The 57,157-nt window shown below is 49.8% G+C and carries 55 protein-coding genes; 22 read left to right on the plus strand and 33 right to left on the minus strand.

All coding sequences use genetic code 11. The features are described 5' to 3' along the window. Nucleotides 1-381: 381 nt before the first annotated feature. Entirely contained in the window at nt 382-654 is a 273-nt protein-coding gene (locus tag ACO0LF_RS15160) for an energy transducer TonB (RefSeq protein WP_423015328.1), read from the minus strand. Beyond that, entirely contained in the window at nt 651-1,052 is a 402-nt protein-coding gene (locus tag ACO0LF_RS15165; RefSeq protein ID WP_423015330.1) for a hypothetical protein, read from the minus strand. Before ACO0LF_RS15165 ends, ACO0LF_RS15160 begins: the two co-directional genes overlap by 4 nt. Nucleotides 1,053-1,661: 609 nt before the next feature. Here ACO0LF_RS15165 and ACO0LF_RS15170 point away from each other — a divergent pair. Further along, nucleotides 1,662-3,194: a tryptophan halogenase family protein gene (locus tag ACO0LF_RS15170; protein WP_423015332.1), complete on the plus strand. Its 1,533-nt coding sequence runs from the start codon at nt 1,662-1,664 to the stop codon at nt 3,192-3,194. 1 nt (nt 3,195) lies between these two features. After that, nucleotides 3,196-3,915 (plus strand): DUF6445 family protein, encoded by a 720-nt coding sequence (locus ACO0LF_RS15175; RefSeq protein ID WP_423015334.1) that lies wholly within the window; start codon nt 3,196-3,198, stop codon nt 3,913-3,915. Nucleotides 3,916-4,083: 168 nt separating this feature from the next. On the opposite strand, the gene ACO0LF_RS15180 is transcribed toward ACO0LF_RS15175, so the two are convergent. Further along, nucleotides 4,084-6,696, minus strand: a complete 2,613-nt coding sequence (locus ACO0LF_RS15180; RefSeq protein ID WP_423015336.1) for a TonB-dependent receptor — start codon at nt 6,694-6,696, stop codon at nt 4,084-4,086. Between the two features lie 1,080 nt (nt 6,697-7,776). Between ACO0LF_RS15180 and ACO0LF_RS15185 the strand changes: the two genes are divergently transcribed. Then, nucleotides 7,777-9,885, plus strand: coding sequence for a hypothetical protein (locus ACO0LF_RS15185; RefSeq protein WP_423015338.1), 2,109 nt, complete (start codon nt 7,777-7,779; stop codon nt 9,883-9,885). A gap of 7 nt (nt 9,886-9,892) precedes the next feature. Next, a complete protein-coding gene (locus ACO0LF_RS15190) occupies nt 9,893-11,344 on the plus strand; it encodes a M48 family metallopeptidase (protein ID WP_423015340.1) in 1,452 nt (483 codons plus the stop codon). Between the two features lies 1 nt (nt 11,345). Here the strand turns inward: ACO0LF_RS15190 and ACO0LF_RS15195 are convergent, their stop codons facing one another. The 4 genes from ACO0LF_RS15195 to ACO0LF_RS15210 all read right to left on the minus strand — a co-directional run bounded on the left by ACO0LF_RS15195 (nt 11,346) and on the right by ACO0LF_RS15210 (nt 15,486). Beyond that, nucleotides 11,346-12,005 carry an amino acid ABC transporter permease gene (locus ACO0LF_RS15195; RefSeq protein ID WP_423015342.1) on the minus strand — a complete coding sequence of 220 codons (660 nt, stop codon included), beginning with the start codon at nt 12,003-12,005 and terminating at the stop codon, nt 11,346-11,348. A 132-nt stretch (nt 12,006-12,137) separates the two neighbouring features. Beyond that, nucleotides 12,138-12,947: a cystine ABC transporter substrate-binding protein gene (locus ACO0LF_RS15200; protein WP_423015344.1), complete on the minus strand. Its 810-nt coding sequence runs from the start codon at nt 12,945-12,947 to the stop codon at nt 12,138-12,140. A 225-nt stretch (nt 12,948-13,172) separates the two neighbouring features. Next, a complete protein-coding gene (locus ACO0LF_RS15205; RefSeq protein ID WP_423015346.1) occupies nt 13,173-13,487 on the minus strand; it encodes a hypothetical protein in 315 nt (104 codons plus the stop codon). Between the two features lie 322 nt (nt 13,488-13,809). Beyond that, nucleotides 13,810-15,486, minus strand: coding sequence for a peptide chain release factor 3 (locus ACO0LF_RS15210; RefSeq protein WP_423015347.1), 1,677 nt, complete (start codon nt 15,484-15,486; stop codon nt 13,810-13,812). Between the two features lie 221 nt (nt 15,487-15,707). On the opposite strand from ACO0LF_RS15210, the gene ACO0LF_RS15215 reads away from it, so the two are divergent. From ACO0LF_RS15215 to ACO0LF_RS15245, 7 genes are all read left to right on the plus strand, one after another. Continuing rightward, on the plus strand, nt 15,708-16,454 hold the full coding sequence (locus ACO0LF_RS15215) for a hypothetical protein (RefSeq protein ID WP_423015349.1): 747 nt from the start codon (nt 15,708-15,710) through the stop codon (nt 16,452-16,454). 88 nt (nt 16,455-16,542) lie between these two features. After that, on the plus strand, nt 16,543-17,556 hold the full coding sequence (locus ACO0LF_RS15220) for a S1/P1 nuclease (RefSeq protein WP_423015351.1): 1,014 nt from the start codon (nt 16,543-16,545) through the stop codon (nt 17,554-17,556). A 45-nt stretch (nt 17,557-17,601) separates the two neighbouring features. Next, nucleotides 17,602-19,458 (plus strand): signal peptide peptidase SppA, encoded by a 1,857-nt coding sequence (gene sppA / locus ACO0LF_RS15225; RefSeq protein WP_423015353.1) that lies wholly within the window; start codon nt 17,602-17,604, stop codon nt 19,456-19,458. A 186-nt stretch (nt 19,459-19,644) separates the two neighbouring features. Continuing rightward, on the plus strand, nt 19,645-21,459 hold the full coding sequence (locus tag ACO0LF_RS15230) for a CIA30 family protein (protein ID WP_423015355.1): 1,815 nt from the start codon (nt 19,645-19,647) through the stop codon (nt 21,457-21,459). Between the two features lie 71 nt (nt 21,460-21,530). Beyond that, nucleotides 21,531-22,643, plus strand: a complete 1,113-nt coding sequence (locus ACO0LF_RS15235; RefSeq protein WP_423015357.1) for a sensor histidine kinase — start codon at nt 21,531-21,533, stop codon at nt 22,641-22,643. After that, nucleotides 22,640-23,245: a response regulator transcription factor gene (locus tag ACO0LF_RS15240; RefSeq protein ID WP_423015359.1), complete on the plus strand. Its 606-nt coding sequence runs from the start codon at nt 22,640-22,642 to the stop codon at nt 23,243-23,245. The genes ACO0LF_RS15235 and ACO0LF_RS15240 overlap by 4 nt, the downstream gene beginning before the upstream one ends. 130 nt (nt 23,246-23,375) lie before the next feature. After that, entirely contained in the window at nt 23,376-25,922 is a 2,547-nt protein-coding gene (locus ACO0LF_RS15245) for a diguanylate cyclase domain-containing protein (RefSeq protein ID WP_423015361.1), read from the plus strand. Nucleotides 25,923-25,944: 22 nt separating this feature from the next. Here the strand turns inward: ACO0LF_RS15245 and ACO0LF_RS15250 are convergent, their stop codons facing one another. Together ACO0LF_RS15250 and ACO0LF_RS15255 are read right to left on the minus strand one after the other, a co-directional pair. Next, nucleotides 25,945-26,124 carry a hypothetical protein gene (locus ACO0LF_RS15250; RefSeq protein ID WP_423015363.1) on the minus strand — a complete coding sequence of 60 codons (180 nt, stop codon included), beginning with the start codon at nt 26,122-26,124 and terminating at the stop codon, nt 25,945-25,947. Between the two features lie 70 nt (nt 26,125-26,194). Beyond that, nucleotides 26,195-26,764, minus strand: coding sequence for a hypothetical protein (locus ACO0LF_RS15255; protein ID WP_423015365.1), 570 nt, complete (start codon nt 26,762-26,764; stop codon nt 26,195-26,197). A gap of 318 nt (nt 26,765-27,082) precedes the next feature. Here ACO0LF_RS15255 and ACO0LF_RS15260 point away from each other — a divergent pair, with 318 nt between their 5' ends. From ACO0LF_RS15260 to ACO0LF_RS15270, 3 genes are all read left to right on the plus strand, one after another. Next, nucleotides 27,083-27,901 carry a helix-turn-helix domain-containing protein gene (locus tag ACO0LF_RS15260; RefSeq protein WP_423015367.1) on the plus strand — a complete coding sequence of 273 codons (819 nt, stop codon included), beginning with the start codon at nt 27,083-27,085 and terminating at the stop codon, nt 27,899-27,901. Between the two features lie 38 nt (nt 27,902-27,939). Beyond that, nucleotides 27,940-28,419, plus strand: coding sequence for a NuoB/complex I 20 kDa subunit family protein (locus tag ACO0LF_RS15265; RefSeq protein WP_423015369.1), 480 nt, complete (start codon nt 27,940-27,942; stop codon nt 28,417-28,419). Between the two features lie 94 nt (nt 28,420-28,513). Beyond that, a complete protein-coding gene (locus ACO0LF_RS15270) occupies nt 28,514-28,858 on the plus strand; it encodes a MobA protein (protein WP_423015371.1) in 345 nt (114 codons plus the stop codon). A gap of 2 nt (nt 28,859-28,860) precedes the next feature. Here ACO0LF_RS15270 and ACO0LF_RS15275 read toward each other — a convergent pair whose 3' ends face one another. Both ACO0LF_RS15275 and ACO0LF_RS15280 read right to left on the minus strand, forming a co-directional pair. Then, nucleotides 28,861-29,229: an NIPSNAP family protein gene (locus ACO0LF_RS15275; RefSeq protein WP_423015373.1), complete on the minus strand. Its 369-nt coding sequence runs from the start codon at nt 29,227-29,229 to the stop codon at nt 28,861-28,863. Nucleotides 29,230-29,308: 79 nt separating this feature from the next. Beyond that, a complete protein-coding gene (locus tag ACO0LF_RS15280; RefSeq protein WP_423015375.1) occupies nt 29,309-30,028 on the minus strand; it encodes a hypothetical protein in 720 nt (239 codons plus the stop codon). 243 nt (nt 30,029-30,271) lie between these two features. On the opposite strand from ACO0LF_RS15280, the gene budA reads away from it, so the two are divergent. Next, nucleotides 30,272-31,060 carry an acetolactate decarboxylase gene (gene budA, locus ACO0LF_RS15285; RefSeq protein ID WP_423015377.1) on the plus strand — a complete coding sequence of 263 codons (789 nt, stop codon included), beginning with the start codon at nt 30,272-30,274 and terminating at the stop codon, nt 31,058-31,060. Nucleotides 31,061-31,075: 15 nt separating this feature from the next. Here the strand turns inward: budA and ACO0LF_RS15290 are convergent, their stop codons facing one another. The 5 genes from ACO0LF_RS15290 to ACO0LF_RS15310 all read right to left on the minus strand — a co-directional run bounded on the left by ACO0LF_RS15290 (nt 31,076) and on the right by ACO0LF_RS15310 (nt 35,679). After that, entirely contained in the window at nt 31,076-31,915 is an 840-nt protein-coding gene (locus ACO0LF_RS15290; protein ID WP_423015379.1) for a serine hydrolase, read from the minus strand. Between the two features lie 205 nt (nt 31,916-32,120). Next, the gene (gene pal / locus ACO0LF_RS15295; protein WP_423015381.1) at nt 32,121-32,657 is read right to left on the minus strand and encodes a peptidoglycan-associated lipoprotein Pal; all 537 of its coding nucleotides are present in this window, start codon (nt 32,655-32,657) and stop codon (nt 32,121-32,123) included. Nucleotides 32,658-32,971: 314 nt separating this feature from the next. Next, the gene (pal, locus tag ACO0LF_RS15300) at nt 32,972-33,511 is read right to left on the minus strand and encodes a peptidoglycan-associated lipoprotein Pal (protein ID WP_423015383.1); all 540 of its coding nucleotides are present in this window, start codon (nt 33,509-33,511) and stop codon (nt 32,972-32,974) included. Nucleotides 33,512-33,685: 174 nt separating this feature from the next. Further along, nucleotides 33,686-35,005, minus strand: a complete 1,320-nt coding sequence (locus ACO0LF_RS15305; RefSeq protein WP_423015385.1) for an ATP-binding protein — start codon at nt 35,003-35,005, stop codon at nt 33,686-33,688. Next, the gene (locus ACO0LF_RS15310) at nt 35,002-35,679 is read right to left on the minus strand and encodes a response regulator (RefSeq protein WP_423015387.1); all 678 of its coding nucleotides are present in this window, start codon (nt 35,677-35,679) and stop codon (nt 35,002-35,004) included. Before ACO0LF_RS15310 ends, ACO0LF_RS15305 begins: the two co-directional genes overlap by 4 nt. A 153-nt stretch (nt 35,680-35,832) precedes the next feature. Here ACO0LF_RS15310 and ACO0LF_RS15315 point away from each other — a divergent pair, with 153 nt between their 5' ends. The 6 genes from ACO0LF_RS15315 to ACO0LF_RS15340 all read left to right on the plus strand — a co-directional run bounded on the left by ACO0LF_RS15315 (nt 35,833) and on the right by ACO0LF_RS15340 (nt 40,169). Next, entirely contained in the window at nt 35,833-36,294 is a 462-nt protein-coding gene (locus ACO0LF_RS15315) for a cell division protein (protein ID WP_423015389.1), read from the plus strand. Further along, the gene (locus ACO0LF_RS15320; RefSeq protein ID WP_423015391.1) at nt 36,291-36,938 is read left to right on the plus strand and encodes a DUF4166 domain-containing protein; all 648 of its coding nucleotides are present in this window, start codon (nt 36,291-36,293) and stop codon (nt 36,936-36,938) included. The genes ACO0LF_RS15315 and ACO0LF_RS15320 overlap by 4 nt, the downstream gene beginning before the upstream one ends. Next, entirely contained in the window at nt 36,935-38,395 is a 1,461-nt protein-coding gene (locus ACO0LF_RS15325; protein ID WP_423015393.1) for a TIGR01777 family oxidoreductase, read from the plus strand. Before ACO0LF_RS15320 ends, ACO0LF_RS15325 begins: the two co-directional genes overlap by 4 nt. Before the next feature lie 95 nt (nt 38,396-38,490). Continuing rightward, nucleotides 38,491-39,447, plus strand: coding sequence for an alpha/beta hydrolase family protein (locus tag ACO0LF_RS15330; RefSeq protein ID WP_423015395.1), 957 nt, complete (start codon nt 38,491-38,493; stop codon nt 39,445-39,447). A gap of 25 nt (nt 39,448-39,472) precedes the next feature. Further along, entirely contained in the window at nt 39,473-39,922 is a 450-nt protein-coding gene (locus ACO0LF_RS15335; protein WP_423015397.1) for a hypothetical protein, read from the plus strand. Between the two features lie 70 nt (nt 39,923-39,992). Beyond that, nucleotides 39,993-40,169 (plus strand): hypothetical protein, encoded by a 177-nt coding sequence (locus ACO0LF_RS15340; protein ID WP_423015399.1) that lies wholly within the window; start codon nt 39,993-39,995, stop codon nt 40,167-40,169. A 67-nt stretch (nt 40,170-40,236) separates the two neighbouring features. Here ACO0LF_RS15340 and ACO0LF_RS15345 read toward each other — a convergent pair whose 3' ends face one another. The 5 genes from ACO0LF_RS15345 to ACO0LF_RS15365 form a co-directional block, all read right to left on the minus strand. Beyond that, complete coding sequence (locus tag ACO0LF_RS15345) at nt 40,237-41,937, minus strand: long-chain-fatty-acid--CoA ligase (RefSeq protein ID WP_423015401.1); 1,701 nt, start codon at nt 41,935-41,937, stop codon at nt 40,237-40,239. A gap of 149 nt (nt 41,938-42,086) precedes the next feature. Further along, on the minus strand, nt 42,087-43,313 hold the full coding sequence (locus ACO0LF_RS15350; protein ID WP_422980063.1) for an acyl-CoA dehydrogenase: 1,227 nt from the start codon (nt 43,311-43,313) through the stop codon (nt 42,087-42,089). Nucleotides 43,314-43,371: 58 nt separating this feature from the next. Further along, the gene (locus ACO0LF_RS15355) at nt 43,372-43,821 is read right to left on the minus strand and encodes a PaaI family thioesterase (protein ID WP_423015403.1); all 450 of its coding nucleotides are present in this window, start codon (nt 43,819-43,821) and stop codon (nt 43,372-43,374) included. Nucleotides 43,822-43,845: 24 nt separating this feature from the next. Then, nucleotides 43,846-44,610: an SDR family oxidoreductase gene (locus tag ACO0LF_RS15360; protein WP_423015405.1), complete on the minus strand. Its 765-nt coding sequence runs from the start codon at nt 44,608-44,610 to the stop codon at nt 43,846-43,848. 26 nt (nt 44,611-44,636) lie between these two features. Further along, the gene (locus tag ACO0LF_RS15365; protein ID WP_423015407.1) at nt 44,637-45,368 is read right to left on the minus strand and encodes a histidine phosphatase family protein; all 732 of its coding nucleotides are present in this window, start codon (nt 45,366-45,368) and stop codon (nt 44,637-44,639) included. A 101-nt stretch (nt 45,369-45,469) separates the two neighbouring features. Between ACO0LF_RS15365 and ACO0LF_RS15370 the strand changes: the two genes are divergently transcribed. Next, the gene (locus tag ACO0LF_RS15370) at nt 45,470-46,381 is read left to right on the plus strand and encodes a LysR family transcriptional regulator (protein WP_423015409.1); all 912 of its coding nucleotides are present in this window, start codon (nt 45,470-45,472) and stop codon (nt 46,379-46,381) included. Between the two features lie 67 nt (nt 46,382-46,448). On the opposite strand, the gene ACO0LF_RS15375 is transcribed toward ACO0LF_RS15370, so the two are convergent. From ACO0LF_RS15375 to rpsP, 12 genes are all read right to left on the minus strand, one after another. Next, nucleotides 46,449-46,781 (minus strand): DUF3579 domain-containing protein, encoded by a 333-nt coding sequence (locus ACO0LF_RS15375; protein WP_423015411.1) that lies wholly within the window; start codon nt 46,779-46,781, stop codon nt 46,449-46,451. A 271-nt stretch (nt 46,782-47,052) separates the two neighbouring features. Continuing rightward, nucleotides 47,053-47,307 carry a hypothetical protein gene (locus ACO0LF_RS15380; RefSeq protein ID WP_423015413.1) on the minus strand — a complete coding sequence of 85 codons (255 nt, stop codon included), beginning with the start codon at nt 47,305-47,307 and terminating at the stop codon, nt 47,053-47,055. Between the two features lie 916 nt (nt 47,308-48,223). Further along, a complete protein-coding gene (locus tag ACO0LF_RS15385) occupies nt 48,224-49,480 on the minus strand; it encodes a sensor histidine kinase (RefSeq protein ID WP_423015415.1) in 1,257 nt (418 codons plus the stop codon). Then, nucleotides 49,470-50,879, minus strand: coding sequence for a sigma-54-dependent transcriptional regulator (locus tag ACO0LF_RS15390; RefSeq protein ID WP_423015417.1), 1,410 nt, complete (start codon nt 50,877-50,879; stop codon nt 49,470-49,472). Before ACO0LF_RS15390 ends, ACO0LF_RS15385 begins: the two co-directional genes overlap by 11 nt. A 187-nt stretch (nt 50,880-51,066) precedes the next feature. After that, nucleotides 51,067-52,137, minus strand: coding sequence for an acyltransferase family protein (locus tag ACO0LF_RS15395; RefSeq protein ID WP_423015419.1), 1,071 nt, complete (start codon nt 52,135-52,137; stop codon nt 51,067-51,069). 52 nt (nt 52,138-52,189) lie between these two features. Further along, entirely contained in the window at nt 52,190-52,759 is a 570-nt protein-coding gene (locus ACO0LF_RS15400; protein ID WP_423015421.1) for a GNAT family N-acetyltransferase, read from the minus strand. Nucleotides 52,760-52,864: 105 nt separating this feature from the next. Further along, on the minus strand, nt 52,865-53,815 hold the full coding sequence (locus tag ACO0LF_RS15405; RefSeq protein ID WP_423015423.1) for a CobD/CbiB family protein: 951 nt from the start codon (nt 53,813-53,815) through the stop codon (nt 52,865-52,867). A gap of 276 nt (nt 53,816-54,091) precedes the next feature. Next, nucleotides 54,092-54,760, minus strand: a complete 669-nt coding sequence (locus ACO0LF_RS15410; RefSeq protein ID WP_423015425.1) for a CoA pyrophosphatase — start codon at nt 54,758-54,760, stop codon at nt 54,092-54,094. 101 nt (nt 54,761-54,861) lie between these two features. Then, the gene (gene rplS / locus ACO0LF_RS15415) at nt 54,862-55,245 is read right to left on the minus strand and encodes a 50S ribosomal protein L19 (protein WP_186954768.1); all 384 of its coding nucleotides are present in this window, start codon (nt 55,243-55,245) and stop codon (nt 54,862-54,864) included. Between the two features lie 132 nt (nt 55,246-55,377). Further along, a complete protein-coding gene (trmD, locus tag ACO0LF_RS15420; protein ID WP_423015856.1) occupies nt 55,378-56,124 on the minus strand; it encodes a tRNA (guanosine(37)-N1)-methyltransferase TrmD in 747 nt (248 codons plus the stop codon). A 169-nt stretch (nt 56,125-56,293) separates the two neighbouring features. Next, nucleotides 56,294-56,836: a ribosome maturation factor RimM gene (rimM, locus tag ACO0LF_RS15425; protein ID WP_423015428.1), complete on the minus strand. Its 543-nt coding sequence runs from the start codon at nt 56,834-56,836 to the stop codon at nt 56,294-56,296. 19 nt (nt 56,837-56,855) lie between these two features. After that, nucleotides 56,856-57,107: a 30S ribosomal protein S16 gene (gene rpsP / locus ACO0LF_RS15430; RefSeq protein WP_110255824.1), complete on the minus strand. Its 252-nt coding sequence runs from the start codon at nt 57,105-57,107 to the stop codon at nt 56,856-56,858. Nucleotides 57,108-57,157 lie beyond the last annotated feature (50 nt).

Below are 57,157 nucleotides of genomic sequence, written 5' to 3' on the forward strand. Positions count from 1 at the left end.
CGGCTGTCAAAGCCAGGAGTGTTGCAGCCAGGAATGCGGAGAAACGGGTTTTCATTGAGGTGCTTCCTTTTAACAAAATAAGGTTGGTATTGCTTACTGCTGTTTTTATGTACGACTTGGTTTGTTTAATTTGAAACTTTAAGACCAAAAATCTTTACCACAGAGACACCGAGGGTGGAAAGACTTCTTGCAAGAAGTCTTCGTTTCGCAGGCGAGTGGCATGCCACTCGAAGTCCCTGCTACACCACAGAGAAAAGCATGAGGAAAAATTCCATTTTGGAGAGTAATTATCTATCTGAATGAAGCTTGTTTCTCTTCTAGATTTTTCTCTGTGCCCCCTCTGTGTCTCCGTGCCTCTGTGTTGAGAGGTCTTGCTCTTGTTTATTCCAACTTCCAGACGTACTGCACTTTTGCCCAGGTCTGTTGTGGCTTGCCATCAACGGTACCTGGTTTGTTTTTGCAGGAACCTGACATCAATTGGGAACGAACTGCATTGTCCAGACCGCGGAAACCACTGGATTTGTCAATCTTGACATCGGCTACGGAGCCGTCTGCACCGATCAATACAGACAAGGCGACGGTACCAGTTTCTTCATTACGCAACGAGGCGCGTGGGTATTCTGGTTTGCAACCACCGACGTTGAAGTCGATCACGCCGGTACTGTCACTGGGCCAGTGGCCTTGGCTTCGACGGGCGGCGCTGTTGTTGGCGGTGCCTTGGTGAAGACAGGATTGTCTGGCTTGACATTCGACACTGCCGTAATGGTCGGCTGCTGTTGTGCCGGTTGCTGCACCTGGACTTCCGGTGGCGGAATGAACGGTGGTGGCGGTGCCAGCAGTTTTGGTGGCGGTGGTGGTGGTGTGTCTGGTGGTGGCGGAGGAGGCTTCACCTCTTCCACGATCTTGGTTTCCAGTGGCTTGATGACCACTTCCATGGCCTTGCGTGCCAGGCCTGATACCAGCGCCCATACGACAAGTATGTGAAATAATATGACCAGCCCCAAACCGATAAATTTCTTTCCCGGCTCTTGCTGGCGATTTGAAAAATCCATTCCTGCTCCTGTTATTTTATTTTATTTTTAAACCCTGGCACTTGCATTCAACTAACAGCCGACTTTTTCAAGAATAACAAGTTGGCAGCATGCCGCCTGGTCTTGCGTGACAACTTGGTCTATAAGATATCGTCCGCTTTCTGGTGTCTTTTCTTTTGATGCAAAGCTTGTACAAGTTCAGCATATGAACTCGCGAGGACCAGCATGCAATGCCACTTCGTAGAAATGCTGCATCAATACCATGAATGATAGAGAAAACTCTGCTTTCGCCTTACTGAAGAGTCCTTAAAACTGGTTGTCAAGCGGTATCTATGTGGTATTAATTAAATTATCTTCAACGAAGAACCGCATACGAATCAGACCATCATCACAGCTCTTTATAAGCCACTCTAAAAATACAGTGTTTTTGTGTTTTTTTACAACTGGTCTTATCTCTTTTTCCCATCAAATCCGGCGATGAGAATGAGGCTTGTAGTCGCAGAAGATATGTGAAATACTTTACTCAGATAACGATCATTTTCATTGAGAGAAATTTCAATTACAGATGTTCAGACAGGTCCGGTTTATGTGGGACTTTTTTTCTTATTCGGCTTAGCTTTGGCAAATAATATGAGAATAAAAAACATTGCGATTATTGGTGGCGGCACAGCGGGCTGGCTGGCTGCAAATCATCTGGCAGTAGAACTGCGGGCTGAAACTGACATCATCATTACTGTCATTGAGTCGCCAGAAATTGGTATTATCGGCGTCGGCGAAGGCACAGTCCCTCATATCAGGAAGTCACTTATGAAATTTGGCATTCCTGAAGCCGAGTTGCTGGCCACCTGCGATACCACATTCAAGAAAGGGATCAAGTTTGTTGACTGGATGACGCCTTCCGCATCAAACCCTGAAAATAGCTATTACCACCCCTTCTCTTCGCCCTATCCCGGAGGCACAGATGTCACCGCTCTGTATCTCAAAAATTCTGCAAGCATGCATTTCTCTGATGTCGCTGAGACACCTGCACTTGCAGAGGCAATGAGATCGCCAAAAAGAGTTTCTTCGACGGAGTATGAGGGCGTAGTCAATTACGCCTACCATTTTAATGCAGTCAAGTTTGGTCAGCTATTGGCGCGCAATGCCAGAGAAAAACTCCGGGTTCAGCACAAATCTGCCACGATAGTTGATGCGCATTTGAACGAGCATGGTGAAGTTGCTTACCTGCTCACCAAGGAAGGCGAGCAATTACATTATGATTTTTATGTGGATTGCTCAGGTTTTCATTCTTTACTGATGGGGAAATTATTCAATACCCCTTTCATTGACAAGTCTGCGCAGATCTTGACTGACACCGCACTTGCAGTACAAATCCCTAGCGAAATCAAGACTGAAATCCCGCCATATACTTTAGCCAGGGCACATGCTGCTGGCTGGATGTGGGACATCCCGCTCACTAACCGGCGTGGCGTGGGTTTTGTCTACTCAAGTGCGCATATGACAGAAGACAAGGCCATTGAAAACCTGTCCAGCTATTTGCAACTTGATACAGATAAATTTTCGCCTCGCAAGATCTCTATGCGCATGGGTTACAGGGAGAAATTCTGGCAAAAAAACGTGGTTGCCCTGGGCCTGGCACAAGGCTTTGTTGAACCTTTGGAGGCAACCTCAATCTTTGTGACAGATTTCTCTGCCGAACTGTTTGCACGTAATTTTTCAGTCGATAAAGATACCATGTCGGTAGCTGCTGATTATTGCAATAAGGTGGTGTCATACACCTGGGAACGCGTCATGGATTTTGTGCAAATGCATTATTGCATTTCTGATCGCCAGGATAGCGAATTCTGGCGCTTAAACACGAATGAAGTAAAGCGTTCAGACATCCTGGCTGAGAGGCTCGCCATGTGGAAAGTCAACCCACCAAAGAAATCTGATTTTTTCAGTCGCTTTGATTTATTCGATGTTGATAATTTTCTCTTTGTACTTTACGGCATGAAGTACAAAACCAGGGAAAAAAATATGACACAGTATGAAGAAAATTACTTCAAACGTGAAATTGAAAATACCAAAATGGGAGCGCGTAAATTATCAGGTGAATTATTGAGTCATAGAGAATGGCTGGAAAAATTCCTGGCTGCCTACCAACACTCTTTGAGGAAATAAGATGGGCCATGTATTGGATACTGCATTTGCTGTACGCATGCCACCCGACATTCGCAGTGTGGTGATAGGCGAGCATCAGGCAATTATCATCGATAATTTTTTGCAAGACCCAGGTGCCATGAAAGATATAGGTCTCAATAGCAGCTTTAGCCCTTACCCCAATTTTGATAAAAAGAAAGGCTATCCAGGTATTCGCGCCCAGGCTCCTGCTGAGTACTCAAGCAGTATCACCGAATTTCTGGAACCTCTTATCAAGCTTAATTTTTCCATCCCGGAAGACCTGGCCTTGCGCAAGAGTATGTGTGCATTTTCACTGACTACCATGCAGGCAGATGAACTCAGTCCCTTGCAAAGAACGCCCCACTTTGATGCCAGCAGTCCGCACCACATGGCAGTATTACTTTACCTTTGTGATGAAAGACATGGTGGTACTGGCTTTTATAAACACAAGGCGACGGGCTTGCAACAAATCACCGAATCCACGCGCGAGCATTATCTCGATGTTTATTACGAAGAAATCAATGCCATACGACCGCCACTCAGGTACTTTGATGATTCAAATGAGCACTTCAGTTTTTTGGGAATGATACCTGCCAAATTCAATCGACTCGTGATTTATCGCGGCAGCTTATTGCATACGGCCTGCATTAATCCGGCTATCAGCATTAATGATAATCCAGGCAATGGCCGATTGACGGTCAATACCTTTTACGATTTTTGAGCTGAGCATTCAAAATGTAATCTGTTCATTGATTTGATTTTCTCAAACCCCCAAAAAAAAATCTGCCCTCTTTATAAAATTGGGCAGATTTTTTTATGGCTCGTGTAAAAGAAGGAAAAAAGCCTGGCATCAGCCAGGCTTTTTATCTAATTCAAATCAAAACCTGAATCAGAATTTTGCAGACAGACTCACACGGTATGTCGTCTCGCCAATGAAAGACCAGGCTGGGTAGCCCCCTTGCAATGGTGTTTTTACCGTGGTGTTAAATGCTGCCGCGCCATACTGTACATCATCTTGTTTCAGCAAGTTGATGGCTTCAAACTGCAATCTGAATTGCTTGTTGATATTCCAGCCAAAACTTGCATCCAGTGTGCCATATGGATCATGCATACGGTTACCGTAGTAACCAGTTTCACGGACCATATATTTCGAACGCCAGTTGTAAGCCAGACGTGCGGAGTAATCAGCATTTTCCCAGTAACCTACCAGATTGACATTATGCTTGGAGGAGAGTGTGAAAACATTCAGTCTGTCCTGGTAACTGATCGCTGGTGCAGTCGCATTTGCCAATGTGTAGTTGGCAACAACACCAAAGCCATTGTCAAAAGCGTGGTTGATCTGCGCTTCTATACCATCGATCTTGCCACCGCCAGCATTGACATAACGATTTACTGTCCAGCTATCTTTACCAGTATCTGGGCTAACTACACCTATGCTTTGATTAACCTTGGTATCGCTAGTGATGAAATTATTGATGTCTTTATGGAAGTACATCAAGGAAATCAGATTGCCTTTGCCGTAGTAATATTCCACGCCCAGGTCAAACTGAGTTGATTTCATCGGTTTCAAACCAGCTGTACCGAAGTTAACCGTTTCATTACCCGCTACTGTATCTTTGTAACCGATCTGTGTAGACAGGAACATGTTTTCATAGTTAGGACGTGTCACTGCTTGTGATGCTGTTGCACGCAAAATCACATTAGGTTGCAAGTCGTAAGCAATATTCAGACTTGGCAATACGTCACTGTAACTGGCGCTGTCTGTAACCAGAGTACGGCCCCAGCCATCATTTTGACCTACATCATCTTTTGCCAATGGTGTGCCATCCAGCTTGTAACCTGTGCTGTTGACTTTGGTCTTGATATAGCGCAGGCCTACATTACCATGCAGCTTGTCTTCTTCAAAGTTGAACATACCATAGGCAGCGGTATTGTCTTCTTTCAAGATACCGAGGCCTGACCTGTCTTCAACCCAGCGGCTCACTGCACCCATTGAGCTAGCCAGCATCGCATCGATATTAGGACGTGGGTAAGACCAGCCTGGTGTACCCATTTGCATCGTACCGTCATACAAGCTGGCAGTAGCCACTGACGGTGGGTTATTGGCAATAGCACGGTCTGTATGCTTCTCGAAAGTATGTTCAGTTGTACGGAAACCTGTTTTAAAGGATGTGATCGCACCCCAGTTCAGTTTCAGTGTCAGATCAGCCTGTGCAAAGTTCTCTTTGTCGGAGTTAGGTCCGCGCGCCAAAGCCCAGGTAGATACATCTGAATTAGCTGGCAGATTTGCCAGACCAACGGACTGATTGGAAGAAGGATTAATCTTGACCAGAGTACTGTTTGCATCGATAGTACCTGTCCATTTAGGCAGGTTGCCACCGCTGTAGCCATAGTTGGTCGTCAGGGAAGTACCGCCATCTGCCTTGGTTGAACCAGCGACTGCTTCAATTTTATAGTCATTGGTTTTGTAAGTACCGTTCAGCGTAAAACTGTCCGAGGTCATCTTGCCACCGCGCGCCCAGGTTTGGACGAATGGTGCCGTGGTGTTTGCCAGTGTAGTATTACTGGACAAGCAAGCACCTGCTGCATTCCGGGCTGTACAGCTATTGCTTTGGAAAATGTAATGGCTGCTATTGGAGTTGTTGGCGTCGAGCTCAAGCTTCATATAGTTCAGGCCGAGATCCAGGCCTTGTACCGGTTTGGCTTGCAGGCTGATATTCAATGCCTTGCGTTCACGTTCCTGAACAAAAGTCGAAGGCGTGACGTCATCAGACCAGCGGGCATCTGCTTCAACACCACGGCGGACGTAGTCACTCTTCTCTCTGGCACCAGCAACCAAAACACCAAAGGTGTTGGCTTCATTTTTCCAGCTATACAAACCAGAAACATCCGTGCCGATTTTATCTGTCAAACTGCCTTTGCTGGCTTTGACGCCGATATAGGCTGTGCCCGAAGTCAAATCCAAAGGCTTGCGTGTTTTGATGATGACTGTGCCGCCGATACCGCCTTCAGTCAAATCTGCCTGGGAAGATTTGTAGACTTCCATGCCACCGATCAATTCAGAAGGTAACAGGGAGTAGTTAAAGGAGCGGTCAATAGCTTGTTGATCATACCAACCTGTCGATGCAACGGTCTGGCCGTTCAAGGTGGTGTAAGTCATTTGTGGATCGGAGCCACGGACAGAGACTGAAGCACCCTGACCAAATGCACGACCAACGGTCACGCCTGGAATACGACCCAGTGCTTCACCGGCATCGTTATCAGGCAACTTGCCCACGTCTTCTGATGATACTGCATCCACCACAGAATTCGCATTACGCTTGATATTGACTGCATTTTGCAATGCCGAGCGTATGCCTGTGACGGTTACTTGCTGAACCTCATCTTTTGCGCCTTTTTTTGAATCTGCATCCTGTGCTTGCGCAGTCATCGCTACGCTCATCACCATCACAGCAACGGCTGCTGCGATCGGTGTCAAATTATTTGCCGCTTTATGTTTCATATACTCCCCCAAGAAATTCCTAATCAAAGTTTCAGCCTCAAATGAAGACTGAAGATTCCAAAAATTAGACCTGTACGCTTATATAAAATCCACTTCAATACCACAAGTAAAACCACCCCTCTAATCCAGTTTTACCTTTCCCAGGAATGCAAGGATATTGCGACCCGGTTGTATTTTTTTTCTCGCGGCGACTGCAGTATTGGTCATGGATCTCACGCCACAGTATCAGCTGCGGCCACGTCAGGCGTACTCTGAAGCCATCCCCTATTACGTAATTTCACAAACAAATATCGACATGTGGAAAATACTTAATAGCGAATGAGGCTCACTTTAAGGAGCACAAAAGTGGTTGTCAAGCGGTATCTACGTGGTATTACCACTACCAGTATTGGTATTGTCACAAAGTGCCATCAACCACGATTAAGTTCTTGTTTTTTATAATTAATTTATATTCACGCAGAAAATTCACACTCAAGTGGACTGTATCCAACAGCCAACAAAATAAGATTAAACAATATGTCTTCGCAAAAGCAAAAGTAACGCGTCTGCTTTTTTGAAGAGGAGACTCAGAGTGGCACTGAATACCTCTTGCGAGTGCAGTCAGAACCAGGAAGGATTGAAGCGATGAGATAAATTGGGTTGGGAGTAATGCCCCACGGAACTGGTATTTGATTGGTCGACACAACCAGGAAGAGATGTCTGTAATTGCAAGCTAACATGGCTAATTTGGCCTCTATCGAGCATAGCCTGGTAGAGAATGACAAGCCGGCCTGTCAAGCAAGGCATAGAGAGATATTCGTCAGACATAAATATTGCCACCAACATTCATGTAGGCCTGCTTGCATGTGTATTTTTGTCACACAATTTCGATTAAACTGACAACTAGACGAATAAGACCATAAGCTTGGCGCATGTCCTTACATTATCAGTCAAATCTGACATGTTCCAAGCATGCGCCAAAGGTAAATCGCTATTCGGGAGTGTCGCTGACTATCTGTTTTGACATTTTTTACGACAAACTTCTCGCTGTCAGCACTTTCTTCACGCAGCCTGTATCTATCCGCATTCCAATTGAACATTATGTCCATATCTGATCCAGCAAATTTATTCCAGCGCGTACCAGAATTACGCAGCTTCAGCGATGACCCCAAGATCAGCCGCGCGATAGAATCAGGCGACCCATTTAAAGTGTACCGGTCACTGGTATTGGCGCGCCTGTTCCGTCGCCTGCCAGAACATAAAGCGCTATTGAAAGAATTGACCAGAGAGCGCCGTCTTTTTGCCAAGTCCCTGAAAGGCACGCCTTCACTGGGGACCATCAATTCAGTCGGCTTCAGCTTCGTGGGTGAATCTGAGCGGGATACGGATGGCAGCCACATTGCCTTGCATGCCTTTGTCATACTATTTGCGATCCCGCTCATCCCCATGGGCTCTTACGTGGTGCGCAGTACTGGCGACAGGCAATGGCAGATTTATGCGCGTGCGCCACTCGGCATCATGGGCTGGCTGTACACGCGCGGCCTGGCACTGGCATTGGTCCTCATGGTCTTGTCGGGGGCAGCAGCCAGTTACCATGAAGCCAGTAATCAGGATTTGACGATACTGAATGGTTTTGACGTGCCGGTGCAAGTCAACATTGGCAAACAGATGGCCACGATACCTGCACAAGGACGAACTACCCTGACTTTACCCGTCGGGCATTTGCAAGGCGAAGCGCGAGCGGATAAAACGGGCATCATTGATACCTATGACCAGACTCTGGAAAGCAGTGACCGCTACAGCATCTGGAATATCGCCGGTGCTGCGCCGCTGGTACAAAATACCATCATCTATAGCAAAGTAAAACCAGCCCAACCCGACCAGGCCGGGCGGCAAACTGTTTATTGCGGCAAGCGCCTGCTGGAACTGGGCAATATCAAATACCCATTCACAGAACCGCCGCAATCCATGAGCATGAGCAAGTATGAGAGCTCTGTCAGTGTCAATCAATTGAATATTGCGACCCAGGCAAACACACCTGGCGTCATGTCTTGCCTCGATTATGCCTTTGCGCATGGCCAGGAAAAAGACATGCTGCAAGCAATCGAAGCGTTTGCCGCTACCAAAGACTGGGATGCGCGCATGACGGAACTGGCCTTATATATAGCCCGCAGCGTTTCCAATGCGGAAGCCTTGCGCCTGAGCCGTAAAGTGTTGAAGCTGCATCCTGACGATGTCATGCTGGAACGAAGTATTCAGGATTTTCGTGATGAACTTGGCGAGCGTGAACTCATGTTCAAGGAATATGCAGAACGCGCCAGCCAACATGCAACATCATCCTCGGAACAATATTTATATGCCTCCTTATTGAGTGGCATGGAAGGTTTGCGCGCCATGAAGGACCTGGCGCAGAAATTCCCTGAGGATGTGAATATTTTGCGCAGCCTGGTCTGGCGCAAGTCTGTGCATGGTGATAGCCGCGGTGCCATGCAGGACTTGCAACGCCTGCACCAGTTATCACCAGAAAATGCCCGCCGTTTATTTGATTCTGAAATCAGGCTACTCACCGCGCAGCAGCGTGGCAATGAGGCACTAAAATTACTGGACACAGCCATCAATAACAGCAAGGGTGTGGAGAGGGCAATATATGCCTTTGAATTCAGCGAAATTGCGAGGCAAATTGCAGGGGGCGATGCAGAGAAATATTTACGTAGCATGCCAGACGAAGATGACAATAAATTACTCGACACCTACCGCGCAAAAGCGGGTTTAAGTCCGAGTAATACGAGCAATCGCGATCTGCCCATGATCAAACTTTCGCAAAGCCTGCGCAATGCACCGGAACAGTCACTGGACTTGATTAAGCATATTGATCCCCTGCAAATACGCACGCATCTGGGCATGGATCAATTAGCCCTGTTATATGGTGAGGCCAGTCGTGTGAATGACAAGGCATCGAAAGACAAGTTAAACAAGCTGATGCATATGCGCAAAGCGGATTTATCTTTGTTTGAACAATTTGTACGCGGCGAGAATGTCAATCTGGAAGAAGCTGATCTGGAGACGGATATACTGGCTGCGGCCTATTTCATCCGCTCACGCAATACACAACTATCGACGCAGGAAAGGCAAAATTTGCGCCAGCTGGCAGCAAAAACGGATGCGCTGCAAGGTATAGTCAGTACTGCAATCAAGCAATGGCAAGGCTGAGATGAATATGAAAACAGAACAAAAACGCACACCACAAAACACCAATCTGACACGCCGCGCCGGCCTGGTCGTCGCCCTGTGGCTGGGCTTCTGGATACTTGCCCTTGGTCTGGTCATCCTACTGGCCTGGGTGCCACTGACACAAATGAATCATCGCTCTTCGCTGCAATTTTCTGGTGTGGTCGCCGGAATAGCTGCGCTGACGCTGGCGTATTCACTACGACCCCGCCGCAAGGAAAAGAGTAGCGGTGAAACGGTCAAGCCCTTGTCACGTCAGACTGCCGCCCCCTTATATGAGATGGTGGAACGTATCGCCAGGGAATTGAAAATTAATGCGCCTGTCCATATTCATTTGATAGGCGCCGCTTCAGCCTTCATCAGTGGCAAGAAGAACTGGCGCGGCAAAGTCAAGGAACTTGAAGTGGGCCTGGGCTTGCCACTGCTGGGGACCTTGTCGGAAGCCGAACTGGGTTCGGTCATTGCCCATGAATTTGGTCACTTCATTGCTGGTGACTTATCGCTCGGCCCCTGGGTTTACCGCACCCGCAATTCTATCGCTCATACCGTGACCGACCTGGATGATTCCATGTTTTTCCTGGATGTCTTGTTCCGCTACTACGGCAAATGGTTCCTGAAATTATCAGCGGCAGTATCGCGTGAACAGGAATTTGCTGCTGATGCCCTGGCGGCAAAAAAATTCGGCCCGGTAGCGACCCGGGCAGCACTGGAGAAAGTCCATTTGATTTCGCCCATGTGGTCAAGCTATCTCGATTACGAGCTGGGTCCGGCGCTGAATCGTGGTGCGCGTATGCCCATCTTTGAAGGCTTCCGCCGTTTTTGCAAACCAGGTGTGAAGCGCGCTGACGTGCAGACAGCAATTACGTATGCTGAGTCACATGGCAGCTCTGAATATGACACCCACCCGACGCTGGAAGAAAGGGTGGCAGCAGTAGTCCCAGGAGCCAAGCCCAGCTTCCCGCCCCTATCGCAATGCCTGCATTTGCTGGGTGGAGAAACAGAAACCGAGAATGCCTGGTATGCCTTGTTTGAAAAAGACAAATTGCAAAATTGTGACTGGGATAGTTATGCCAGCAAGGTCATGCAGGAACTGAACAGACAACGCTTTGCTGGTAGCTGGATGGACCCGCAAACCCTGGCCTTGAGTGAGCTGGTCAAAATGGCGGAGAATCCCAATGACTTATGGGAAAGACTGAGGCCAGAAGGCGTGAGCTTTCTATCACCACTGGGCAAGCGTTTCTATGTGCTGGAGATCGTTGAATCCTGGATCATTGCCTGCCTGACCCATTCTGGCTACCTGGCCAGCCTGATACCAGGCCAGGCTTTAGCCATGACGCGGGGCGAGGTCAGGGTCTTACCTTCAGAATTATTGCAATCAGCATTGCAGTCAAAACTGACGGCATCTTATCTGAGTGGATTACAAGCCGACGTGCCAGTATAAATTATACCTGATGGGCTTTTTGCAGGCGTTTTTCCAATCGCCTTTGCACAACCTCGAAGCACAGGCTGAGTGCCCAGTAAACCCCGGCAGCAGCAATGTACAGGGGTAAGGGGCGAAAGCTGGTGGCGATCACTTCCTTGGTCGCCAGCATGAGTTCTGTCACGGTAATGACAGACACCAGCGAGGTGTCCTTGATCAGGCTGATGAGGGTATTACTCATCGATGGCACTGCCACACGCATAGCTTGTGGCACGACGATATAACGCAAGGTTTGAGCGTAGTTCAAGCCCAGGCTGGAGCTGGCTGCCCACTGGCCACGACTGACACCGATAATCGCACCACGTATGCTTTCCGACAGATAGGCACCGGCATTCAGGCTCAGTGCCAGTATGCCTGCCGAGGTCGCCGAGAACTCTATGCCTATGCCGGGCAAGCCATAATAGATAACGAATATCTGTACCAGCAAGGGTGTGCCACGTATCAGGCTGACATACACGGCTGCCGGCGTGTTGATTATTTTGCTGGGTATGATGCGCGCAATCGCCAGCAAGAACCCCAGTATCAATCCCCCTATCATGGCACCAACGGCAAACAACAAGGTATAGGCCACACCCTTGAGCATGACCGGTGCTGCCATCTGCAGCAATTCTAGAATTTCCATGACGACTTTAAAAAGAAATATCCCCGTGGGAGACGGGGATAAGAGTGATATCAAGTAGAGTTCATCCACTTAATCATACAGCTTATCTTGCTGACATTGCAGGCTGCAAGGCAATATCAGCAAGTTTGTGGCTTACTGTGCTGAAGGGGCTTTGCTGACGTCCTTGCCAAACCATTTATTGGATACTTTGGCAAAGCTGCCATCCTTGATGATTTCAGCCAGTGCCGTATTCAAAGCAGCAGCAAATTTGGGATTGCCCTTTTGGAAGGGGATGCCATTTTTTGCAATTTCACCAATAGGTGCGCCAGCTTTGACTGGCAAGTTGCTGGTTTTTAAAAGGTAGGCCACCATCAGGCTATCGTTCAATGCGGCATCAACACGGCCTGCTGCCAGGTCTTGCAGGTATTCTGGCGCACCGGGGTAGCTCTTGACTTCGATACCGGCCACGGCCTTGGCACGTTCTTCATAATTGCTACCCTGCCCTACACCCAGCTTTTTACCTTTCAGGTCTTCCAGGCTTTTGAATTCACGCTTGTCGTCTTTTTTGACGATGAGCTGGGCGCTGGACACTGTGTAAGGGTCAGAAAAATCAAAAGTTTCCTGGCGCTTGGCTGTCACACCTACCTGATTGACGATAACATCAAATTTACCAGCGGACAGGCCCGCAAGTATGCCACTCCATTCAGACGTCACGAACTCTGTTTTGACACCCAATTTTGCGGCCAGCAGTTTGGCCACATCAACATCAAAGCCAGCCAGTTCATTGGTCTTGGTGTCTTTGAAATTGAAAGGCGGATAGGTTCCTTCCAGTGCAATTTTCAAGGTGCCACGTGCTTTGACAGTATCCAGCAGATCAGCTGCACTGGCAGTCAGGGAAACGCCAGCCAGTACCAAACCAGCCAGTAAAGTGGAGATTGTTTTTCTTTTAGCGATGTTCATCATATTCCTGAAATTTATCAGCGCATCCACTTAAGGGAAGGCGCATACATTGAAACATGCCAGATGGAAAGATTATCCGGCGACCTGGGTATGATATGGAGTCAGGGTACTGGAGGACAAGGAAGTATTTCTTATTTGCATATACGAAGTAGTTCTATATGCGAAAAACAAGGAAGATATAAAAAGAGAAAAGACACGCCTATAGGGAGCAAGGACGTGTCCAGGAGATTAGAACGAAGGCAGGTCGCTAAGACTATGACCGGGAACATCATTACTGGCTGTGCCCAGGCCATGCACTCCATCTTCATATTGAATGCCTACCACTTTTGGCCCCAGTATGATGCCGTTATCACTCTGAAATTTGGGCAAGACTTCATCGCCATTGGCAATGGTGTCCAAGACCGCCTGCACATCGGCTTCCTGAGGATCATCAACCATGGTCGGCGGCATGACTTGCCCACCCTTGCTCTTGCCCCAGCGTACTTTGGCGATACGCTGCCCACTATCATCAAAACGGACAGCTTCAATAAAAAATAATGCCATGATCACGCTCCTCATCTACGTTGCAAAGAAAATCGGGAAGAAAATGGAATAGTCAGCGCTAATTATTGGGATACAAATGCATCTGGGTACAAATGCTTCTGTACTCACTTGATAGTTTATCTGGTACTTTTGCCTGATACTTTATCTTGCACCCTTAGTATGACAGCTATATGTCATGATGTCGTGCAAAAAAAGCACCTTAAATCAACATGTTAGCAAATTAAAATCCGCATTCAAGTAAATTTTATGAGCTCCAATAACAAAGCGGCTGACAGAAGCTTTTCGCTCTGTCAGCCGCCAGTTTGCTCGATTTTATGAAAAATCAGCTGAGTTTTGCTGCGTGTTCACGTGTTGCGTGGAAAGTTACACCAGGCCAACGTTCTTGCGTCAATTTCAGGTTCACGCCGGATGTCGCCAGATAAGCCATATTGCCAGCAGCATCATAGGCAATATTGCCACCGGCGCTGGAACGTTCAAAGTCAGCCAGCATTTTCTTGTCATCACAACTGATCCAGCGGGCGCTGCTGATACTGGTGCCTTCAAATACGGCATCAACGCCGTATTCATTTTTAAGGCGGCTGGCAACCACTTCAAACTGCAAGACGCCAACTGCACCCAGCACCAGGTCACTGCTGACGACAGGCTTGAATACCTGTACCGCACCTTCTTCACCCAATTGTTGCAAGCCTTTTTGCAATTGCTTGATTTTCAGCGGGTTCAAGATACGTGCCGTACGGAAAAAATCTGGTGCAAAATAAGGGATGCCGGTAAATTGCAGCAATTCACCTTCCGAGAAGCTATCACCTATCTGCATATTGCCATGGTTAGGCAGGCCGATGATGTCACCAGCATAAGCTTCTTCTACCTGCTCACGCGACGAGGCCATGAAGGTGACCACGGAAGATACCTTGATCTCACGGTTCAGGCGCAAATGCTTGAGCTTCATGCCGCGCTCAAAACGACCGGAACATACGCGCAGGAAGGCGATACGGTCACGGTGGGCCGGGTCCATGTTCGCCTGAATTTTGAAAATAAAGCCAGAGAATGGTACTTCCTTGGGCTCGACTGAACGTATGGTCGCATCACGTTCACGCGGCGCCGGTGCCCAGTCCAGCAAGGCATTCAAAATCTCACGCACACCAAAGTTATTGATGGCAGAACCAAAGAATACCGGCGTTTGCACACCAGCCAAAAAGTCTTCCAGACTGAATGGATGGGAAGCACCATGCACCAGCTCGACTTCCATTTTCAGTTGTTCAATTTCCAGCGGGAACATTTCTACCAGGCGTGGATTATTGATGCCCTTGATGACTTCAAATTCCTGATCTGCACGTTCGCTACCTGGTGTGAACAGCAAAATCTCGTCTTTCAGGATGTGATACACACCGCGGAAAGTCTTGCCCATACCTATAGGCCAGGTCACTGGTGCGCACTGTATCTTTAGTACTGATTCCAGTTCATCCAGCAATTCCAGCGGGTCGCGGGTTTCGCGATCCATCTTGTTGACGAAGGTGATGATGGGCGTATTGCGCATGCGGCAAACGTTGAGCAGTTTGATAGTCTGTTCTTCCACACCTTTGGCAGCATCGATCACCATCAGGGCAGAATCCACAGCCGTCAACACGCGGTAGGTATCTTCAGAAAAGTCCTGGTGACCAGGAGTGTCAAGCAGGTTGACTACGTGGTCGCGGTATTCAAACTGCATGACGGAGGACGCCACCGAGATGCCGCGCTGCTTTTCTATCTCCATCCAGTCGGATGTCGCATGGCGGCCACTCTTGCGCGCCTTGACTGTACCTGCCAGCTGGATCGCTCCCGAGAACATCAGCAGCTTTTCAGTCAGCGTGGTTTTACCCGCATCCGGATGGGAAATAATGCCAAAGGTACGGCGACGTGCCACTTCGCGGCTGATCAGGTCTTTCGATGGCGCACTGACCGTGCTTGCGTCTGCAGCAAGCTCGTGATCAGATTCCGGGCTATCGTCTGGGGATGTATTCATGGTGTTCATTACTGATGCCGCAAAAATGGAAGGAAAACATGCAAGTTTAGCTGGTATTGGGGTTGAAGTCGAATGCAAGCTTGGGTAAAACCAGGGTAACTGGCATCCATGCGCAAGAAAATGAGATAAATAACAATTTCTGCGGGATTTTCTTGCACTTTCTCATAGCGATGCCATGATAGGAGCATGACTATGTCCGCGATTGTCTTTCTTAGACTCCCATGCAAAAATTTGCTCTGATAGCAACATTCTCTCTTGGCTTGCTTACTAGCCTGACTGCTCAGGCAGGTTCTGGCTATTATCTGGTCAGTATCTATGAGAATGAAGGCGAAAAGACGATAGACTTCAAATCCTGGTCTTCCTTCATCGACAATCGGCCTACTTCGACAGTACCTGAATTAGGTTTCAGTTACATGCCCAACAAGACCTGGTATACCGAGGTGTATGCCAGCTGGTTCAGGAGGGGTGCTGCTTCATTGGCCAATAGTGCCTGGACCTGGCAAAACGATTTTTTGCTTACCCATGGCCAGTATCCTGTCGATCTGGCTTTGCATACCAGCTTCAATAAAAATACCGATAGCAGCCGGGGAGTGGATTTTGAATTTGGCCCCGCCATGCAAACCGAATTTGGCCGTTTACAAGTCAACACCAACCTGTTCCTGGAGCGCACTTACCAAACCAGTCCGGCAACGCGCATGCAAATGAAATACCAGTGGCAGACCAAGTACCGCTATCGCCCTGAGCTGGAATTTGGCGTGCAAGGCTTTGGCGAGCTGGGCAACTGGGATAGCTGGTCAACCCAAGCCCTGCAATCGCACCGTGCTGGCCCCATGGTATCCGGCACTTTCAGACTGGGGAGCACCGCGGAAAGCCAGCAAGCCATCAAGTATGAAGCCTCGTATGTCGTCGGCAAGCTCAATACCCGCCATGCGGGCGTCTTTAGCATGCGCCTGCAATACGCCTTCTGATCTGCACACAATTTGCCCGGTTTGCTATATCCTCGTCATCTTTACTGATTACCATCTTTGGTATTAATTTCCCTTATCCCGTATTTATATGAAAAAGCTACTGATATCTGCTTTCATGCTGGCGCTGGCCAGCCTGCCGCAACTGAGTTTTGCCTGGGGGGCTGATGGTCACCAAACCGTGGGGGCTGTCGCTGAGAATTTGCTGGCTGGCAGCAAAGCCGGTGCCCAGGTCAAAGCCCTGCTGGGCGACAATAGCCTGGAAAAAATGGCGGTATGGGGTGATTGCGTCAAGGGCATAGCACCTGAAAAAGACTTCGCCTATACCTCTACCGGTCGCTATCCTGAGTGCGCGCCCTTCGAGACAGCAGCAGGCATCGCTGCCATGGCTGACTATGTAAAACGGAATAACACCAATTGCAACCCGGCTTTTGACGAAGAAAACTGCCACAAGCAATATCACTATGCAGACGTAGCCTTGCAACATGACCACTACAAAACCGGTTATGTAGGCACCAGCGACCATGATGTGGTCAATGCGATACGCGCTGCCGTGGCAGTTTTGCAAGGCAAGCCCCAGCCAAAACCCTTTAATTTCAAGGATAAACAAGAAGCCCTGGCCTTGCTGACCCATTATGTCGGTGACTTGCACCAGCCCCTGCATGTAGGCTCCATCTTCTTGAATGCCGATGGCAAGATCATTAACCCTGACGAGGGTCAGTATGACCGTGGTAGCAATACCGTGGGCGGCAATGCCCTGCAATGCCCCTGTGGCAACTTGCATTCGCTGTGGGATGATTTGCCGCAACAATACAAACGCGGTCGCATGAATGATGCGCTGACTAAAAAAGCCAAGGCATTGACACTGGCGCAAGCCCCTATTGAAGACTTGCCAGTATTGTGGGCCGATGATGCCATACGCGATGCCAAACAATTATTCGCAGGCACGCAATTCAGCAAAAGCACTCCCAACCAAAAAGGCAATAACTGGTCTATCGCCTTACCATTGGAATATGAAAAAACCATGCTGAACATGAAGGATGATGCATTGGCACGCGCCGGAGCGCACCTGGCCCAGATGTTGAAAACTATCTGGCCAGAATAATTTCACCTATTTTTTCAGCACCTTTATTTTCTTAGGAAATTTGCCATGGCTTTTACCCCCGTACGCTGGATAGGAAAAGGTTTTAAATACCTATGGACGGCGCTGGATTTCAGTCGCCGGATAGTATTAAACCTGTTGATGCTGATCATCCTGGTTTCAATCGCCATTAGCCTGTTCAGTGGTGGCGCTAAAAAAATCGAAGACAAGACAGCCCTCTTGCTGGATTTAAAAGGCACTTTGGTTGAGCAGCATACTGGCAGCGCCCGTGAAACCCTGCTGGCCGAGGCCCGCGGCGACATCAAGAAAACCACGCAATTACGCGATATATTGGCGGTGCTGGATCAGGCTGCAAAAGACCCGCAAATCAGCAGCGCCGTCTTGCTACTGGATGACATGGGTGGCACAGGCCTGCCCATGCTGAGGGAAGTTGCCGCAGCCATAGACCGTTTCAAGGCAACAGGCAAACCGGTGATCGCCTGGGGTTCCAGCTTTGACCAGCGCCAATACTACCTGGCAGCGCATGCCAATGAGGTTTATCTGCACCCCATGGGTTCAGTCATGATCACCGGTTTTGGCCGCTACCAAAACTATTATCGCGATGCCCTGGATAAACTGGGCGTGACAGTCACTGTGCTGAAAGCGGGTAATTTCAAAAGCTTTGGTGAACCCTATGTGGCCAATGCACCTTCTGCAGAAGCAGCAGAAGCAGAAAGCTTTTTATACAATGCCATGTGGAAGACTTATACAGGCGACGTAGAAAAAGCCCGCAAACTGCCTGCCGGCAGCATCATGAATGGCATCAATGATCTCAGCAATCTGCTCACCGCTTCAGGCGGCGACATCGCCAAACTGGCCGTCAATACCAAACTCGTCGATGGCTTGAAAACCCGCGATGAAATTCGTGAACTCATGCTCAAGCGTGGGATCAGGGATGAGCAAATCAAGAGTTTCCGTCAAATCCCGTTTGAAGATTACCTGGCCCGTATCAAGCCTAAACTGTTTGGCGATGCTGTGGGCGTAGTGGTTGCCTCTGGTGAAATCAGCGAAGGTATGGCGCCACCCGGCTCCATCGGTGGTTTGTCCACGGCAAGCCTGATACGCAAGGCGCGCGAAGACGATAGCATCAAGGCCATCGTCTTGCGTGTGGATTCGCCTGGTGGTAGCGCCTTTGGTTCAGAACTCATACGCCGTGAACTTGAGCTGACACGCAAGGCGGGCAAACCAGTCGTGGTTTCCATGGGCAATGTGGCTGCTTCTGGTGGTTACTGGATATCCATGGCATCTGATGAAGTGATTGCTGATGAAGCGACTATCACTGGCTCCATCGGCGTCATCGCGATTTTGCCTACGGCGGACAAAGCAGTGGAAAAACTCGGCGTGCATACTGCTGGTTCACCGACTACCTGGCTGGCTGATCCATTTAATCCCCTGCGCCCTTTGAACCCACGTTTTGCTGAAGTATTACAAGGTAGTATCAACCATACTTATGCAGACTTTACTGGCAAGGCAGCAATCGCCCGCAAAACCACGCCAGAGAAAATCAATGAAGTCGCACAAGGCCGTGTCTGGACTGGTGCGCAAGCCAAAGAACGTGGCCTGATAGACAATGTAGGCAGTTTTGCTGATGCCCTGAAGTCAGCCTCCAGCCGCGCCAAACTGCCCCAGGATTATCGCATCAGCTATATAGAGCGTGAGCCTTCCAAGTTTGACCGTTTCTTCTCCATCTTTGGCGCTCAAACCGCCAAGGTCTTGCAAGAACAGTTCAAACTGGCATCCGTGCCTAGCGGCCTGCCGCCTACAGCAGCCACGCAAATACTGAATGACTTGAGCTGGTTGAATGAAGTCAATAAGGAAGGCAAGAGCTTTACTGCATTGACACATTGCTTGTGCACGACACCTTAGTAAAACGTACTTGTTTTTCAAAAAAATCCCACATCATGCGGGATTTTTTTTGTTCACATCCATGGCTTCACTCCAAGCCCTGCGTTCAGGACATGACAAATGTCATAAGAAATTGATGGCATTTACTTCTGTTTTGTTCTTCACTCCTGCGGCAAGATGACTGCATCTGACAACAAGGAGAAAAATATGCGCAAAACCACTCTCGCCATCGCGATGGCCCTCTGTACCAGCGGCATGCACTACTCTGCAAGCGCTGCAGGTTTTTTGATCGAGCATGTCCGCGTATTTGATGGACAAAAAATCCAGCCCGACAGAAATGTCCTCATCGTCAATGGCAAGATCAAGGATGACAATTTCAAAGGCAAGCCTGCCAGCGACATCAGCATTATCAATGGCACTGGCCGCACACTGCTACCTGGCCTGATTGATGCCCACGTACATGCCTATCAATACCAGGAATTGCCGCTCTTGTATGGTGTGACTACGCAAATCGACATGTTTACCAATGTCGATCAGATGAAAGAAATCAATGAAAAAATGCGCAAGGGTGAGAACCGTGACCGTGCCGATCTGATTTCTGCCGGTGTGCTGGCAACCGCGCCCGGCGGCCACGGAACTGAATATGGCCTCGCCATCCCCACCCTGACCAAGCCGGAAGAAGCACAAGCCTGGGTAGATGCACGCATTGCCGAAGGTTCGCATTTCATCAAAATCGTCATCGAACATGGCTATGAGAAACGTCCTTTCAATACCCTGGATAATGCCACGGTAAAAGCGCTGGTGCAGGCAGCCCATGTGCGCAATAAACTTGCGGTGGTTCACATAGGCACGCTACAAGAGGCGCAAGATGCGCTGGCAGCAGGAGCGGACGGCTTGGTTCACCTGTTTGAAGGCAAGCAAATCACTGATGCAGAAGTCGCTGATCTCATCAATGTAGCAAAGCGCAATCATGCATTCATCATCCCCACTTTCTCTGTCCTCGAAAGCATAGCGGGTCTGAAAGAAGAAGAGGTACTGGCGGATAAACGCATGATCGCCTTCTTGAACAAGACACAAATTCCAACTCTGCATGCCCCTTATGGAAAACAAGCTAATCCTGAATGGCTGAGCGTACCCAAAAAGCTGACAGTTGCCATGCATGCAGCTGGCATTCCCATCCTGGCAGGCACCGATGCTGGTAACTCTGGCACACAATATGGCATCAGTCTGCATCATGAAATGGCAACGATGGTCGATGCCGGTTTGAGCCCGACTGCTGTATTGGCCTCGGCCACGTCAGTACCGGCTAGCGCATTCAAACTGAAAGACAGGGGGCGCATAGCCAAGGGGTATAAGGCAGACTTGCTGCTGGTGACGGGCGAGCCCGACAAAAATATTACTGACACTCGCAATATCGTCGAGGTATGGAAAGATGGCGAACGTGTGACAGCACAACGTGAGCAAAAACTGCAGGAAATCGCTCAAGAGAACGCGCAAAAGTCCCTGGCGCTGGAACTCCCCGCCGACGGCCGCATAAGCTTGTTTAGCAAGAACAAGCTGGCCAGCCCCTTCGGCGCAGACTGGACGCCATCGACCGATGCTTTCATGGGTGGCAAATCCAGCATAGAGATCAAACTCGCAGAAACAGAAACCGCCAATGAGCAAGCCGTACTGAACGTTGAAGCAGAAATCAAACCTGGCTTTGCCTACCCTTGGGCAGGTCTGGCTGTCCTGACTGGTAAAACACCAATGGAGGCTGGCGACCTGAGCCAATTCAATACCTTGAAGTTCAGGGTCAAGGGCGATGGCAATCAATATGCGGTAGGCATCAGTGTCAAAGGCAGTTATATCCCCATCTCTGTGCCATTCAAGGCGACAGAAGAATGGCGCGAAGTCAGCCTGCCCTTCAGTAAATTCCAGGGCCTTGATCCAGCTACCATCACGGTGATTGCTTTCAATGCGGGCCCTCGAGCTGGCACATATCGTTTTCAGATTGCCGATATCCGCCTTTTAAAGGAATAATGTCGTACTCTCAGCAATCAAGACAATAAAAACCATCAAGACATTCCAGCTTGAACCTAAATAAAAAAGTGATGAAGCAAATCCTGTCAAAACTCACCGCACCCTGGGTGCCTGCCCGTTATGGCAAGGCACCCTATTTCTGGCTATTTTCTTTTGCCATCATGGGCTGGAAATATTTTTACGTCAGGCCAGATCTGCAGGAAGCAGGTCTGCTGGCGGCCAGCATCCTGGTTTTCCTGCCTCTTTATTTTTATAGTTTTTGGCACAGTGGCTGGAAAAACTGGCTGTGCATCGCCGTGATCTGTGCGATAGGTATAGCCTGGGCGCCTTACAACTATGGCGGATCAACATTCTGCATTTTTGCTGCCACCATGTGCTCACGCATGCCAGAGACCAGGCATGCCTATCTGAGCCTGCTGGCTATTGCCCTGGCAGTTGTGATCAGCAGCTTTATCTTCCAGTTTGAAGCAAGTTTCTGGATACCAGCCATCATTTTCAGTATCCCCAGCGGCGTTGGTGCGATCATCGGCGAGCGCCTGGCACGCAGCAATGAAAGCCTGATCAAGAAGCAGGAAGAAGTTGAATACCTGGCCGCCCTGGCTGAACGTGAACGCATCGCCCGCGACTTGCATGACTTGCTGGGCCACACCCTCTCTGTCATCACCCTGAAAGCCGAGCTGGCTGGCAAGTTATTTGAACGTAATCCTGCAGCCTCTAAAAAAGAAATCCATGATATTGAGCATACCGCCAGGCAAGCGCTGGCTGAGGTAAGAGCTGCCGTCATCGGTTATCGTGCGACGGGTCTGGGACATGAATTGCAGTCCGCCAAAAATGCTTTGGATGCGGCCCAAGTCACACTGGTCACTGATATACAGCAAATCAGTATTGCGCCTGCAGCAGAAAATGTGCTGGCGCTGGCAGTGCGTGAAGCGGTCACCAATATCATACGCCATGCCCAGGCCAGTCTTTGCCATATACGCCTGAGCATACTAGATCATCATGTCCTGCTGACCATCAGCGACAATGGCATAGCCGGGCAAAACAATGCCATCCACAAAGGTAGCGGACTCAAAGGCATGAACGAGCGCGCCCAGGCCCTGGGCGGTAGTTTGCAGATACTCACCCGTACCGATACTGCAGGCTTGCAATTGGAATTGTCTCTGCCCATGAAAGAAAAAATATGATACGTATCATCATCGCAGAAGACCAGGCCCTGGTATCTGGTGCACTGGCAGCATTGCTAGGTTTGGAAGATGACCTGGAAGTTATCGCGATGGCAAAAAATGGCCAGGAAGCTCTGGCCTTATGCGAAAAAGAACAACCAGACATCGTCGTCACTGATATAGAAATGCCTATCATGACAGGCCTGGAACTGGCTGCCGCCATCAAGGAGAAAAAACTGTCCAGCAAAGTCGTGGTCCTGACCACCTTTGCCCGCAGTGGTTACCTGCGTCGTGCCATGGCCAGCGGTGTGCGCGGCTATATGCTCAAGGATGCCCCGGCAGAAACCCTGGCGGCTGCCATACGCACAGTACATACCGGTGGACGGGCCATCGCACCAGAGCTGGCCATGGAAAGCTGGGGCGGCGAGCAAGACCCGCTCAGTGAGCGCGAGCGCCAGGTTCTGCGCCTGGCTGGCACCGGCTCCACCAGTATCGAGATTGCCAAGCTCATGCACCTGTCTGAAGGCACGGTGCGCAATTACCTGTCTGAAGCCATCAGCAAATTGCATGCAAAAAATCGTGTGGAAGCTTATAGAATGGCGCGCGATCAAGGCTGGCTATGATAAAAACGCACACCTGTGCTTCTTTGAACCATTGTCAACTCCGGTGTTTTCGCAGGGAAATAGTCTATGATGAATTGCATGTGAACGAGATCCGTACCGGCTACACATGCAAGAACATTACACACACCAAGTGACTGAGAATCACGATAAATCACGAGAGCCTGCTTTTCAGACTTCTCCGACTTCTCCGACTTCTCACACTTCTCAGACCTACCCAAGTTCATTTTCCTTACCGACTTTCCTGGGGCTTGCACTGTTGGCTCTGGGGCTGGTCGTCATCAGCGGCTGGCTATTACAGGTCAGGGCGATGGTAGAAATACGTGTTGGTTTTGTGGCCATGGTGTTCAATACCGCCCTGTGCTTTACCCTGACAGGACTGGCATTGGCCTTGCCAGGCTTGCGACAAAAACCATATGCACGACTACAAAGCTGCATAGGATTTTTCCTTTTCAGCCTGTGTGGCCTGGTATTAATTGAGCATCTTTTTGATATTAATCTGCATGTAGACTGGGGCTTTCTGCACCTCTGGCTACAGGATGGCAATATCCGCCCTGGGCGGCTGGCTCCCAATACGGCAATCGGGTTCATGCTGACTGGTCTCAGTTTATTGCTGCGCAATCGCATCAATAACCGGGCCAGGGAACTTACTTATCAAATCCTGGTTTTTTGCATATTGGCGATAGGTTTGACTGGCTTGGTAGGCTATATATTATCGCCGGATCAATTATTTGGCTGGGCGCGTTCAGCCCGCATGGCGATACATACTGCCCTGGGCATGATAAGCATTGCCATTGCGTTGTGGACAAACTGGCATCATGCCAATAATGTCCATGCAATGAAATTTTTTCAGTTGCACGAAGAAATAGGTTTCATGAGTGCTGCCATACTCTGCATTGCCACCCTGACTGCGGGCCTCACCGGTTTCGTGTTCCAGCAAAGCATACTGGAAGATTCCTTGCGCGAAAAACTCCAGTTCCAGCTCGATAAACAAAGTAAGCTGATTCAGTCCACGCTGCTGCAAGCTCAGACCAGCGCTGAGCGTGCCGCCAACAATGTGCATTTATCTCGTGCAGCCCACCAACTGACACTGCAGCCTGATGATGCAAAAGTCAAAACAGAGATACAGGCAGAACTGCAAAGCATGATGAATGATGGCCTGCACAGTGCTGACATCATCTCAGTTGACGGCAAAGTGCTGCTGCACCTAGGCGAGCAAAGCGATGCCAGCAATACCAGGCTAGCACTCCCTCATTATCCCGATCACTTTGCTGCCATCGAATGGGATAAGGAGTTGACGCTGTATACCGATGCCCCCTTGACAAAAGGACCGCTCAATTTTGCGCGTCTGCATCTCCATCAACGCCTACCCCTGTTACAGGCACAATTGTTTGACTTGCATGGCCTGGGTGACACCGGTGAAATAGCTCTGTGTGCTGGCATGGCAACTACCCTGATTTGCCTGCCATCTGGCCGACAAAGTCATAGCTATACAGTCAATAAAAAAAATAGTGCTGGCCAACCCCTGCCCATGAGTTTTGCCATAGAAGGTAAGGCTGGCCTGATCGCGACCCAGGACTATAAAGGAAACAATGTCATGGCAGCCTTTGGCCCCTTAAGCAGCAACCTGGGGCTGGTGGTCAAGCAGGATACAACAGAGCTGTATGGCGCAATCCGGGCACAACTGAAGTTCGTGATACCTGCCTTATTACTTATTCTGGGTTTGGGTGTCGCCCTCATGCGTTCGCAAATCAAGCCCCTGGCCAAACGCCTTGCCGACTCCGAGAATCATGCCAAAGAACGCCAGTTGGAAATGAATACCGTGTTCAGCAGTGTAGGCGAAGGTATCATGACCATTAATGAGCGAGGTATCGTAGAGTCATTCAATGACGCAGCTGCGATGATATTTGGCTACCGTGCGGAAGAAATGATAGGCCAGAGTCTGCAAAAATTAATGCCCATAGAAATGCGCAAAAGCCATGAAGCGGGCATGCAGCATTACATGAAGACCGGCGAGAGCAAGGTCCTGGGACGACCAAAACTGGAATTGCCGGGCTTGCGCAAGGATGGCACCCAATTCACCCTGGAATTAACGGTGAATGAAATCAAGCTCGATACACGCAGGATTTTTGTTGGCGTGGTCAGGGATATTACCGAACGCAAGCAATTCGAAGAAAAACTGATTTTCCTGGCGCAGTATGATGTGCTGACCGGCCTGCCCAACCGCGCCTTGTTCATGGACAGATTATCAGGCGCCATCCTGCGGGCCAGCCGCACGCGTAGCGCACTGGCGGTCATGTTCCTGGATCTGGATGGCTTCAAGAATGTCAATGACACTCTGGGTCATCATACCGGCGACGAATTACTGAAAGAATTTGGTCACCGTCTTTGCATGGCCGTACGCAAAACTGATTCCGTAGCCCGCCTTGCCGGTGATGAATTCACCATCATACTCGAGGGCTTGAACAACCCTGAAGACGATACCCGCGAAGTGGCAGAAAAAATCATCCAGTCCATGCAAGACCGTTTTTCTCTGGGTGAACACCAGATCAACATCACCACCAGCATAGGCCTGGCGATCCAGGAAAATGGTGAATCCGACCTGGACGAATTACTGCGCCGCGCCGACGACGCCATGTACAGGGCCAAACATAGTGGGAAAAATCGCTGGAGTGTTTAGAGTGAGTGATGAGCTTATTGCCCTACGCATCAACTAAGGTTTTCTGATTCCCTTGCACTTTGGCTTTGAAGATGGAAATACTGGCGCTGTTACCATCATTAATGCCGTCTATGTTGCTGTTGGTATCGCTATTCTGATTACCGCTCTGCCTGTTGATTGCCGTCGCATCTGCACTGACATGTATTACTTTGCCCTTGAACATGCCGTCCTCCTGGAAGGCGTTAGCGGCCAGTTTGATTAGAAATAATTTTAAATTGATAATGAACTGGGTATTAATCAAAACTACTTTTTTTATTTGGATCAATGCGTTTGAAATAATCTGGATACGAACTGGAGCCATTAAAGTCACGTCCATTTTTTTCCGCCAATGTAAGAAAATTTGTTTTTAAAAAAGCTCCGTCAATAACCAAATTTGTGTCATAAATGGCCACTGGCAAATCGGATAAAGTAATGCGCTTCCATTGGTCGTGGTCCCATTTAAAACAAAGATATAAGGAATCCTTGTATCCATATTTTCGATATTCCCTTGCAGTAGCAGGTGTGGCAACAATGTACAAATTTCCTTGATACACATTAAAAATTTTTGGCTTGAGATGTTCGTGCCATTGCACATCTTGATTCTTTGTTTCAGGTAAATTTACAGTTAGCCATGATTCTCGTTCTATACATGACGCCATGCTGTCACCTGTGGAACCACTGTCGCAGTTTCTTTTTTGAATAACAGTAATAATCCTTCCATCGTTCAATCGCACTTCTTCTTTCCAGACTTTTTCGCCAGAACATGCGCTCAAACTTGCTGCATATCCAATTGAAAATACTATTTTTTTCATTTTCTCAAACATTTTGCATTCCTTAAAAATCGAAATTTGCGATTGAAAACCGATCTTACTTTTGCGTCAGGTCACCAAAAACCGACACAGTACTACTGGGTATCAATCGTATAACCTGGACAAACTCGAATGAGACATATATTTTTTCACTATAGATTGCGTTTGTCTTAAAGTGCATCTCGCGCCTGGCGAGGAAAAGTGTCTTGAATAAAGACTTTGTAAAAGGTCTACAATACTGCCTGTCACAGCAAAACAGGATAGTTTGAAGTGCTCGACTCTCTCTTGCCACATAGCAGTTATGCTCCCCATCCCTTATTAGCAGACATTTGCATGCATTTCCTGGTCAAGGAAGTGCCTTCCTGCTGGTATACGGTGCCTGCCAGTCCGCTGCCCATGCTGATCTTGACGATCAAAGGGGCTGTAGAAATGGAGGGTGGCCGGGCTTTGCCAGCCATGAGTATCCTCGGTGCCAGCCGCTGTCATTATCGTGGCAGGGCAGAACCAGGCTCAAGGTTCATGTCAACTGCTTTCAGGCCGGGCAAACTCAGTGCCATACTTGGTTGCCCTGTCGATGAATTCAGCGACCAGGTCGTCGACCTTCATGACATCTTGCCTTCATCTACCTGCCATGAACTCAGTGAAAGACTGGCATCCGCCCGGGATACCGCCACCAAGGTCAGGGTCGTGCAAGATATGTTGATACGCTTGCGTCTGCTAGAGAAGCCACATGCGCCCCCTTTGATCTTGCCACATCTATGGCTAAACAAACCTGCTGATGAACTGGCAACTTGCCTGGGCCTGGGTACACGTCAGTTTGAACGGCGTTTCCTTGCCACCTTCGGCCAGAGCCTGCGCAGTTTCAAACAGCAATCACGCTTCGGCGTATCTCTGCTGCAAATATTGCTGGGGCAATTACCCGCTAAGACCTGGGCAGAGTGCGCACTAAGCTTTGGCTATGCCGACCAGGCCCATATGAACCGCGATTTCACACGCTTTGCCGACCGCACACCCGCGCAATTAATGCGTGGTATTGCCGGGCAAGATCCGGCACTCTGGGCTTTCAGTTTCAATGTTGCCGACTTGGGGAAATTCTTTGTCCCCTCCGATGACCTGCATGTCGTTTCGGTTCAAGACCAGACAGCTGCCTAAATTCATAATCGGGGCATCTCATCGCTGGAGCCCCAAAAATGGAAGAGCAAAACGGTTTATTTCAGGATTCTTACATCCTGACCAATGTCAATGACTTGATGAACAAGGTGCAGAGCAATAGCATTTGGTATCTGTCTTTTGGCCTGGCTTGCTGCGCTGTGGAAATGATGCAGGCTGCCAGCGCCCGTTACGACATGGACAGATTTGGTTTCATGCCACGCGCCAGCCCTCGCCATGCCGACCTGATGATCGTTGCGGGCACGCTCACCAATAAAATGGCCCCTGCCCTGCGCAAAGTGTATGATCAGATGCCAGAACCGCGTTATGTAATCTCCATGGGTTCTTGTGCCAATGGCGGTGGTTACTACCATTATTCATATTCAGTAGTGCGTGGTTGCGATCGTATCGTGCCTGTCGATATCTATATTCCTGGCTGCCCGCCAACTGCCGAGGCGCTGATTTACGGACTGCTGCAATTACAAAACAAGATTAAGCGCAGCAACAGTATTGCCCGCTAAAAAGCATCGCACATACTAGCGGATAGTAATCTGCGTTATGCTAGCCTAATTGTCGTCACTGCAATTGAGCAGGTTTTCCCGGGAAATTTTAATCATGCACCGTAAGCACAGCACTTTGACTATCGCCATGCTTTTCAAGGAGGCGCCGACCAGCTGGGGCTTGCGGGGTGATCCATATCTATGGGAAGAATTGCAGGAATACTTTGCTACCGCTGCCTTGCCTGAAAGTGCCATTCTCTTACAAGAAAAAATTGAACAGGCATTTCAGGACTTAACTGGCTTGTCCATGTACGAGTCGGACAACTTTCTTATTCCACGGTTTGCCCATGGCGGCATGTCTTCAGGCCAGATCTGTACAAAATTCTGGCGTGAAAGTGCAGTACCCTTGCTCATGCAACGTTATGAGGCCAGCTTTCGAAAAGACAATAGCATGGATTAAATCTATTTGCTGCTTCCGTCGGCCTGGACTTCCGACGCATTCAATTCGCGCATGCTGTTGATTGCTTCCTGCGAAACCCAGATAAGTGTATTCATATAGCTATCCAGTCTATCTACCAGTTCTTTTCTGGGGCCATCTTTCCATTCGCTGGAAGCGTAAAAAGCATTTTGCTCGCGTTCCAGCGCTTCACGATCTTCATACGAGCGTATCAAAAAATACGTCGCTTCTTCGTGATCTGTATGTCCATAGGCAACCACATCCGTATCCCATTTCTTTAGCATGGGTACAGCCAGGCTATGCATGGCATGATGGAAAGCATCTGCTACGCCGGGCTTCAAGCGATAAGTGCGTATTTCTATTAATCGTTTCATGGCGATCAGCAATCTCACTCACATCTATCAGGAAAATAGGATTTCTTCGCTCTCGCTACAGGAGCAGGGATTTTGTGTCTTACTTACCTGAACGCAAATCACGTATATAAGCCAGTTCATTGAGCGCGACCTTGTTGCCTGGCTCTACTTGCAGTGACTCCAGCAATCTCATCTCTGCATCCTCAAGGCGCTTCAAGTCTATCAATGCGAAACCCATGCCGCGCAAGGCAGCGGCGCGGTAGGGGCGCTGTGATGGATAGGTGCGCGCAAGTTCATTGGCTCTGGTATAGGCAATCAAGCCCTCGGCAGGCTTGCCGCTCTGGTTCAGAATATAGCCCGTTTCCACGGCTGTTCCTGCTGAAATGGGTGCCAGCGCATCCATCTCTTTGGCGAATGCCAGGGCAGTGACGAAGTCACGCCTTTCTGCAGCGATGAAGGTTTGCATCTGCAAGCATTGCTGGTAACCCCAGTCTATCCATTCGAAATTTTCAGAATGGGTTTTCCTGAATTCATCAAATTCAGTTTTTGTCTGAAATGAATATTGTTTCTGCCTGCGATCAAAGATCGCTTCATACTCCTTACGCAAAGAGGCAGCCGTGCGCTCAGCCTCCGCCAGTCGTTTGGTGGCGACCAGTTCTACCAGTGCTTTTGAGTGTGGCCTGAGCTCTGCACCTTTGGCATTACTTATTTCGATTTGTAACTGGATCGCCTCACCGTTAGCCCCATCCTGTGCATGCCCATACATGCAAACCGCCAATCCCAAAAGTAGCAAGACGTTTTTTACATCATTCTTTTTCATGGTTTTTTCTAAAGAGAAGTGACAGAATCCATCATGCATCTTTTTATGATGCATGAAAGTTTTCAATTTAACATCGTACTTCAAGAGTTTTTTGCAGCATAATGCATACTTTCTCATTTAACCAGAGAATTATCGTATTTGGCTTGCAATGCCATTTCAGCGTGGCTCTGCGACAAAAAGCCTGAGTTTGACATAGGGCCGGATGCGGGCTTTCACTATCGATTCATCACCTTTACTCTCATCATGAACATGAAAAATTTGAGCCTGGCATCCCTGCTTTTCCTTGCAGCCACACTGAGCCACGCGCAAAAACCGCTGGAGCATAAAGCCTTTCAATACGCCACAATTGATGCGCTACTGGCGGGTGCCTATGAAGGTGAACTGACGGTAGATGAACTCAAGCGCAAGGGCGACTTTGGCATCGGCACTTTTAATCGTGTTGACGGAGAGATGATCGTGCTGGATGGTGAAGTCTTCCAGTTCAAAGCCGATGGCACGGTAGTAAAAGCTAGCGGCAAGCAATTGACACCATTTGCTGTCGTCACCAAATTCAATACCGACTATAGGTATGAAGTCAGCAAAGAAACCAGCATGAAAGAATTGGAAGAAATGCTGGACCAGCGTCTGGAAAACAAAAATCTTTTCTATGCGATCCGGGTGGAAGCTGAGTTTAAAGAATTGACGACACGTGCCATCTCACCTCAGGACAAACCCTACAAACCACTAGCTGAAGTCACCAAGACGCAAACATTGTTTAATTTCACCAATACCAGAGGCGTACTGGTTGCTTTCCGCAGCCCGGCTTTTTCCAAAGGCTTCAATGTGCCAGGTTACCACTGGCATTATCTGGCAAATGATCGCAAAGCCGGTGGCCATGTGCTGGCGCTCAGCCTTAGTCAGGGTGTGATCAAAGTCGGCGCTGTATCCGATATAGAAATCAAACTACCCACCAATAATATGTTTGCCAATACCAACCAGACTATTGATCGCTCGACTGAACTGAAGGCAGTTGAAGGCTTGCGCAAGGATTAGCTACCGGAGTGAGCGCTAGCGATGCCGTACATGCCGCAGCCTCTTTCCCACCTTAGACTCTGGCGGTTTATTTTCCAGCAGTCGCCCGATATTCAGTGCATCCATCAGTCTGGCTGAGCTGGCTCTGGCGTTCAGCAAGACCAGGGTGGCCTTCTTGCCCGCCATTTTTACACGCATGATGAGGCAACTACCTGCTTCATTGGTAAAGCCGGTTTTGGATAAGAGAACATCCCAGCCTTTTTTTCCAACCAGGCGATTGGTGTTATGGAATTCACGACTACGGCCATCCTTGAGGGAAATCGTGTCCTCACTGTCAGTAGTGATATCGGTAATCTCAGGATACCTTGATGCAGCTTGCGCCATCTTGACCAGGTCCGCTGCTGTCGAGGTGTTTTCTGGTGATAAGCCGGTCGCTTCGCGTATGAAGGTATGTCCCATACCCAGCGCGATCAGTTTGGATTTGACCGCCACCAGGAAGGCGCCATTGCCACCGGGGTAAGTGCGTGCCAGCGAAGCAGCTGCACGATTATCGGAAGACATCAGTGCCAGTTGCAAAGCTTCCCTGCGCGTGATACTTGAGCCTATTGGTACATGGGAACGGCTATGCTTGAGCTGGTCTTTATCCTCTTCTTCTATGGAGATTTTTTCATCCATATTGGCCTTGCTGTCGAGCAGCACCATGGCTGTCATGAGCTTGGTCAGCGAGGCGATGGGGACGACTGCATCAGCATTTTTTGCCAGTAAAACCTGGCCATTGCGCTCATCAACGACAATGGCATTTTGGGAATTCAACTGCATGGCAGACAGGCTGCCACAGTAACACATCAGGACAACAAGCAGCTTGGTCTTCAACATCTGGGCACATCAATTCTGTCACGGGGATTAAACAAATAAGGCTGGCGAAAAATTGCTGCGTTAGTGCCATACAAGCATGGCAGCAGGCTGCAACAACTTTGCGTCAGCATTATAAAACCAGCTGGCATCAAATAGTAAAATTTTAGTAAGATTTTACTGCCAGATACAAGCTGGTTTTCAGGCTATTTTTTAGCACTGTTAACAATTATTTGCCTGAGTAGAGTATATCGGCACGGCGGTTTTCTGCCCAGGATGCTTCATCACTACCCATCGCTCTTGGTTTTTCCTTACCCAAAGAAACTGCTTCCATTTGCGCGTCGGGCACACCCAGCAAAGCCATGGATTTACGTACTGCTTCTGCACGTTTTTGCCCTAAAGCCAGATTGTATTCGCGGCCACCGCGTTCATCGGTATTACCCTGGATCAGGATTTTCTTGCCCTTGTTAACGCTCAGGTTCTTGGCATTGGAGTTAACGACAGGCGCAAATTCAGACTTGACTATGTATTGGTCGAAATCGAAATAGACGCTACGGTTAGCTGCGTCACTAAAACCATTGTTACCTGCTATATCGACAGGAATCACTCTTGTGTCACCTGTGCCAGCACCGCCATTGGCCTGAGGAACAACGACAGCGGGGCCTTTTGTGTTGTCTGCTGTTTTCATGGGCGTACTGCAAGCCGCCAATAAAACAGCTGCCGCTGCCAGGCTGGCAGCACTTTTGATAGTGGTGATTGCACGCATATAAATACTCCTGATTGTCATTGATCGATTGCTGGCTGATGCAAGACCGAAGTCTTGTCATGGATACTGAAGCATTGCCATCTTGCCTTAAGAAACTTAGGCGAATCTTAAAAATACAGGTCCAGGTAATTAAATCGCGTTTTTTCTTAGTTTAATGCATCACATAGATTGCTGTAGGAGCGAATTCAGTCGCGAATGCCTTATACAAACAGAAATGAGCAACACGGCAAAATGATCGCGGCTAAAGCCGCTCCTACGAGCCCAAGGGAATTTTGCTTAAGTCTGCCACTTAATTCGTCAGGGGTGCGCCAGGGCTATTTCCCAGAGTAGATAATATCGGCGCGGCGGTTTTCTGCCCAGGATGCTTCATCGCTGCCTGTGGCTTTGGGTTTTTCCTTACCCATAGAAACTGCTTCCATTTGCGCGTCGGGCACACCCAGCAAAGCCATGGATTTTCGTACTGCTTCTGCACGTTTTTGCCCCAAAGCCAGATTGTATTCACGGCCACCACGTTCATCGGTATTACCCTGGATCAGGATTTTTTTACCTTTGTTGGAGCTCAGGTATTTGGAGTGAGCGTTAACCGTGCCACTATATTCTGTCTTAACTACATACTGGTCGAAATCAAAATAAACGCTGCGCTTTGCCAATGGGCTGTTTGGATTATCCAGTTCATCCCGTATAGGAGCCTTAGGAGGAGTGTCGGGTCCAGGCATTTGTTCAATAAAAGGATCCTTTTCTTTTGCAACTCGATGTGCTTGCTCAGGAGGTTTGATCGGCGTACTGCAAGCTGCCAATAAAACTGCTACAGCGACCAGACCGGCGGCGCTTTTGATTGTGTTGATTGCACGCATGTAAATACCCTCTAAATTTTTAATTGGTCGATTCAGACCTGGCGCATAAGCGAGACGCTACCAGGTGGTGTGAAGCAACGCCATCTTGCCTCAGGAAACTTAGGCGAATATTAAAAACCGCGTCACCACCAATCAAACAGAGAATTTTGTCAAAAATGTGAGCTTTTTTCAGCCTCACAGGGTTGGAGAAGCCGGAAACAGAATAATGACTTCCAGTCCACCCAGGGCTGCATCCGCCAGGCTAATCGTCGCGTGATGACGGTCAGCAATCGCCTTGGCAATGGCCAGACCCAGTCCGCTGCCGCTTTTATTCGTCCCTGCGACACGATAAAAACGGTCAAAGATGCGTTCACGCTCTTCTGGTGCGATGCCATCTCCCGTATCCTGTATGCTGAGACGCACACCGTCCTTGTCATGACTGAGACTGATCTGTACCCTGCCCTCTTCCTGTATATAGCGCACGGCATTATCCAGCAGGTTGCGTATCATGATGCGCAGGCTTTCGCTGTCGCCTTGCATTTCGCCAGGAGTATCCATTTCAGCATTGATGGTGATTTTTCTCGATTGTGCCAAGGGCATGACATCACTGACCGCCTGCTCCACGCAGGTGTTGAGCGCAAGGCTTTGAAAGCTCAGGCTGGCTTGCGAAGTTGGATCTTGCCTGGCCAGGGCCAGTAATTGTTCAACCAGGCGCGAGGCGCGGTCTACGCCGCCTAGCAGGCGCTGAATGGCTTGCTCGTGACTTTTTTCATCCTTGACCCTGCCAAGATTTTGCACCTGCAGGCGCAAAGCGGTGATGGGTGACCTGAGTTCATGGGCGGCATCTGCCACAAAGCGCTGTTGCGATTGTATCGCCAGGCCCATGCGACTCAATAAGGAATTCAATTCTGTCACCAGCAAAGACACCTCCTTAGGTACGCCTTCGGATGATACAGGATCAGTAGAATTGGCATTGCGGTTGGCCAGCTCGCTGCCTATGCGATTCAATGGTGCCAGCACAGAATTGATGCCCCACCAGACTGCGCAAAACAAGAGCAGGGAGACAGGTATCACGGGCCATAAGGTACTCAGTGCAAAGGATATGGCACGGTCCCTGCGTGAAGCCATCTTTTGCGCCACCTGGATGACACGCTTGTTTTCTTCTGCGGCATACACGCGCCAGTCGCCGTTTTCCAGCGTCACTGTTGAATAACCAAGCGCCGCCTGTTTGGGCAGGCTGCGATGCTGGCGCGACTGGTACACCCTGGCACCATCTTCTGACCAGACTTGCACGACAAAATCAAAGTCATCGAGTTCTGTGCCGGGCAAATTATGCCAGTCCACCTGCTCAAAATCTCCGTCCTGCAAGGCCAGTGCCATTTGCTGCATGTGGTAATCAAACAGCTTGTTGGCTTCACCAATAGCCGCATGCAGTGAGCTGGCAAACTGCAAGGCAGCAGCAGCCAGGATGGCAATGCCGAACAAGAGCATCATTTGCAGGCGCAGGGACTTCATACGCTTTTCTCAACCATGCTTTTCTCAACCATATAGCCAACGCCACGCACATTGATAATGAATTTTTGTCCCAGTTTTTTCCGCAGGCCATGGATATATACTTCAACCGCATTGCTTTCTATTTCTGACGTGGCACCAAACAACTGGTCTTCCAGACGGCTGCGCGAGAGTATGGCACCAGGGCGGGCCACCAGGGCATCGAGTATGGTCCATTCGCGGGAAGAAAGTATGACTTGCCCGGCACCGTTAAATACTTGCCTGGTGGTGGTATTGACGACAACCTCGCCGCAGATGTAAGAGGTATCGGCGCGGCCACGGGCACGCCGCACCAGGGCGTGCATGCGCGCAATCAGCTCATCCAGATCAAAGGGTTTGACCAGGTAATCATCAGCACCGGCGTGCAGCCCACGCACCCTGTCAGGCACGGCATCACGGGCAGTCATGACCAGCACGGGCAACGTATCACCACGCTTGCGCAGAGCTTTTAAAATTTCCATGCCGTCACGTTGTGGCAGGCTCAGGTCCAGCAGCATCACATCATAACTATGGAACTGCAAGGCAGTCTCGGCGGCGGCGCCATTGCTGAGCCAGTCAACCAGATTGGCCTCGTTTTCGAGGGCGATCTGTATGTTTTCGCCTATCATGGGGTCGTCTTCGACGAGCAGGACTTTCATGTTTTGTACGCTGGTGATCAATGGAAAAGGAGAGTTGCGTGGATTGTACGTCATGCACAGACATCAAAGATATGCCGCAAATCACTTGACATAGGTCTTCATTTAATCTTTAATTTCTGTAACGACAGAAATTAAAGAAACAAAGGAAATAACATGCTACAAAAACAATCTTCATTGCGTAAGTGGCTGGTACGCTGGCTATATGCCGCGGCCTTTGCACATTTTTTGATAGGTTTGTTGCTGCCCTGGATTAGTACTACGGGTTTGGTCGAAGTCTATCATCAGCTCATAGAAAGCCATTTCTGGCCGCAGGCCGCCCCGGATGCAGCACGCAATATGCAGGTCTGGTGGATGAGTCTGTTTGGTGCCACCGTACAAACCGTAGGCCTGTGGATGGGTGCACTGATTTATTTGGGGAATCAACACCGCAGCCGCTTTGCCTGGCTATGGCTGATGATAGGCATCCTGGTATGGGCACCGCAGGACATGCTGATTTCCATGCAGGCAAATATGCTGGTGAATGTCTGGATAGATGCATTTGCAGTATTGAGCATGATCCCGCCGTTGCTGATCTTATGGAAAATGGATGCGCCTGCAAACGAAAGAAAAGCATGAGCCCATATAGCAAACCCATGCCCTCTGAAGGTGAATTATTCAGGAAAATCCTGGGCAAGGAATGGCTGAAACTGCACCCGGATATCCAGGCCAGGTTTGCCAAGAATCCTGAACCTGGCAAACCGCTGTATTACACCGGTTTACTCAGCGAATTAAGTTGTTCAAGAATAGGCAAACTCCTGGGCCACCTGACCAAACCCCTGATAGCCGGGGCCTTGATCCCGTATACCGATCATGACTTCCCGGTCGATATCATGGTGTATTCCAAGTCGGATTGCCCCTCCATCTTCAAGCAAAGGATATATCGCCTGCATGACAGGCCACCCATACAATTCACTTCATATATGCAGGAAAGTGAAAAAGGCGAAGTACTCGAATATGTGGGCATGGGCCTGGGTATGAAGCTCATCCTGCATGTGCATGAGGGTAATCTCTATTTCACCAGTGATGGTTATTTCTGGGATGTGCTGGGTTATCGGATTCCCATACCCGGTATTTTCACACCCGGCAAAACTTATCTTTGCCATCGCAATGACAGTCCTGAGCAATTCAATATTCGTATAGAAATCAAACATGCCTTGTTTGGCCGCACCTTTACCCAGGTCGGTGTCTTCAAGGAAATTCATCCTGAGGTAGTATCATGAACACGCATTTAATCGCCCTGCAATTAATGGCAGCTCAAGGCTTGCTTGGCGCTTTCGATACCCTGTATCACCATGAATTGACAGAAGCCCTGCCGCAACGCGCCAGCGCCCGTAAAGAACTGGGCATACATGCCACCCGCGCCCTGATCTACAGCCTGCTCTTCGTCGGTTTGTCAGCCTGGACATGGCAAGGTGCATGGGCCATCGTGCTATTACTGGTATTTGGCATAGAGATCATTCTGACCTTGTGGGACTTTGTGATTGAAGACCAGACCAGGCTCTTGCCTGCCACTGAACGGGTGACACACACCATACTTGCCATCAATGGCGGTGCCTTCATTACCCTGTTGATCTTGAATACCCCTGACTGGCTGCATGCGCCAACACAAATGCTGTGGCAACCACAGGGCTGGCTCAGCGTGTTTCTTGCTCTGTGCGGCGTGGGGGTAGGTCTCTCCGGCATACGCGATGGCCTTGCGGCTTTGCGCCTGGGAAGACTATCCGCCAGGGAAAAACAGGCAGCGCCTATCCATTTCAGCGACAAATCGGAACAGGTGCTGGTCACCGGCGCCACCGGCTTTATTGGCAGCTTGCTGGTCAAGGCTCTCTTGGCAAATGGCCAGCAAGTGACCATACTCAGCCGTCAACCCAAACAAGCCTGCTGGAAATTTGATGGCAAAGTCAGGGCCATAGCCAGTATGCAGGAACTGCCAGCCAATCAGCGCGTGGATGTCATCATCAACCTGGCTGGCGAACGCATACTGGGCTGGCGCTGGTCAGAAAAACGCAAAGCCGAGTTGCGCCAGAGTCGTACCGGCCTGACCAGGCAAATCACGGCATGGATCAGTCGCGCAGAGCACAAGCCCAGGCTTTTGCTGGCGGCTTCTGCCATCGGCTATTACGGCATACAAGCACTGGGCGATGATAGGGAACTCGATGAAACTGCGCCGCCACAAGCCATCTTCATGTCTGAGTTATGCCAGGAATGGGAACAGGCCAATCAGGCTGCCGCTCAGCATGGTGTCAAGGTCGCCAAACTGCGTCTGGGAGTAGTGCTGGGCCAGCAGGGTGCACTGGGCATGATGCTTTTGCCCATCAAGCTGGGCGTGGGCGGTGCATTAGGCAGTGGCAAACAATGGCAATCGTGGATACATGTCTATGATGTGCTACGCGGCATTGCCCATGTCTGGCAACATGAAGCTACACTGAACCATGACAATGCCATCAGCTTCACGGCTCCACAAGCTGTCAGGCAAAAGCAGTTCAGCCAGGTTGCCGCCAGGGTCTTGCACAGGCCCAGCTTTTTCCCGACGCCAGGCTGGCCCATGCGACTGGCTCTTGGTGAACAGGCAGATTTGCTGCTGGAAGGCCAGCGCGTCGTACCCAGGCGCTTACTTGAGTCAGGCTTTGTATTTAGCTACCCAGACTTAGGTATGGCCCTGACTGAACTGGCTTAAGAAACGATAAGGATGCTGTTAGACTATTGCTTTTAAGATATCCATCCTCGCTTGCTATGTCTACATCTATCATCCGAATATCTGCCAGCAAGTACATGCATATGTGTGCATTGCTGCTGAGTTTATCCTTGCTGGCAGCAACACCTGGCATAAGCCGGGCGCAAGATGGCAGGTTACTTGACACAAGTACGGTAGAGTTAAAAGAAGAAGATTTAAAAAAACTGCAAGCAAACATACCCGACCTGCCACAAATCCTGGCTGCAGTTGATATACAAGCCATCACTTATCTGAGCGATGGCTTGAAGATCAAGGGCTATATGCTGTCACCCAGGGTTGGCAGCAAACTACCGGCCATCATCTTCAATCGTGGTGGTAATGGCACGCTGGGAGCAGTCACCGACACTGCTGCGGCGGCAGTATTAGCCCGCATCGCGTCCTGGGGTTATGTGGTGGTAGCCAGCAATTACCGTGGCAGCATGGGTAGTGAAGGCAAGGATGAGTTTGGCGGCAGGGATGTCAATGACGTCCTCAATCTGCTGCCTTTGCTAAAAGAAAATCCACAAGTCGATAGCAGCCGCATAGGCATGGTTGGGCGCAGCCGCGGTGCCATCAATACCTACCTGGCCTTAACCAGGACCGATCAGATTACCGCCGCCGTCGTGGATGCAGGCGTCACAGATCTGAGCGGCATGCTCAAGGACAGGCCGGAGATGGGGCAAGTGCTGGAAGACTTGATACCCGACTATGCCAAAGACAAAGCCGCAGCTGAGGCCAGCCGCTCTGCCATCTTATGGGTGGATAAACTGAACAAGAAAACTCCCTTGCTGTTGACGCAAGGCAGTGCCGACTGGCGTGTCAACCCTGCCCGTACACTGACCATGGCCAGCAAGCTGTTGGAAAACAAGCATCCATTTCGCCTGGTCATGTTTGATGGTGGCGACCATTCCCTGACTGAACATAGGAAAGAAGCGGATCGTCTCATGCGAGAATGGCTGGATCGCTATGTACGCGATAAAGAAGCTTTACCAAACCTGGAGCCACATGGCCGCTGAATGACTGAAAACTGGGAAAACATAGATGGCAGGCAGAAAGCAAATCAAGAATCTGGCTGCAGGCCTGGCCAGCTCATTTAATAGCCGCAACAACGACCTCGCTGGTTACTGGGCGATAGGCAAGCTTTGCAGTTTTGCCCTTGCGCAGTCGGTGACTGTGATACAGCTTGATGTGTTAAACATCGCATGTATGCCTGCGAGTACTGCGTTTGACGCTGTCATGCATGACTACAGAGTGAAACTGGCAGCACGCATGACAAGACAGGAACTCCCGCCAAGCTGGCTGGAAAAAGTAGAGATAGTCATCAATTTCCTGCCAGACCATGACAAAGACATGGACTATTTTCGTTACGGCTCTGGCAATCCTTATATCGTCACTGTCAACCTGACTACAGATTTAGGTGAACAATATAGCAGCAAGGCTGGTGGCAAATGTCACCCTCATGATCCTTTGAGAGAAAGCAAGCGCGCCTGAGTACAGAAAACATCTGGCTTGAAATTGTATACAAAATCCCCATCTGCCTCTTCAATTCAAGGAGCAAGCCATGTTCTTCCTACGTCATCCTCAACCTGTCAGGCCCAGAAAAGCCGTACCTGAACTACAGGTCAGCAGCCAAAGCCAGGCAACTGATACCAGGACTATTGTCGTTGCACATAGCGCCAAGGACTTGCAGACGCTGCAAATGCAGGTAAAAGACAAGATTTCTGGCAAGAGCAAATAGAGTATAAAAAAACTGCGACTTTCCGGGAAGTGTTAGAAAGTCGCAGAAAAGCACAAAACTGGTGTAATCAGACAGCGGCTCGCTTCCTTGCCTCTTCTTCATATAATTCTTTTTTCGATAATTTCCCTACCGGGGTTTTCGGCAACTCTGCGCGTATATCCATGGCTTGCGGCATCTCATGCTTGCCCAGCCGGTCTTTGAGGAAGTCTTTCAATTCATCAAAACTGAAAGCAACCTGCCCTGCCTTGAGTTTGATAAAGGCCTTGGCAGCCTGCCCGCGATAAGCGTCGGGAATGCCAATGACGCTGACTTCAGCTACCGCCGGGTGTTCATAAATTGCTTCTTCGATATTGCGTGGATAAACGTTATACCCCCCTGAGAGGATCATGTCCTTGGTGCGGTCGACGATATACACGAACCCGTCGGCATCCATATAACCCACGTCACCGGTGCGGAAGTAAGCATCCGCAGTGAAGGCTTCACGAGTAGCATCTGGTTTGTTCCAGTAGCCCTTCATGATATTCGCCCCAGCCACACAGATTTCACCACGCTCACCCAAGGCCACTTCCTGGCGTGGGTCATCAATACTGACAAATTTAAAGCTGATACCGGGTGTAGGCAAACCGCAAGAGCCCGTCTTGCGCACGCCACCCAGAGGCGTGAAAGTGCCGGTAGGTGAAGTCTCGGTCATGCCCCAGCCTTCGAGCAGGGTGCAGCCAGTCACCGCCTGGAATTGCTGCAACACTTCTGCAGGCAAAGGTGCGCCGCCAGAATTACAAAACTTCAAAGCGCTGAGATCATATTCCCTGATCTGCGGATGATTGATGATGGCGGTGTACATGGTAGGCACGCCCGGGAAGACGGTGATCTTCTTGTTTGCCAGATCCTTGACCACGGCATCTGCATCAAAACGAGTATGCAAGACTATCTCTGCCCCCAGGCGTATGCCAAACAACATATCCACCGTCAGGGCATAGATGTGGAATAAGGGCAGCACAGCCAATACTTTTTCCTTGCCCTCTTCCAGTACCCGCGGCTCGATATTGGTGGTTTCCATGATCTGACTGCAAGCTGCGGTCAAGTTGCCATGGGTGAGCATTGCGCCCTTGGGCAAGCCAGTGGTGCCACCGGTATATTGCAGGGTAGCGATGGCATCTTTCGGGTCTATGGCAGCGATGGGCGTGTAGTCACCATCATTGTCCAGCAGCTTGGCGAATAGTAAATGTTGCGCATCGTCGGGTATAACACTCAACTGCGCTGCCTTGTCCAGGTTGGCCCTGACTGCATCAGGATAAGGCGTCATTTCCGGGATATTGCCTATGATGAGTTTTTGCAGCCGCGTATGTCCCAGCATCTTGGCCATTTGCGGGTACAGCATGGTCATGTCCAGCGTCACCAGCATATCGGTATGGCTGTCAGAGATTTTATGCTCCAGCACTTTCTCGGCATCCAGCGGCGAGTAATTCACGACTGTGCCACCAGCCTGCAAGATGGCAAAGAAGCTGATCACGTAATGCGGTGTATTCGGTAAATACAGGCCCACATGCACACCTCGCTTCACACCCAGTTGCTGAAAGCCTTTGGTAGCCTGGTTCACCAGTTTTTGCAATTCTGCATAGCTGGTTTTCTTGCCCATGAATTCCAGTGCGGGCAAGTCCGGCCATTTAGCGACGGCATCATGCAGTAATTGTGGCACGCTGCTGATGGGCAGGTTGGCGTCCCAGTGTACGCCTGCGGGGTAAGATTTGATCCAGGGAGTGTCGCGCATTTTTGTCTCTCTATTTATAAGAATAATTTGAAAATGTCAGCCAACCAGGAAGTTAACGTCGGAAAAGCCCCGGCCTCCGAAGAGGAAAGAGCTGCCCGGCAACTGCCGTTCCATCAAACGCATCAAGCAAAAAATAAGCAGTCAATGATTTATTTCTTCTCCGTATACTTTTTTAATTCCATCTTGCCGATTTGATTCCTGTGCACTTCATCCGGGCCATCGGCCAGGCGCAATGTTCGAGCTTGGGCGTATGAATATGCCAGACCAAAATCGTCAGATACGCCGCCACCGCCATGCGCCTGTATCGCCCAGTCGATGACCTGGCAAGCCATGGTCGGTGCTGCCACCTTGATCATGGCAATTTCTTTAGCTGCTGCCTTGTTGCCTACCGTGTCCATCATCTGTGCGGCATTCAAGACCAGGAAACGTGCCTGGTCGATGAGAATGCGGGCATTGGCAATGCGCTCCAGCGTCACGCCCTGCTCTGCCACCCGTTTGCCAAAAGCCACGCGTGTCAAAGAGCGTTTGCACATATCTTCCAGCGCACGTTCTGCCAGACCAATGAGACGCATGCAGTGATGGATGCGACCAGGTCCCAGGCGGCCCTGGGCAATTTCAAAACCACGGCCTTCACCCAGCAAGATATTGGATGCGGGTACACGTACGTTTTCAAACAAGACTTCGCCATGACCATGCGGCGCATCGTCATAACCAAATACCGGCAAGGCGCGCAGGATGGTCACGCCTGGTGTATCGCGTGGCACGATAATCATGGATTGCTGCTTGTGACGATCAGCATTATCAGGATCACTCTTGCCCATGAAGATAAACACTTTGCAGCGTGGATCATTGGCACCGGACGACCACCATTTGCGACCATTGATGACATATTCGTCACCATCACGCACTATCGATGATTCAATATTGGTGGCATCAGACGAGGCGACTGCGGGTTCTGTCATGGCGAAGCAGGAACGGATTTCGCCACGCAATAAGGGCTTCAACCATTGTTCCTGATGCTCAGGCGTGCCATAACGGGCAAACACTTCCATATTGCCGGTATCAGGTGCCGAGCAATTGAATACTTCTGGTGCCCAGACGGCGCGGCCCATGATTTCGCACAGAGGTGCGTATTCCAGGTTAGTCAAACCTGCGCCATGACCAGATTCAGGCAGGAAGAGATTCCACAGGCCAGCATCGCGGGCCTTGGCTTTCAGTTGTTCAACCACCTTGGTCGGTATCCAGGCATTGCCTGCCTTGCGGTTGGCAGCGATCTCACCAAAGAAAGTTTTTTCATTTGGATAGACGTGCTCGTCCATGAAGGCGATCAGGCGTGCCTGCAAATCTTTGACTTTGGGGCTGTATTGAAAATCCATGATGTGTCCTTTTTCCTTGTTTGCTCGGTTTTCTTAAATGGACATACTTATGTCCGCTTCACTTTCTTTGCAGCTCAATATTGCGCGCTGTCAGTAAGGCTGTTGCGCATAAAACTTCTTCGCCATTGCGTACAGAAAAAACTTCTGCGGCGCTGACGGTCAACAACTTGCTGTGTGAAACGACTCGCCCACGTGCCAGCAATTTTTCACCATCGGCGGGTGCGACTATCTTCAAACTACAATCGATACTGGCATTGATCCAGCCTGCTGGTAACAGAGTGCCAGCGGCAGAGACGCCAGCAAAATCTGCGGCGGCAAAGATGGCTGTGGCCTGCATCTTCCCTGGTACGAAACTGAGTTCTTCGCGACAGGCAATCTCCAGTTCCACTTCACCCGGCGCTATCTTTAAAAATTCTATCCCCAGCCATTTCGCCATGGGCATGGCCAGCACCAGCACCTTCAGTTGCGCTGCGTAATCTGGATTACTTGCTACATATGCCGGTTTCATGATCGTGTCTTGTTTGTTGTCGCACTAGCTAACGAGATAACCACCATCAACATTGATGCAGGCACCTGTCGTATAGCTGGATGCATTCGATGCCAGGTACAAGACCGTGCCAGCCATTTCATCGGGTTCGGCAATGCGTTTCATGGGTATGCGGGTCAGCGCCCTTTCGAGGATGACGGGGTTGTGGAACAGGGCCGAGGCAAACTTGGTATCGGTAGCACCTGGCAGCAAGGCATTCACACGGACACCCATGGGCGCACATTCCTGTGCGAAGGATTTGGTCATGGCGATGACTGCTGCCTTGGTGATGGAGTAAATCCCCTGCATGGCACCTGGGACCACGCCATTGACGGAAGCCACATTGATAATGCTGCCCCCGCCATGTTTTTCCATCAGTTTGGCACCGGCTGAAGACATGAAGAAATAGCCGCGTATATTGACATCAACGGTCTTCTGGAAGGCGCTGACATCGGTCTCGGTGATATGTCCGAAATGCGGGTTGGTAGCAGCATTATTGACCAGAATATCGAGCTTGCCATGAGTGGCTGTAATGTCGGCAAACAGGGCATCAATCTGCGCCATTTCACCTATATGGCAGGCACGTGCTTCTGCCTTGCCACCAGCAGCAATAATCGCAGCCACCACGGCTTCGCAAGCTTCTGCCTTGCGGCTGCTTACAATGACATAGGCACCGTTGGCAGCCAGGGTTTTGGCGACGGCTTCACCTATGCCACGGCTGGCACCTGTGACCAGTGCGACCTTGCCGGTCAAATCAAACATTGCTGTCATCTGTCTCTCTCGTTTCTCTTATTTCTTTAAACGTAGGTGATTGCTTTGGGATTGTTCAATACTTCAAGGTGTGAAAAATTATTCAGGTAAGCCAGTGCGGGACGCAATACGCCTTCTGCTGTTGCCTGCAAATGAAAACGAGTGACCCCACTGTTCACCAGCGACCAGTTGAGTTCAGCGAAACGTGGATCAGGAAAGCCTAATACATGCTGGCATAAGGCTGAGATCGTGCCGCCAGACGTGAAGACGACAATGTTCTTGGCATCATCAGTTATCGCCAGTTGCTTGTGCATGGCAGTAACACAGCGCTGGCGAAATGCATGCCAGCTTTCTACATACTCAGCATCATGCTCGCCTGACATCCAGCGGCTGATGGCATGGGCAAAAATATCCTGGAAGGCTTGCTTGCCATTTGGCGTATTCATGAGGAAATGCTTGACCGCTGCCGGATCATCAAAAGCTGGCACATGCCGCGCCAGCACTTCATGATGGTTGTATTCATTGAAACCGGCATCGCTATGCCAGACTGAGGTATCGAGTGCATCGACATCTTGTTGCAGCATTTCAGACAAACAGGCTTGCGCAGTTTGCTGGTGACGTTTCAGCGCACCAGTGACGACACGTGATACCTGCATATCACGCTCTGCCCACCAGCGGCCCAAGTGCCTTGCCTGCTGTTCACCCAGTTCAGACAATTGGTCATAGTTCTGGCTACCGAATGAAGCCTGCCCATGCCTGACCAGATATAAAGCTGCCATTTGTTCCTCTGTGAGATATCACTTATAAATTGATGAACAAAGTGTAAGCCTGGGTCTATAATTGATCAAATGAATAGTTATTATCCATATTAATTAATTCCATGCATTTATCCCGCGTCGATTTAAACTTGTTCACCGTCTTTGTTGCTATCTACACCGAGGGCAGCGTGACCCGCGCCAGCCAGCAACTGAACCTGACCCAGCCTGCCATCAGCCATGCGCTGAACCGCCTGCGGCAACTCTTCAACGACCCTTTGTTTGTACGCCAGGGGCAGATGATGGTCTCGACCCCGCTGGCACGCAGCATCATAGAACCGGTGCGGCAAGCCTTGCGCGGGCTGGAAGTGACGTTGACCGAGAATGACAAGTTTGATCCTTCACTGGCGACCAAACAGTTCAACCTTGCCCTGCGCGATGTATTGGAGTCGACTGCCCTGCCGCCATTAATGGAAAGCATCACGCGGCAGGCACCACAAATCAATCTGGCAGCGATACAGGTGGAAAGGCGGGAACTGGTTAGTGAACTGGCCGCGGGCAGCCTCGATCTGGCGATTGATATGCTGTTGCCATTGCCAAATGAGATACATCGCCAGATGGTCGTACAAGGTAATACCGTTGTACTGGCCAGGCGTGATCACCCAGTCATACAAGGCGAGCTGGATCTGGACACCTATATGCAGGCCGAACACATACTGGCCAGTTCAAGGCGTAAAGGCATGGGTCTGGAAGATTTTGAGCTGAGCCGCCTGGGCCTGCAAAGACGCATACGCCTGCGCTGCCAGCATTATTTTGCTGCCTGCAGGGTCGTCAGCCAGACTGATTTACTGCTGACTATGCCGGAAGGCTATGCACGTATCGCGAATGAACAATTTAACAATCAGATCTTGCCGCTGCCCACCGCCATGCCTTCATGGGATGTGTATTTGTACTGGCACCAGAATGTGGAAAATGATCCTGCTAATCGCTGGCTAAGGCAGCAAGTGATAGAGGCGTTTCAGGATCAGACAGTGTGATAGCGCAAAGTCGTGCAAAGCCATGGGCTGGGTTAGTCCAGCACCAGGCAAGGTACTTCAGGATGATTTATTTGCCAGCCTTGGGCTCGTCTGGCAACAGACAGGCATCGACAATTTGCAAATCATTATCTTTGGCAAAGCTAAGGACAAAATGATAAGCCAGCGGCTCGATTTCACGTATGGCTTCATTGACCACGACAGAACGCACGCCATTCAACAATATTGGCCGCACATAGGGTGAATATTGCAAGTGGGAGTTCCTGCCGCCGTCAGGGCTGAAACAGGACATGGCTCCGCACAGGCGCTCTGCCCAATCGCTGGGGCGAAATTGTTTGCCATCACTGGTTATACCCTGGATGAAAAACTCGCGGACTTGTTGCGTTTTTGTGGATTCGGCCATGTGCTCGGCTTGCTGAAGCAAGAGTGAATTAAGCTAGACATCATTATGTGAAATCAAGCTTTCAATATACTTCCATATTATATCTTATAGAAGACTTGAATCAAAACCGTCGCCACTGATATATCTGGCTTTGATGCAAAGCATGCAATCTTACTCTGCCAATATAGTGCATTTTACGGCCTAGTAAAGAAAAGAGCGGACCCCAGCTTATTTGATTGACAACCCTTTGACAGCTTACATGTTTAAATTGACACGCATGATTTGTCACTGTTCATGAATAAAATACAAGACGGCTGATGAGCGGATGGCTTGCTGTTGCTGTTGCTGTTGCTGTTGCTGTTGCTGTTGCTGTTGCTGTTGCTGTTGCTGTTGCTGTTGCTGTTGGGTTTGACTTTGGGGTTGCTGTTGTTTTTGACGTTAGCAGTTCCCATGTGTAGCCGCCGTTTGTGCGGCACAGAAAATGGAAAAAGAAGAGCCGCTGTCTGAGCGAAGCGAGTTTCGGATCTTCCCATTTTTTGTACCGCATAAACGGGAACCCCCTTTAGGGGGCGGCTACGCCTGGGTCGCCTTTCTTTGAATACGTTCTTTGGCGACGCAAAGAAAGTATTTCGGCCGCCGGGCCGAGACCCGGCCTGGTTCTACGAAGGGCAATCGCTTTAATCAAAGTACGGCAATGCAAGAACGCCACTAGAGCTCCGGCTTTCATAGTGACGAATACGTGCTTGATAAGCCCAGTGTTGGGCTGATAAAGCGTAGCCCAACCTACGAGTTGTTGATGTTGGGTTTGTTTTTGACTTTCAGCAGTTCCCATGTGTCGACGCCGTTTGTGCAGTGCAAAAAATGAAAAAAAAGGACCGCTGTCTGAGGTGTAGCAGGAGTTTCGTGCAGCATGCTACACGCCTGCCTAACGGCAATCGCTTGCAAGCGATTGTGCGCCCTGCAAGGGTAGCGAGTTTCGGATCTTCCCATTTTTTGTACTGCACAAACGGGAACCCCCTTCAGGGGGATGTTGGCAGGGTTTCGCAAAGCATGCTTTGCGCTGACAACATCTAAGCCGCTTGTAAGCGGCGCAGTGGAATCGATGCCTGGGTCGCCTTTTTGGCCGACCTTTTTTGGCGAGACAAAAAGGTGGGTAGTCGCCGGTCTACCATCGGCCAGCGATCGTAAATTACGGGCGCAAGTATTGGAAAATCAAATCGCTCAAAACACCGCGATTCAGATTTAATACACTTAACGATGTACCACGAACGCCGCTGGAGCGCCAGCCCGGTGGATTCCAGCCAAACCCACGCTGGAATGACCTAGCTTGGGGAATGAATATATCGACCATTTGAGCTTCGACGCAGGTAATTCTTATAGCACTTGACACAATCAATTACACATCCCAGACAAAATCACCAGCCATTGCACTACTGTTATCGTCAAACAAAACTCCCCGTACCTCACAAACTAATAATAAACCTCGCCCCACCACCCACACTAGCCGCATACCTCACCGTCCCTCCATTACCCTGCACTAGCTGCCTGACCAGAGCCAAACCTATGCCACTGCCATGCTCACGGGTAGAAAAGAAAGGCGTGAAAATGTGCGCGATCAAATCCTTGGGTACTCCCGGCCCATTGTCACTGACTTCTATGCGCAAGCGTGAACCACGACTGAGCTGCACGCGTATGCTGACGATGGCGGGCTGGACGATCGCTGTCGCCTCAAAGGCATTTTTGATGAGGTTGATGAGTGCCTGCTCCAGTTGCGCAGGGTCAAGCATGGCTTCCAGATTGGCGGGTGCTACACTGAATTGCACTTCCCCACCTCTGGCTTGCCACATGGGGCTGACCAGTGAAGATATGCGTGCCAGCAAAGCCTGCAATGGCACTCTTTCAGTCTGAGCGATGGGTACATTTGCCAGGCTGCGATAGCTGCCAACAAAATTGACCAGGCCATGTGCACGCCTGCTGATGGCATCCATTGCCAGCACCAGGTCGGCGGTGCTTTGCTGAGGCAATTGCAGATCACTCAACATGTCTTGCGCAGTGCTGGATAAAGAAGCAACAGGTGTCAGCGAATTCATAATTTCATGCGTGAGTACGCGTATGAGTTTTTGCCAGGCCTGTTGCGCCTCCATTTGCAGCTCTGTCTCTACCGGCATCAATGCAACGATGAGTTGTGTCTGGCTTTGCAAGGTGAGACTACTGCTGGCCAATAAGGCGCGCTCCTGGCCTTGCTCTGTTTCAAAACAAATCATGCTGCGCTTGCCCAGCGCCTGGACAATAATCTGTTCATAAAGCTGGCTGACCTCAACCACACGGCCAGGTGCGATCAGGCGGCGCGCATTGCCATTCAATGGGCTGACTTTTTTCTCATGCCCTTTACTCTCTACACAAAACAAGGCAATGGGTGCGTGTTCCAGCTGGCTTTCCAGGGTCAGTACCACTTGCTGCAGACCGTCGCGCTGCGTAGCTGGCGGTAAATAGCCAGCGTCTGGTCTGGCCTGAGGCGCAGCAAGGCCAGCCAGGCCCAAAGTGAACATCAGTAAACCAGCAATAGCCAGCAGGGCAAAGACGATAGACCAGCGCAGTAACTGCTGACTTTGTCCGGCAGTATGCAGATACGTCATGGCCGCAGCAGCGCTGACGATAATCAGCATGCCGCAGATACTCAGCAATTTCCTGCGCCAGGCCACATTCAGCTCAAATGTCATGCTTTTCCAGCTTGCGGTAGAGTGCGGCACGACTCAGACCCAGCAATTTAGCGGCCTGGCTGATATTTCCTTCTGCCTTGCTCATGGCATTGGCAATGGTTTCGCGCTCCAGTGCGGCCAATGTATATTCAGGGCTGGTAATAATGGTTTCTGTTACCTCTACTCGCGCCACTGGTATGGCAGGTGGCTTTATCTCGCCAGTGGTTGCCGACGGCAAGCCAAAATCTGCCAGCATATAGTTTTCCTGGGTCGCCAGTATGACGGCTCTCTCACAGGCGTGACGCAGTTCCCTGACATTGCCAGGCCAGGCATAGGCAGACAGCGCTGCCACGACATTACCATCGATATTTCTTGCAGGTCTTTGATATTGCTGCTGATAGCCATGCAGGTAATGCGCCAGCAGCAAAGGGATATCAGTCACCCGCTCACGCAATGCGGGTATACGCAGGACAATGGTATTCAGGCGAAACAAGAGGTCAGTGCGAAACACAGTGGCATCGAACAGACTTGTTTCACTGAGATTAGTCGCGCTGATGATACGCACATTGATTTTCTCAGCCCTGTCTGCGCCTATGGGAGTGACTTCGCGGCGCTCCAGCGCATGCAGTAATTTTGCCTGCGCCCCCAGGGGTAGATTGCCAATTTCATCGAGAAAAAGTACGCCGCCTGCAGCAGTTTGAAAACGCCCTGCCCGATCTTGTCTGGCATCGGTGAATGCCCCTTTTTTGTGGCCATACATTTCGCTTTCAAAAGTCGACTCGGGTATGCTCCCCATATCGACTGGTAAAAATGTCGCCTCCCTGCGCGCAGAATGCTGATGTATGGCACGCGCCACCAATTCCTTACCTGCGCCGTTTTCCCCCAGAATGAGGACATTTGCTTCAGTCGGTGCCACGCTCCTGATGATGGATTTCAACTCGCGCATGCTGGCTGCATGCCCCATCAATTCAGGAAAATCCTCATCCTGCAAAGACAGGTCTTGCTTGCCATAGCGACTGGCTGCACTCTGGACTGCGGCCACCAGTCTTTCATTATTCCAGGGCTTGGTAATAAAGTCGCTGGCACCGCGCTTCAAGGCTTCTACAGCTAGCGGGACATCGGCATAGGCCGTCATCATAATGACGGCTGGGGCCGGATTGAGTGCGCGCAACTGATTCAACAAAGCCAGCCCCTCGGCACCGTCTGTGCGGCCTGGCGTGAAGTTCATGTCCAGTAAAACCACATCTGGCATCACCGCTTGCAGGCTGTTACTCAATTGCGCAGTATCGGTCAGGGTACTGACATGCTGGCAATGCCTGCGCAATAAGAGTTGAGCTGCACATGCAACATCAGGATCATCGTCAATGATGAGTATGGAAGTATTGAGTGCCGGGTTTGGTGCAGTAATGGAGGCTGGCATGAAGAGAATGAAAGAAACTCAGGTCAACAAACGCGGGTAAATATGATTTGAACCCATTGTAATCCTGCATGCTGGCTGCGGCAAACAAAGCCAGGGGTTTACAGACTTAAACTGGCCCCGGGTGGACAGGTACTTTACTTTGTCCATTTATGAACAGAGATAGTGTACGAAAACGGACACTCAGAGTTCACTTGGCACGCAGCTTGGGAATATGCGTTGCGGGCAGGAGCAAAGCATGCAGGAACTTGCTCTTTTTAACCAGACTCAATAAGAGTAGAGGCAGCAGCAATCCTGCCAGTAATGCCAGACTGGCATTCAGATAATCAATTGAAGACCAGCGTGACAGGATGGTAAATACCTTCCACTCTATCCACGAATGAAAAATCATGATGAATAAACTACTGGTACCCAGGTAAGCCAGTGCCCTGCCCAATTTACCAGCGTATTGCAAACAGGTCGATACCGACAAGAGCAGATAAATACCCAGCAATGCCTGGGCAGTTGATATCCACCAGTTGCCATACAGGCGCATATTCAAATCTATGGTTTCATCGAAAAAGAAGTGCAGGGCTGCAAACAGGAATAGTGCAATGGCAAATACCCAGGGCTGGAAGCTAAAACGCATGACATGCTCATGCATGACATAGCCGAGCAAGATGAAGGCAGTGCTGATGCCGATCAAGTCCAGGCTCCAGGGCAAGCCGGGAAAATTACTTTGATGGTTACCCAGCCAGAGATTCAGACTGGTAAATTGTTGCACATCCAATAGACTTAGCATGCGCGTTACTACTATCCCCGCAGCCAGCAAGATGACCATACAAATCACTGGCAAGACTAGCCCTGCATGCAGGCGATTTGCCAGGTGCAAGACCAGCCAGGCCAGCAGTATGGCCAAAAACAAATGCGGCAAATACCAGAGCGGCACCCACTCTATGGTATTGCCCGTCGCATACAGCATGCCCAGCAAATAGCTGCGTGCATCCACGCCCGACAAGACTATACGCGCCAGCCCCCAGGCAGACAATACGACAAAGAAAGGCTTCAGCAATGCATCGGCCTTGAAGGACAGAAAATCCCTGAAAGCAGTATCGTGGTGCAGGACAGCCCCGGACAAAAAGAAAAACAGGGGCATGTGAAAGGAAAAGATGATGCGAAACAGCTCGCCATGATCATGAGCGATGATCCAGTTATGCCCAAGGACCACCAGGATAATACCCAGGCCCTTGGCGATATCAATGCTGGTATTTCGCTCGGACATAGACCTCCATCATAGACTTCGATTAAGGAAATGCGACTGAATCTATTTTGTACTACTTTTGCACATCATAAGTCAGGCTGGCCTGCCAGTCTTCTCGCAGCAAGGAATGTACTGCGGCTGTGACTGGTACACCGCCAACCATGAGGCGATTGCGGGCCATACATTCAAGTTGCGCACCAAGTTTTTTTGCAACAGCGATACTGTTGACATTAGCTTCTGCAGCAACTATCTCTATACGGTTGAAACCCAGCTCCCTGAAGCCAGCATTCGCCAGCAAAATGGCGGCTCTGGTGGCGATGCCCTGTCCTTGACTGGATTGCCTGATCCAATAACCAAGATTGCAGTAATTGTGCAATTTGCTGATCATGTTCAAGCCTGCACCACCCAGCAATACCTTGCCATCTTCGCTGAAAATACCAAACTCAAAGGCCGTAGCTTCTTCCCGCGCTTTATCGCATGCGGCAAACCAGTCACGTGCGTGATCGCTATTAAATTCTGCGTGGCACCAGCCCATCCAGCGACCTACGGTTGCTACTGATTCACGGACCACTGCAGCAAACACATCAGCGTCTTCAGACTCACAGGCGCGCAGGCAAATACCAGGGGCAGTGATTTTTTTCATTATAAATAATTAATACTCGTATATGACAAGTATAGCCTGATCAATCCCCCCTGCGATGATGTGTCTGGGCAAAAAAAAGCCCTGCATTTAACAGGGCCAGTTTTTTTAAATCCATTTTGCGAAAGATAATAATAACAGCAACAGCATCCATAATAACAAGGCTCGCCAAACCAGGCCAACTGCGCTTTGCAAGGCACGCGGCGAAGCCTCTGCACCTGGCTGGCTTTCCAGTTCCAGGCTATCGACATCAACGGCTGTGGCATCGGCCTGCAAGACCATGGCTTTCTCTTCTGGCTCACCCAGGCGTACACCAAGCGCACCGCCACCAGCGGAAAGGATAATCCCCACCAATTCATCCGACCAGCGATCAGCATAATTGCGCCAGGAATAGACAGCATCCTCAAAATTGCCAACCACGGCAAAGGCGACTGCTGTCAGGCGGGCTGGTATCCAGTCTATCCAGTAAAAGACCTTGGCCGCATAGATACCGAATTCTTCATTTTTCATGTGCTCAGGCTCATTCCAGGCACGCGACAAATATTCTGCAGCGCGATACATGACTGCACAAGCAGGGCCAACCGGCATCAAAAACCAGAAGAACACGCCGAATACATTGCGGTGGGTAGCGATCAACGAGCGCTCTACGGCAAGTCGCGAAATTTCTGAGACTTCCATGCCAGTAGTATCAAGATGCGTCCATTCCGCCAGATAGCGTCTGGCAGCATCTTCATCACCAGAACTGAGTGCCAGTTGTATAGAAGTGAAATAATGACTATAGCGGCGGAAACCCAGAGTCAGATAAACGATGAGTACATTCCACAACAAGGCAGCAAACTGGTTAAAGTGGTAGCACAACCAGTAAATCAGGGCGGTTGGCACTGTCAGCGAGGCAATCACTATCCACCAACCCAGACGGCCATGCTTGACCTTGCCTGCATTGTAGGATGCTTCTATTTTGTCTGCCAATGTCTGGATTTGCGTATAGATGGGGTTATCTGCCCGCAAGGGCTTGAGCTGCTCAATCAACAGCGCTAACAGAATGGAAATAAAGGTCATGGTAGACTGGGCTTATGTTGCAGCGCAATGCTGCAAACAATCAATTTGCAAATGCGGCAAGTGTAAACCGATTTGCCCAGATTATGAAGCTTTGTTCTAGTGCTCTGAGTTATTAATTCATTCAATAACAAATCTGGAGAAATCGTTACGAGGCAAGGAGCAAAGCACAGCAAGGCTGGTGCCTTGCACGCATTTGAGATGCAGTATCGTGGCGATTTTCGCCGGATTTGTTGTATAAATTAGTAACTCAGGGCAGTATATGCAAGAGTTTAGTGGTCATGCGCGCAGGAAATGAAACAGATTGCGCAGCATACCCGCCGTTGCTCCCCAGATAAAATGCTGTTGGTAGGGCATGGCATAAAAATGCCGCGTACCTGCATTGTCTGGCAAATCAAAGCTTCTACGTTGATGATTTTTAGCATCCATCAAAAACTCCAGCGGCACTTCAAAAATCGAGGCCACTTCTGAAGGATCTGTACGTACCGGAAAACCAGGCATGATCAAGGAGACGATGGGGCTGACCTGGTAGCCGGTGCCAGTTTTGTATTCTGGCAGGTGGCCCAGGATTTCAACATATTCACGTTGCAAGCCAATTTCTTCTTCTGCTTCACGCAGGGCCGTTGTGACAGGATCAATATCCTCTTCCTCAAAACGCCCTCCAGGGAAGCTGATTTGCCCAGGATGATGGTTCAGGTGTGCTGCACGCTCAGTCAGCAGTATGGTCAGGCCTTCATCGCGCATGACGATGGGTATCAATACAGAAGCTGGTCGGAAAGGCAGGTTTTTTGAAAAAAAACTCTCATCGACCACTTCTGGCGTCCACTCTCGTTGCTGCAAGAAGCGCTGGCGCAACCAGGCTGGCGACAAATGCTCAGCGGGCACAGCTGTTTCTTTACCAACTGAGTGTATAGGAAAAGCCTGAGGATCAAAAACTGGTTTGCTCACGATACAGTGTAATTTTCTTGTTGTTGGACATATTTTGCCTTTGCCCGGACAATAAAAAAAGGATGCCTGAGCATCCTTTTTCAATACGGCAAGACCAGATATTACTCTGCTTTTGCTGCAACAACTTTACGTGCTGGCAATTTCTCTTTGATACGAGCAGATTTACCAGAGCGTTCACGCAGATAGTACAGTTTTGCACGACGTACATCACCGCGACGTTTCACTTCGATAGAAGCGATCAGTGGGGAGTACAACTGGAATGTACGCTCAACGCCTTCGCCGGAAGAAATCTTACGGACGATGAAGTTGGAATTCAAACCACGGTTACGACGGGAGATAACTACGCCTTCGTAAGCCTGTGCACGTTTGCGAGTACCTTCAACAACGTTGACGCTCACAACTACTGTATCACCTGGCGCAAAGTCAGGGATGCTCTTGCCGAGGCGAGCAATTTCTTCTTGCTCTAATTTTTGGATCAGATCCATTTTTTACTCCTATGACCATCTTGCCGACGCTGCAGAATCTGGTTCTGGCTAATGCCCGGTAGAGGATGGGGTTTAACATGTGAATCATTGAAGATTCACGCTTATATATTTCAGCTCAAGAGCTGAAAATTACTACAAACTGCTTAAAAACTTTTCGTCGGCACGGCTTAACAAGCCTGCCGCACGCGCTGCGATGATTAAATCCGGGCGCTTTAACTGACTGGCTTCCAGTGCACGCTGACGCCGCCACTTTTCGATTTCGGCATGATTACCGCCCATTAACACAGCCGGCACAGCCTGATCTTCAAAGACTTCTGGCCTGGTGTAATGCGGGCAATCCAGCAAACCATTGACAAAACTGTCCTGCACTGCCGAGGCGTCATCATGCAAGACGCCAGGGATTTGCCGTATGACAGCATCCATCAGGGCCATGGCTGGCAATTCACCGCCAGATAAAACAAAATCGCCCAGGCTGATTTCTTCATCGACGTAATTATCCAGCAGACGCTGATCCACTGCCTCATACCTGCCACATAACAAGACCAGACCCGGCGTTGCCGCCAGTTGCATGACCTTTTCATGCGTCAGCGGCTTACCCTGTGGTGACAGATAGATCACTTTGGGTGCCACTGCAGACAAGGCAGTCTGGCGGGCCTTGGCAGACTCGATTGCGGCCTGCAAGGGTTTTGCCAGCATCACCATACCCGGGCCACCGCCATAAGGCCGGTCATCCACAGTACGATGCCTGTCAGTCGTAAAATCACGCGGATTCCACAGCTTTAATTCGCATTTTTGTTGCTCGAAAGCCCGCCTCGTTACACCTGATTGTGTAATGGCAGCGAACATTTCGGGGAACAATGTAATGACATCAAACTGCATGTTCATGCCTTCTGAGAACCTATTTACGATCTTACTGCGCGAGCGTGATCGGGGCTCATGTGCTGCTCAAAATGCTCATGTACTTAAGTACATTCCGCTTTTTGCGCTGCTCTTCACCCCGCTGACGCACGCTCGCTACAGATCGCAAACAGGTTCTGAGTTCATCACCTTAATAATCACTACCCCAGTCGACCTGGATTTTGCCTGCTTTTTGATCAACTTCCTTGACGAAAGCCTCTACAAAAGGAATCAGACGTTCGTGTTTCGCCAATTCATTTTCCGGTACATCCGCTGCCGCCACCCGTAAAATCGGATGCGCACCGTTGTCCATCAAATCCCTGACCACACCTAAATTCTCACCCTGAAGATTATCCACCTGCAAACCTATCAGATCGAGCCAATAGAATTCACCGGACGCCAAAACAGGAAAATGCTTGCGAGAAATTTGTACAGTCGCACCTTTCAGTGCTTCTGCGGCATTTCTGTCAGGCACACCCACCAGCCGCGCAACCACGTCTTCCCCCTGGATTTTAACTTCCAGACGGTCAACATCACGCAACTCAGGCTTATCCAACCACCAGGTTTTTACTGACATCAATGCGTCAGCATCAGCAGAATAAGGACGTATCCTTACCCAGCCGTGAATACCAAATGCTCCCGAGATATAGCCAACCAGGACCAGATCATCAGGAGCATGGACTGCAGCAGTCATAAATAAAGCTTAGCAGCGATTAAGCTGCTGCTTTACCGGACTGAGCTACCAGGCGAGCAACTGCTGGAGACAATTGAGCGCCAACACCTTGCCAGTAAGCCAGGCGATCAGCTGCAACGCGTACTGTTTCTGCATTGCCAGTAGCTACTGGGTTATAGAAACCGATGCGCTCGATAAAGCGACCATCGCGACGATTACGAGAATCAGTTGCAACGATGTTGTAAAAAGGGCGCTTTTTTGCGCCACCACGAGCTAAACGAATAACGACCATAATATTTCCAAAAAATGTCTGAACGCGGAAAAAGCTGTAGATTATAGCCC

The organism is Undibacterium sp. Di27W, assembly GCF_049340345.1.
Lineage (GTDB): Bacteria > Pseudomonadota > Gammaproteobacteria > Burkholderiales > Burkholderiaceae_D > Undibacterium.

Bases quoted from the DNA above. Each gene is read 5' to 3' on its own strand.
- ACO0LF_RS15180 (WP_423015336.1), bottom strand. From the start codon at position 6,696: ATGAAACATAAAGCGGCAAATAATTTGACACCGATCGCAGCAGCCGTT.
- ACO0LF_RS15220 (WP_423015351.1), top strand. From the start codon at position 16,543: ATGAAAAAGCTACTGATATCTGCTTTCATGCTGGCGCTGGCCAGCCTG.
- ACO0LF_RS15395 (WP_423015419.1), bottom strand. From the start codon at position 52,137: ATGTCCGAGCGAAATACCAGCATTGATATCGCCAAGGGCCTGGGTATT.
- ACO0LF_RS15270 (WP_423015371.1), top strand. From the start codon at position 28,514: ATGCACCGTAAGCACAGCACTTTGACTATCGCCATGCTTTTCAAGGAG.
- ACO0LF_RS15365 (WP_423015407.1), bottom strand. From the start codon at position 45,368: ATGGCAGCTTTATATCTGGTCAGGCATGGGCAGGCTTCATTCGGTAGC.
- ACO0LF_RS15370 (WP_423015409.1), top strand. From the start codon at position 45,470: ATGCATTTATCCCGCGTCGATTTAAACTTGTTCACCGTCTTTGTTGCT.
- ACO0LF_RS15320 (WP_423015391.1), top strand. From the start codon at position 36,291: ATGAGCCCATATAGCAAACCCATGCCCTCTGAAGGTGAATTATTCAGG.
- ACO0LF_RS15340 (WP_423015399.1), top strand. From the start codon at position 39,993: ATGTTCTTCCTACGTCATCCTCAACCTGTCAGGCCCAGAAAAGCCGTA.
- ACO0LF_RS15400 (WP_423015421.1), bottom strand. From the start codon at position 52,759: ATGAAAAAAATCACTGCCCCTGGTATTTGCCTGCGCGCCTGTGAGTCT.
- ACO0LF_RS15310 (WP_423015387.1), bottom strand. From the start codon at position 35,679: ATGAAAGTCCTGCTCGTCGAAGACGACCCCATGATAGGCGAAAACATA.
- sppA (WP_423015353.1), top strand. From the start codon at position 17,602: ATGGCTTTTACCCCCGTACGCTGGATAGGAAAAGGTTTTAAATACCTA.
- ACO0LF_RS15405 (WP_423015423.1), bottom strand. From the start codon at position 53,815: ATGACCTTTATTTCCATTCTGTTAGCGCTGTTGATTGAGCAGCTCAAG.
- ACO0LF_RS15205 (WP_423015346.1), bottom strand. From the start codon at position 13,487: ATGGCATTATTTTTTATTGAAGCTGTCCGTTTTGATGATAGTGGGCAG.
- ACO0LF_RS15275 (WP_423015373.1), bottom strand. From the start codon at position 29,229: ATGAAACGATTAATAGAAATACGCACTTATCGCTTGAAGCCCGGCGTA.
- ACO0LF_RS15260 (WP_423015367.1), top strand. From the start codon at position 27,083: ATGCATTTCCTGGTCAAGGAAGTGCCTTCCTGCTGGTATACGGTGCCT.
- ACO0LF_RS15385 (WP_423015415.1), bottom strand. From the start codon at position 49,480: ATGACATTTGAGCTGAATGTGGCCTGGCGCAGGAAATTGCTGAGTATC.
- ACO0LF_RS15235 (WP_423015357.1), top strand. From the start codon at position 21,531: ATGAAGCAAATCCTGTCAAAACTCACCGCACCCTGGGTGCCTGCCCGT.
- ACO0LF_RS15355 (WP_423015403.1), bottom strand. From the start codon at position 43,821: ATGAAACCGGCATATGTAGCAAGTAATCCAGATTACGCAGCGCAACTG.
- ACO0LF_RS15265 (WP_423015369.1), top strand. From the start codon at position 27,940: ATGGAAGAGCAAAACGGTTTATTTCAGGATTCTTACATCCTGACCAAT.
- ACO0LF_RS15195 (WP_423015342.1), bottom strand. From the start codon at position 12,005: ATGGAAATTCTAGAATTGCTGCAGATGGCAGCACCGGTCATGCTCAAG.
- pal (WP_423015383.1), bottom strand. From the start codon at position 33,511: ATGCGTGCAATCAACACAATCAAAAGCGCCGCCGGTCTGGTCGCTGTA.
- pal (WP_423015381.1), bottom strand. From the start codon at position 32,657: ATGCGTGCAATCACCACTATCAAAAGTGCTGCCAGCCTGGCAGCGGCA.
- ACO0LF_RS15165 (WP_423015330.1), bottom strand. From the start codon at position 1,052: ATGGATTTTTCAAATCGCCAGCAAGAGCCGGGAAAGAAATTTATCGGT.
- budA (WP_423015377.1), top strand. From the start codon at position 30,272: ATGAACATGAAAAATTTGAGCCTGGCATCCCTGCTTTTCCTTGCAGCC.
- ACO0LF_RS15230 (WP_423015355.1), top strand. From the start codon at position 19,645: ATGCGCAAAACCACTCTCGCCATCGCGATGGCCCTCTGTACCAGCGGC.
- ACO0LF_RS15315 (WP_423015389.1), top strand. From the start codon at position 35,833: ATGCTACAAAAACAATCTTCATTGCGTAAGTGGCTGGTACGCTGGCTA.
- ACO0LF_RS15210 (WP_423015347.1), bottom strand. From the start codon at position 15,486: ATGAATACATCCCCAGACGATAGCCCGGAATCTGATCACGAGCTTGCT.
- ACO0LF_RS15240 (WP_423015359.1), top strand. From the start codon at position 22,640: ATGATACGTATCATCATCGCAGAAGACCAGGCCCTGGTATCTGGTGCA.
- ACO0LF_RS15330 (WP_423015395.1), top strand. From the start codon at position 38,491: ATGCATATGTGTGCATTGCTGCTGAGTTTATCCTTGCTGGCAGCAACA.
- ACO0LF_RS15305 (WP_423015385.1), bottom strand. From the start codon at position 35,005: ATGAAGTCCCTGCGCCTGCAAATGATGCTCTTGTTCGGCATTGCCATC.
- ACO0LF_RS15360 (WP_423015405.1), bottom strand. From the start codon at position 44,610: ATGACAGCAATGTTTGATTTGACCGGCAAGGTCGCACTGGTCACAGGT.
- ACO0LF_RS15250 (WP_423015363.1), bottom strand. From the start codon at position 26,124: ATGTTCAAGGGCAAAGTAATACATGTCAGTGCAGATGCGACGGCAATC.
- ACO0LF_RS15335 (WP_423015397.1), top strand. From the start codon at position 39,473: ATGGCAGGCAGAAAGCAAATCAAGAATCTGGCTGCAGGCCTGGCCAGC.
- rplS (WP_186954768.1), bottom strand. From the start codon at position 55,245: ATGGATCTGATCCAAAAATTAGAGCAAGAAGAAATTGCTCGCCTCGGC.
- ACO0LF_RS15170 (WP_423015332.1), top strand. From the start codon at position 1,662: ATGAGAATAAAAAACATTGCGATTATTGGTGGCGGCACAGCGGGCTGG.
- ACO0LF_RS15185 (WP_423015338.1), top strand. From the start codon at position 7,777: ATGTCCATATCTGATCCAGCAAATTTATTCCAGCGCGTACCAGAATTA.
- ACO0LF_RS15215 (WP_423015349.1), top strand. From the start codon at position 15,708: ATGCAAAAATTTGCTCTGATAGCAACATTCTCTCTTGGCTTGCTTACT.
- ACO0LF_RS15175 (WP_423015334.1), top strand. From the start codon at position 3,196: ATGGGCCATGTATTGGATACTGCATTTGCTGTACGCATGCCACCCGAC.
- trmD (WP_423015856.1), bottom strand. From the start codon at position 56,124: ATGCAGTTTGATGTCATTACATTGTTCCCCGAAATGTTCGCTGCCATT.
- ACO0LF_RS15255 (WP_423015365.1), bottom strand. From the start codon at position 26,764: ATGTTTGAGAAAATGAAAAAAATAGTATTTTCAATTGGATATGCAGCA.
- ACO0LF_RS15325 (WP_423015393.1), top strand. From the start codon at position 36,935: ATGAACACGCATTTAATCGCCCTGCAATTAATGGCAGCTCAAGGCTTG.
- ACO0LF_RS15390 (WP_423015417.1), bottom strand. From the start codon at position 50,879: ATGCCAGCCTCCATTACTGCACCAAACCCGGCACTCAATACTTCCATA.
- ACO0LF_RS15375 (WP_423015411.1), bottom strand. From the start codon at position 46,781: ATGGCCGAATCCACAAAAACGCAACAAGTCCGCGAGTTTTTCATCCAG.
- rpsP (WP_110255824.1), bottom strand. From the start codon at position 57,107: ATGGTCGTTATTCGTTTAGCTCGTGGTGGCGCAAAAAAGCGCCCTTTT.
- ACO0LF_RS15200 (WP_423015344.1), bottom strand. From the start codon at position 12,947: ATGATGAACATCGCTAAAAGAAAAACAATCTCCACTTTACTGGCTGGT.
- ACO0LF_RS15345 (WP_423015401.1), bottom strand. From the start codon at position 41,937: ATGCGCGACACTCCCTGGATCAAATCTTACCCCGCAGGCGTACACTGG.
- rimM (WP_423015428.1), bottom strand. From the start codon at position 56,836: ATGACTGCTGCAGTCCATGCTCCTGATGATCTGGTCCTGGTTGGCTAT.
- ACO0LF_RS15290 (WP_423015379.1), bottom strand. From the start codon at position 31,915: ATGTTGAAGACCAAGCTGCTTGTTGTCCTGATGTGTTACTGTGGCAGC.
- ACO0LF_RS15380 (WP_423015413.1), bottom strand. From the start codon at position 47,307: ATGCGGTACAAAAAATGGGAAGATCCGAAACTCGCTTCGCTCAGACAG.
- ACO0LF_RS15280 (WP_423015375.1), bottom strand. From the start codon at position 30,028: ATGAAAAAGAATGATGTAAAAAACGTCTTGCTACTTTTGGGATTGGCG.
- ACO0LF_RS15190 (WP_423015340.1), top strand. From the start codon at position 9,893: ATGAAAACAGAACAAAAACGCACACCACAAAACACCAATCTGACACGC.
- ACO0LF_RS15350 (WP_422980063.1), bottom strand. From the start codon at position 43,313: ATGGATTTTCAATACAGCCCCAAAGTCAAAGATTTGCAGGCACGCCTG.